Origin of the sequence: Arminella tubonensis (assembly GCF_003240585.1) — a bacterium.
Taxonomy (GTDB): Bacteria; Pseudomonadota; Alphaproteobacteria; order Rhizobiales; family Rhizobiaceae; genus Rhizobium; species Rhizobium tubonense.
This window is the reverse complement of record NZ_PCDP01000001.1, coordinates 1-55,487: the sequence shown is the minus strand read 5'-3', so window position 1 is coordinate 55,487 and position 55,487 is coordinate 1. Positions and strand designations below refer to the sequence as shown.

Annotated in this window: 58 protein-coding genes (1 of these 58 running past the window's edge); 36 read left to right on the top strand and 22 right to left on the bottom strand. The window is 58.6% G+C overall.

Features of this window, described 5'->3' with window-relative positions:
- The 4 genes from CPY51_RS00290 to CPY51_RS00275 form a co-directional block, all read right to left on the bottom strand.
- Nucleotides 1–42, bottom strand: partial view of a hypothetical protein gene (locus tag CPY51_RS00290; protein WP_111158066.1) — the beginning only. Its footprint begins 150 nt before the window's first position; the window shows 42 of its 192 coding nt (coding positions 1–42); it begins with the start codon at nt 40–42; its stop codon lies off the left edge, out of view.
- A 144-nt stretch (nt 43–186) separates the two neighbouring features.
- Nucleotides 187–1,140, bottom strand: a complete 954-nt coding sequence (dapA, locus tag CPY51_RS00285) for a 4-hydroxy-tetrahydrodipicolinate synthase (protein ID WP_244598382.1) — start codon at nt 1,138–1,140, stop codon at nt 187–189.
- A 17-nt stretch (nt 1,141–1,157) separates the two neighbouring features.
- On the bottom strand, nt 1,158–1,364 hold the full coding sequence (locus tag CPY51_RS32175) for a hypothetical protein (RefSeq protein ID WP_146260061.1): 207 nt from the start codon (nt 1,362–1,364) through the stop codon (nt 1,158–1,160).
- Between the two features lie 141 nt (nt 1,365–1,505).
- The gene (locus CPY51_RS00275) at nt 1,506–1,997 is read right to left on the bottom strand and encodes a histidine kinase (protein ID WP_111158064.1); all 492 of its coding nucleotides are present in this window, start codon (nt 1,995–1,997) and stop codon (nt 1,506–1,508) included.
- 443 nt (nt 1,998–2,440) lie between these two features.
- Here CPY51_RS00275 and CPY51_RS00270 point away from each other — a divergent pair, with 443 nt between their 5' ends.
- Complete coding sequence (locus CPY51_RS00270; protein WP_244598381.1) at nt 2,441–4,591, top strand: mechanosensitive ion channel family protein; 2,151 nt, start codon at nt 2,441–2,443, stop codon at nt 4,589–4,591.
- Nucleotides 4,592–4,669: 78 nt separating this feature from the next.
- Here CPY51_RS00270 and CPY51_RS00265 read toward each other — a convergent pair whose 3' ends face one another.
- The 3 genes from CPY51_RS00265 to CPY51_RS00255 form a co-directional block, all read right to left on the bottom strand.
- Nucleotides 4,670–4,891 carry a hypothetical protein gene (locus CPY51_RS00265; protein ID WP_111158062.1) on the bottom strand — a complete coding sequence of 74 codons (222 nt, stop codon included), beginning with the start codon at nt 4,889–4,891 and terminating at the stop codon, nt 4,670–4,672.
- Nucleotides 4,892–4,970: 79 nt separating this feature from the next.
- Complete coding sequence (locus CPY51_RS00260) at nt 4,971–5,996, bottom strand: ketopantoate reductase family protein (protein ID WP_111158603.1); 1,026 nt, start codon at nt 5,994–5,996, stop codon at nt 4,971–4,973.
- A 140-nt stretch (nt 5,997–6,136) separates the two neighbouring features.
- Nucleotides 6,137–6,445, bottom strand: coding sequence for a hypothetical protein (locus tag CPY51_RS00255; protein ID WP_111158602.1), 309 nt, complete (start codon nt 6,443–6,445; stop codon nt 6,137–6,139).
- A gap of 336 nt (nt 6,446–6,781) precedes the next feature.
- Here CPY51_RS00255 and CPY51_RS00250 point away from each other — a divergent pair, with 336 nt between their 5' ends.
- The 6 genes from CPY51_RS00250 to CPY51_RS00225 all read left to right on the top strand — a co-directional run bounded on the left by CPY51_RS00250 (nt 6,782) and on the right by CPY51_RS00225 (nt 11,778).
- Nucleotides 6,782–7,051, top strand: coding sequence for a hypothetical protein (locus tag CPY51_RS00250; RefSeq protein WP_111158061.1), 270 nt, complete (start codon nt 6,782–6,784; stop codon nt 7,049–7,051).
- A 433-nt stretch (nt 7,052–7,484) separates the two neighbouring features.
- Entirely contained in the window at nt 7,485–9,083 is a 1,599-nt protein-coding gene (locus tag CPY51_RS00245) for an arylsulfatase (RefSeq protein WP_206607221.1), read from the top strand.
- A 110-nt stretch (nt 9,084–9,193) separates the two neighbouring features.
- Entirely contained in the window at nt 9,194–9,532 is a 339-nt protein-coding gene (locus CPY51_RS00240) for a DUF2147 domain-containing protein (protein ID WP_111158059.1), read from the top strand.
- 154 nt (nt 9,533–9,686) lie between these two features.
- Nucleotides 9,687–10,469: a hypothetical protein gene (locus CPY51_RS00235; protein WP_244598380.1), complete on the top strand. Its 783-nt coding sequence runs from the start codon at nt 9,687–9,689 to the stop codon at nt 10,467–10,469.
- A 285-nt stretch (nt 10,470–10,754) separates the two neighbouring features.
- Nucleotides 10,755–11,180: a hypothetical protein gene (locus tag CPY51_RS00230; RefSeq protein WP_111158058.1), complete on the top strand. Its 426-nt coding sequence runs from the start codon at nt 10,755–10,757 to the stop codon at nt 11,178–11,180.
- A 28-nt stretch (nt 11,181–11,208) separates the two neighbouring features.
- A complete protein-coding gene (locus CPY51_RS00225; RefSeq protein ID WP_244598379.1) occupies nt 11,209–11,778 on the top strand; it encodes an OmpA family protein in 570 nt (189 codons plus the stop codon).
- 86 nt (nt 11,779–11,864) lie between these two features.
- Here CPY51_RS00225 and CPY51_RS00220 read toward each other — a convergent pair whose 3' ends face one another.
- Nucleotides 11,865–14,183 (bottom strand): FdhF/YdeP family oxidoreductase, encoded by a 2,319-nt coding sequence (locus CPY51_RS00220; protein WP_111158056.1) that lies wholly within the window; start codon nt 14,181–14,183, stop codon nt 11,865–11,867.
- A 132-nt stretch (nt 14,184–14,315) separates the two neighbouring features.
- Nucleotides 14,316–14,501 (bottom strand): hypothetical protein, encoded by a 186-nt coding sequence (locus CPY51_RS32170; protein WP_146260060.1) that lies wholly within the window; start codon nt 14,499–14,501, stop codon nt 14,316–14,318.
- A 453-nt stretch (nt 14,502–14,954) separates the two neighbouring features.
- Here CPY51_RS32170 and CPY51_RS00215 point away from each other — a divergent pair, with 453 nt between their 5' ends.
- From CPY51_RS00215 to CPY51_RS00200, 4 genes are all read left to right on the top strand, one after another.
- The gene (locus tag CPY51_RS00215; protein ID WP_195909375.1) at nt 14,955–15,209 is read left to right on the top strand and encodes a DUF982 domain-containing protein; all 255 of its coding nucleotides are present in this window, start codon (nt 14,955–14,957) and stop codon (nt 15,207–15,209) included.
- 388 nt (nt 15,210–15,597) lie between these two features.
- Entirely contained in the window at nt 15,598–16,275 is a 678-nt protein-coding gene (locus CPY51_RS00210) for a type 1 glutamine amidotransferase domain-containing protein (RefSeq protein WP_111158054.1), read from the top strand.
- A gap of 148 nt (nt 16,276–16,423) precedes the next feature.
- Entirely contained in the window at nt 16,424–17,074 is a 651-nt protein-coding gene (locus CPY51_RS00205) for an MEDS domain-containing protein (RefSeq protein ID WP_111158053.1), read from the top strand.
- Between the two features lie 67 nt (nt 17,075–17,141).
- Nucleotides 17,142–19,250 carry a PAS domain-containing sensor histidine kinase gene (locus CPY51_RS00200; protein ID WP_195909374.1) on the top strand — a complete coding sequence of 703 codons (2,109 nt, stop codon included), beginning with the start codon at nt 17,142–17,144 and terminating at the stop codon, nt 19,248–19,250.
- Between the two features lie 78 nt (nt 19,251–19,328).
- Here CPY51_RS00200 and CPY51_RS33885 read toward each other — a convergent pair whose 3' ends face one another.
- Nucleotides 19,329–19,463, bottom strand: a complete 135-nt coding sequence (locus CPY51_RS33885) for a hypothetical protein (protein WP_338049376.1) — start codon at nt 19,461–19,463, stop codon at nt 19,329–19,331.
- A gap of 54 nt (nt 19,464–19,517) precedes the next feature.
- Between CPY51_RS33885 and CPY51_RS00190 the strand changes: the two genes are divergently transcribed.
- From CPY51_RS00190 to CPY51_RS00170, 5 genes are all read left to right on the top strand, one after another.
- Nucleotides 19,518–20,177, top strand: a complete 660-nt coding sequence (locus CPY51_RS00190; RefSeq protein WP_111158600.1) for a response regulator transcription factor — start codon at nt 19,518–19,520, stop codon at nt 20,175–20,177.
- 302 nt (nt 20,178–20,479) lie between these two features.
- Nucleotides 20,480–21,205, top strand: coding sequence for an SDR family NAD(P)-dependent oxidoreductase (locus CPY51_RS00185; protein ID WP_111158051.1), 726 nt, complete (start codon nt 20,480–20,482; stop codon nt 21,203–21,205).
- Nucleotides 21,202–21,687, top strand: coding sequence for a RidA family protein (locus CPY51_RS00180; RefSeq protein WP_420820648.1), 486 nt, complete (start codon nt 21,202–21,204; stop codon nt 21,685–21,687). The genes CPY51_RS00185 and CPY51_RS00180 overlap by 4 nt, the downstream gene beginning before the upstream one ends.
- A gap of 77 nt (nt 21,688–21,764) precedes the next feature.
- Entirely contained in the window at nt 21,765–22,778 is a 1,014-nt protein-coding gene (locus tag CPY51_RS00175; protein ID WP_111158049.1) for an enoyl-CoA hydratase/isomerase family protein, read from the top strand.
- Between the two features lie 295 nt (nt 22,779–23,073).
- Nucleotides 23,074–25,242, top strand: a complete 2,169-nt coding sequence (locus CPY51_RS00170) for a PAS domain-containing sensor histidine kinase (protein WP_111158599.1) — start codon at nt 23,074–23,076, stop codon at nt 25,240–25,242.
- 213 nt (nt 25,243–25,455) lie between these two features.
- On the opposite strand, the gene CPY51_RS00165 is transcribed toward CPY51_RS00170, so the two are convergent.
- Complete coding sequence (locus CPY51_RS00165; protein ID WP_111158048.1) at nt 25,456–26,574, bottom strand: NAD(P)H-dependent flavin oxidoreductase; 1,119 nt, start codon at nt 26,572–26,574, stop codon at nt 25,456–25,458.
- 86 nt (nt 26,575–26,660) lie between these two features.
- A complete protein-coding gene (locus CPY51_RS00160) occupies nt 26,661–26,831 on the bottom strand; it encodes an Lrp/AsnC ligand binding domain-containing protein (RefSeq protein WP_206607224.1) in 171 nt (56 codons plus the stop codon).
- 3 nt (nt 26,832–26,834) lie between these two features.
- Here CPY51_RS00160 and CPY51_RS00155 point away from each other — a divergent pair, with 3 nt between their 5' ends.
- The 3 genes from CPY51_RS00155 (at nt 26,835) to CPY51_RS00145 (ending at nt 28,470) form a co-directional block, all read left to right on the top strand.
- Nucleotides 26,835–27,095, top strand: a complete 261-nt coding sequence (locus CPY51_RS00155) for an AzlD family protein (RefSeq protein ID WP_111158047.1) — start codon at nt 26,835–26,837, stop codon at nt 27,093–27,095.
- 255 nt (nt 27,096–27,350) lie between these two features.
- Entirely contained in the window at nt 27,351–27,938 is a 588-nt protein-coding gene (locus CPY51_RS00150; RefSeq protein WP_111158046.1) for an ankyrin repeat domain-containing protein, read from the top strand.
- Between the two features lie 19 nt (nt 27,939–27,957).
- Nucleotides 27,958–28,470: a YHS domain-containing (seleno)protein gene (locus CPY51_RS00145; protein WP_111158045.1), complete on the top strand. Its 513-nt coding sequence runs from the start codon at nt 27,958–27,960 to the stop codon at nt 28,468–28,470.
- Between the two features lie 19 nt (nt 28,471–28,489).
- Here the strand turns inward: CPY51_RS00145 and CPY51_RS00140 are convergent, their stop codons facing one another.
- Nucleotides 28,490–30,661 (bottom strand): adenylate/guanylate cyclase domain-containing protein, encoded by a 2,172-nt coding sequence (locus CPY51_RS00140; RefSeq protein WP_111158044.1) that lies wholly within the window; start codon nt 30,659–30,661, stop codon nt 28,490–28,492.
- Nucleotides 30,662–31,158: 497 nt separating this feature from the next.
- On the opposite strand from CPY51_RS00140, the gene CPY51_RS00135 reads away from it, so the two are divergent.
- From CPY51_RS00135 to CPY51_RS00125, 3 genes are all read left to right on the top strand, one after another.
- A complete protein-coding gene (locus tag CPY51_RS00135; RefSeq protein WP_111158043.1) occupies nt 31,159–31,635 on the top strand; it encodes a GlcG/HbpS family heme-binding protein in 477 nt (158 codons plus the stop codon).
- Nucleotides 31,636–31,683: 48 nt separating this feature from the next.
- Nucleotides 31,684–32,472: a hypothetical protein gene (locus CPY51_RS00130; RefSeq protein WP_111158042.1), complete on the top strand. Its 789-nt coding sequence runs from the start codon at nt 31,684–31,686 to the stop codon at nt 32,470–32,472.
- Between the two features lie 127 nt (nt 32,473–32,599).
- Nucleotides 32,600–33,796: an MFS transporter gene (locus CPY51_RS00125; protein WP_111158041.1), complete on the top strand. Its 1,197-nt coding sequence runs from the start codon at nt 32,600–32,602 to the stop codon at nt 33,794–33,796.
- Here CPY51_RS00125 and CPY51_RS00120 read toward each other — a convergent pair.
- Both CPY51_RS00120 and CPY51_RS00115 read right to left on the bottom strand, forming a co-directional pair.
- Nucleotides 33,785–34,759, bottom strand: a complete 975-nt coding sequence (locus CPY51_RS00120; RefSeq protein WP_244598378.1) for a LysR family transcriptional regulator — start codon at nt 34,757–34,759, stop codon at nt 33,785–33,787. The genes CPY51_RS00125 and CPY51_RS00120 overlap by 12 nt on opposite strands.
- 31 nt (nt 34,760–34,790) lie before the next feature.
- Nucleotides 34,791–35,345 (bottom strand): NADPH-dependent FMN reductase, encoded by a 555-nt coding sequence (locus tag CPY51_RS00115; RefSeq protein ID WP_111158039.1) that lies wholly within the window; start codon nt 35,343–35,345, stop codon nt 34,791–34,793.
- A 113-nt stretch (nt 35,346–35,458) separates the two neighbouring features.
- On the opposite strand from CPY51_RS00115, the gene CPY51_RS00110 reads away from it, so the two are divergent.
- Both CPY51_RS00110 and CPY51_RS00105 read left to right on the top strand, forming a co-directional pair.
- On the top strand, nt 35,459–35,947 hold the full coding sequence (locus tag CPY51_RS00110; RefSeq protein WP_111158038.1) for a PadR family transcriptional regulator: 489 nt from the start codon (nt 35,459–35,461) through the stop codon (nt 35,945–35,947).
- Nucleotides 35,948–36,192: 245 nt separating this feature from the next.
- A complete protein-coding gene (locus CPY51_RS00105) occupies nt 36,193–37,152 on the top strand; it encodes a Kelch repeat-containing protein (RefSeq protein ID WP_195909373.1) in 960 nt (319 codons plus the stop codon).
- Between the two features lie 119 nt (nt 37,153–37,271).
- Here CPY51_RS00105 and CPY51_RS00100 read toward each other — a convergent pair whose 3' ends face one another.
- Nucleotides 37,272–38,222 carry a LysR family transcriptional regulator gene (locus CPY51_RS00100; protein ID WP_111158036.1) on the bottom strand — a complete coding sequence of 317 codons (951 nt, stop codon included), beginning with the start codon at nt 38,220–38,222 and terminating at the stop codon, nt 37,272–37,274.
- Between the two features lie 148 nt (nt 38,223–38,370).
- Between CPY51_RS00100 and CPY51_RS00095 the strand changes: the two genes are divergently transcribed.
- The 8 genes from CPY51_RS00095 (at nt 38,371) to CPY51_RS00060 (ending at nt 47,010) form a co-directional block, all read left to right on the top strand.
- Complete coding sequence (locus CPY51_RS00095; RefSeq protein WP_111158035.1) at nt 38,371–39,117, top strand: RraA family protein; 747 nt, start codon at nt 38,371–38,373, stop codon at nt 39,115–39,117.
- Nucleotides 39,092–40,126, top strand: a complete 1,035-nt coding sequence (locus CPY51_RS00090) for a D-2-hydroxyacid dehydrogenase family protein (protein ID WP_338049375.1) — start codon at nt 39,092–39,094, stop codon at nt 40,124–40,126. Before CPY51_RS00095 ends, CPY51_RS00090 begins: the two co-directional genes overlap by 26 nt.
- Complete coding sequence (locus tag CPY51_RS00085; RefSeq protein WP_111158034.1) at nt 40,123–40,911, top strand: SDR family oxidoreductase; 789 nt, start codon at nt 40,123–40,125, stop codon at nt 40,909–40,911. The genes CPY51_RS00090 and CPY51_RS00085 overlap by 4 nt, the downstream gene beginning before the upstream one ends.
- Before the next feature lie 120 nt (nt 40,912–41,031).
- Nucleotides 41,032–42,249 (top strand): MFS transporter, encoded by a 1,218-nt coding sequence (locus CPY51_RS00080; protein WP_244598377.1) that lies wholly within the window; start codon nt 41,032–41,034, stop codon nt 42,247–42,249.
- A gap of 9 nt (nt 42,250–42,258) precedes the next feature.
- Nucleotides 42,259–42,666, top strand: a complete 408-nt coding sequence (locus tag CPY51_RS00075; RefSeq protein WP_111158032.1) for a RidA family protein — start codon at nt 42,259–42,261, stop codon at nt 42,664–42,666.
- Nucleotides 42,667–42,849: 183 nt separating this feature from the next.
- The gene (locus CPY51_RS00070; protein WP_111158031.1) at nt 42,850–43,815 is read left to right on the top strand and encodes an MBL fold metallo-hydrolase; all 966 of its coding nucleotides are present in this window, start codon (nt 42,850–42,852) and stop codon (nt 43,813–43,815) included.
- Nucleotides 43,816–43,991: 176 nt separating this feature from the next.
- Nucleotides 43,992–45,569, top strand: coding sequence for a Re/Si-specific NAD(P)(+) transhydrogenase subunit alpha (locus CPY51_RS00065; RefSeq protein ID WP_111158030.1), 1,578 nt, complete (start codon nt 43,992–43,994; stop codon nt 45,567–45,569).
- Nucleotides 45,570–45,582: 13 nt separating this feature from the next.
- A complete protein-coding gene (locus CPY51_RS00060; protein WP_111158029.1) occupies nt 45,583–47,010 on the top strand; it encodes an NAD(P)(+) transhydrogenase (Re/Si-specific) subunit beta in 1,428 nt (475 codons plus the stop codon).
- Nucleotides 47,011–47,433: 423 nt separating this feature from the next.
- On the opposite strand, the gene CPY51_RS00055 is transcribed toward CPY51_RS00060, so the two are convergent.
- Nucleotides 47,434–47,652 carry a hypothetical protein gene (locus CPY51_RS00055; protein WP_111158028.1) on the bottom strand — a complete coding sequence of 73 codons (219 nt, stop codon included), beginning with the start codon at nt 47,650–47,652 and terminating at the stop codon, nt 47,434–47,436.
- 53 nt (nt 47,653–47,705) lie between these two features.
- Nucleotides 47,706–48,617 carry an ankyrin repeat domain-containing protein gene (locus tag CPY51_RS00050; protein ID WP_111158027.1) on the bottom strand — a complete coding sequence of 304 codons (912 nt, stop codon included), beginning with the start codon at nt 48,615–48,617 and terminating at the stop codon, nt 47,706–47,708.
- A gap of 552 nt (nt 48,618–49,169) precedes the next feature.
- Here CPY51_RS00050 and CPY51_RS32640 point away from each other — a divergent pair.
- On the top strand, nt 49,170–49,400 hold the full coding sequence (locus CPY51_RS32640; protein WP_195909372.1) for a DUF982 domain-containing protein: 231 nt from the start codon (nt 49,170–49,172) through the stop codon (nt 49,398–49,400).
- Nucleotides 49,401–49,527: 127 nt separating this feature from the next.
- On the opposite strand, the gene CPY51_RS00040 is transcribed toward CPY51_RS32640, so the two are convergent.
- From CPY51_RS00040 to CPY51_RS00020, 4 genes are all read right to left on the bottom strand, one after another.
- The gene (locus CPY51_RS00040; protein ID WP_111158025.1) at nt 49,528–49,767 is read right to left on the bottom strand and encodes a hypothetical protein; all 240 of its coding nucleotides are present in this window, start codon (nt 49,765–49,767) and stop codon (nt 49,528–49,530) included.
- Between the two features lie 207 nt (nt 49,768–49,974).
- Nucleotides 49,975–51,318: an FAD-binding oxidoreductase gene (locus CPY51_RS00035; RefSeq protein ID WP_111158024.1), complete on the bottom strand. Its 1,344-nt coding sequence runs from the start codon at nt 51,316–51,318 to the stop codon at nt 49,975–49,977.
- Nucleotides 51,319–51,513: 195 nt separating this feature from the next.
- Complete coding sequence (locus CPY51_RS00030) at nt 51,514–52,131, bottom strand: cupin domain-containing protein (protein WP_111158023.1); 618 nt, start codon at nt 52,129–52,131, stop codon at nt 51,514–51,516.
- Between the two features lie 745 nt (nt 52,132–52,876).
- Nucleotides 52,877–53,248 (bottom strand): winged helix-turn-helix transcriptional regulator, encoded by a 372-nt coding sequence (locus CPY51_RS00020; protein ID WP_111158021.1) that lies wholly within the window; start codon nt 53,246–53,248, stop codon nt 52,877–52,879.
- A 46-nt stretch (nt 53,249–53,294) separates the two neighbouring features.
- On the opposite strand from CPY51_RS00020, the gene CPY51_RS00015 reads away from it, so the two are divergent.
- The 3 genes from CPY51_RS00015 to CPY51_RS00005 form a co-directional block, all read left to right on the top strand.
- Nucleotides 53,295–54,104 (top strand): SDR family NAD(P)-dependent oxidoreductase, encoded by an 810-nt coding sequence (locus CPY51_RS00015; protein WP_111158020.1) that lies wholly within the window; start codon nt 53,295–53,297, stop codon nt 54,102–54,104.
- Between the two features lie 185 nt (nt 54,105–54,289).
- Complete coding sequence (locus CPY51_RS00010; protein WP_111158019.1) at nt 54,290–55,057, top strand: SDR family NAD(P)-dependent oxidoreductase; 768 nt, start codon at nt 54,290–54,292, stop codon at nt 55,055–55,057.
- Between the two features lie 69 nt (nt 55,058–55,126).
- Nucleotides 55,127–55,487 (top strand): cation diffusion facilitator family transporter (locus tag CPY51_RS00005; protein WP_146260059.1); only part of this gene is annotated, 361 nt, incomplete at its 3' end.

Sequence of the window (55,487 nt, the reverse complement as noted above, 5' to 3'; positions counted from 1 at the left end):
GAGTGGATCAGGAGAAGCACTATGGACAATAAGGCGTGGCATCGCATGTTCCTTTAAGGGCGTTACCGGCACGTGGTCGAACAGAGCCGACGCAGGTGCCATGCCAACGAATCTATGCAGGGGCCGGTAGTAATTCCATTCGACGTAGCGGGAGAAAATATAAAAATGTCATAGGGATAAGGGCTTTTACCCCAGCCGGTGAATGTCTGCAGGTGGGCAATGTCTCTTGTAGGTGACTTGAGCGGACAACAGGGCCTCGCGGATCATTGCGTCGGTTGCCGGATCAACACCGACGAGCGGCAGGCGGACATCCGAACTCATGTCCCGCAGGATGTGGAGAGCTTGCTTGACGGTCGCCGGCTGGCTTTCGAGCGACAGCGCTTGAAACAAGGGTAGCAGCCGCTCGCTCAGGGCGAATACGGCCGACAGATTGCCGGCGGCCGCCGCATGCTGCATGGCGGAAAACAACCGCGGTGCGACATTGGCAACGGCTGAGATGGCACCTTGCGCACCTGAGAGGGCGGCGGTCGACGCGGTTGGATCATGGGCTGAAAATAATGATATGCGCTCAGGCAGTTGTGACCTCCACGCGGAGATGCGGCCGATATCTCCGGTCCCATCGGCGATACCGATTATGGACGGAATGGCGGCCAGCGAATCCAATGTCGCCGGCGCGAGGTCGATCGCCGTATACGATGGCAGATTGTGGACGATCAACGGCAGGTCGGTACTAGCGGCAAGCCGTTCGAAATGATGGATGACGCCTTTCTGCGTCGGCTTGGAATAGTAGGGCAGGGTAACGAGGGCGGCATCCGCGCCAAGCGCCGCCGCTTGCCTCGTCTCCTCGATCGTGGTCGCGGTGCAGTTGGTACCGCTGGTCGCAATGACCGGCACCTTGCCCTCGGCAACCTCTACGCAGGTGGCGATCACCTTTGTTCGCTCGTCCATCGTGAGTACGGCGCCTTCACCGGCAATGCTGCACGCGACCAGCCCGTCGATGCCATTCAAGATCTGCCATTCGACATGGGCCATCAGAGCGACATGATCGAGGACGCCGTCTTTGAACGGCGTCACCAGCGAGGTCATGGCGCCGCCAATCCGACGGACAGTCCAACCGCCTTCGATATAAGCTGTCATCATGGTCGTCGGATCGGCGCTCAGAGGTATGACAAAACGATATAGAGCTCGAGACTGCCGAGCACGATGCCGAAGATCATCATGATGCAGGCTGTGCGTCGCTCGCGCATCTGGCGGTCACGAGATCGCCGATGCTTCTTTTTGTTCACAGCGCCTGGCTGAGCGCTACCGCTCCGGGCGAGATAGCGAATGGACTGTGGAAGTTCCGGCGTCATGGAATCGAGCACGACATCACCTCTTTATGGACAAGAGAGGCTAACGCCGGAGCGGATATGAAATCCATTCGGGACAGAAGGCTAAAAAATAGGAAAAATATAAAGGCAGCGAGCGTTGCCGCCCGCTGCCTTTAGCCATCGAGATATTGAGTGTCAGTTGGCCGCCTTCAGCGAACTGATGATCGCTGCCAGCTCGGGGCCGTGCTTTTCCTGAGTGCCCTTGGAGCCCCAATAGGTAATGACCAGCAGCTTGTCGGCGGTCGGCGCCAGCAGTGACAAACCGACATTGACGCCGCCGTCGCTGTCGGTGCCGTCCCAATCGAAATTGCTCATGCTCATGCCGTTGACAGTTTCTTCCGACTTCTTCTGCGTCGAACCGTCGATCTTGACGCCGTTCTTTTCGAGGAAGGCGATGGCATCGTCGATGACCTTGTCGGTGGTCTTCGCATCGGCGACGTCAATCGACAGGTAGATTGCGGAGTCCGCCGAGGTTGCGTCGATGCCGGTCTCGGTCTCTTTCGGGCCCCAGTTATCGGGAATGGTAATCGAGGCGACCGGCTCGTCGCTTGGGAATTTGAGTGTCGCGGCGTATGATGCTGCGGGAAGAAATGCAGCGATCAGGGTCGCCAGGACTAGCTTTTTCATGCGGTTCACCTTTGGGTAGGGCCTCGGCTCGGCAAGCGCCCGAAATGCGGGATAGGGGTACTGTCCGGACGGTTCGCTTTCCTTCGATGGTCCTCGGCCTGCTGATGGCCGGATTTCCGCCGTTTGGGGTGACGCCGCATCCGTGTCGGCCTGGCCTGGCGATGAATTTGTCTTTCGTCATCGCACGGTCATTCCGGCGGAAACGATCATTAGGCATCAACACTGAAGGATGCTCTAAATTATCGCTGCAATTGCCGCGTGGCCGCAGACCTTTTCTGGGTTGATCCGTTGGTTCATCCTTTGGATCCGTCCGAATACCGGTCGCCGGAGCAGACCCGGCAGTCTCCAGGGGTAAAATGCCCGCGCGCAAGAATAAGTTGTTGCGGAGTGTCGCAAAAAAATGCGCATAATAAGCTATGGAATATGCAGTGGGGTGCAAAACAATGAGAATGATCGATTTCCGGTTAGTCTGGTCCAAGCTATGGGTTGTTGTTGCTGCAGCATTGATGGTGATCGCATTCACGGCTGATATCGCGCCAGCGGAGCAACCCTCGTCGGCTGACGCTACCCAGAAAAAGATCGACCAGCTGACCAAGCTCCTCGAGGATCCGGACATTCGTGCCTTGCTCGCGGCGCGCTCGAAGATGCAGCCGGATACGGAAATGACCAATATGTCCGCAAGCGATTTGACCAGCCGGTTGAACGCGGTTCAGGAGCATCTCTTTGCCGTCAGGGAGGCGATCCCGGTCATTCCCTCCGAGTTCGCGCGGGCGGTCGATACGACAAAGGCGGGGGTAGAGGGGCGCCGACCCATCGGTGTATTCCTGTTCTTTTGCCTGCTGGTCGCAATCGGCCTTGCTGCCGAATGGTTCTTCGGCCGCATCCTCAGGCGCATATATGCCCGCAGGCTGGCCTCACAGCAGGATGCGACGCCGATAAACGGCTTCCATGTGCTCGGTCATCATCTGTTCGTCCAGATCGCCCCGCTCGTCGTGTTCGGCGTCGCCAGCGTCGGCCTGTTCCTGACGCTGAGCTGGCCGCCGCTGCTTAGCCGGCTGATCGTACCGACGCTGCTGGGGCTGATTGCCGGCCGCGTGATCATCCGCATCAGCAAAGTTCTGCTGGCGCCGTTTGCGGACGCGTCGGGGCTACCGCAGATCCGCCTCATCCCGATCGACGATCATGCGGCCAGGTTCTGGTTCGCGCGCGTCGTCGTGTTCACCCTGATCTATTTCATCGGCTGGTCGGCCGACGGCATCATGGGCGCGCTCGGCTTCCTGCCACCGGTCCAGGCTGCCATCGACTATGGCTTCGGCGTGATCCTGCTTCTTGCCGCCATCGAGAACGTCTGGAATCGTCCGCGGCCAGTCGAGCGCGCGCACCGCGGTGTCGTTGATTGGCTGCTGATCTTCTGGTTCTGCGTGCTTTGGATTCTCTGGGTCGCCGGGCTCGCGATCACGCTGCTGCTTTGCCTGTATGTAGTCCTCGTGCCAGCGACTTTGAGGCTGACGACATCGATCATCCGCAATGCCTTCAGCAAAAGAGATCCGGGCTCATCGGCGAGTGGCACCATCTACGAGGTGCTGGTCGAACGGGGCGTCAGGGCAGCCGTCATCGCACTCGCCGTGGCGTGGCTCGTCCTTGTCATGCGCTTCCACCCTGTCGCCATGATGGAGGAAGATTCGGTGGCCAGGATCATTCGCGGCGTGCTGGGTGGCGTTGTCATCCTGATGGTGGCCGACGTTCTCTGGCAGATGGTCAAGGCCTTCATCAGCCATCGGCTGGAGCGCGCAGCGATGGTGGAAGGCGATGCCGCCGCGATGGCGAAAAGTGGTCGATTGGCGACACTGCTGCCGATCCTTCGCAATTTCCTGGCGGTGCTGATCGGGGCCATCGCCATCATGATGGTACTGTCGGGGCTGGGGGTCGAAGTCGGCCCGCTGATCGCCGGCGCCGGAATTTTCGGCGTTGCCATCGGCTTCGGGTCGCAGACGCTCGTCAAGGACGTCATATCAGGCATCTTCTACATGATGGACGATGCCTTCCGTGTCGGCGAATATATCCAGAGCGGCAGCTACAAGGGCACGGTGGAATCCTTCAGCATCCGCTCGGTGAAGCTGCGCCACCATCGCGGGCCGATTTTCACGGTGCCGTTCGGCGTGCTCGGCGCCGTCCAGAACATGTCGCGCGACTGGGTGATCGACAAGTTCCTGATTTCCGTCAGCTATCAGACCGATATCGCCGCCGTGAAGAAACTGGTGAAGGGGGTGGGAGCGGAGCTGCTGGAAGATCCGGAGCTTGGCCCGATGATCATAGAGACCGTCAAGATGAAGGGTGTCGAACAATTCGGCGACTACGGTATCAACCTCAGCTTCGCGTTTATGACCAAGCCCGGTCACCAATCCGGTGTTCGCCGCCGCGCCTACGCGATGATCCGCGAAGCTTTTGCCGCTAACGGTATCGAATTCGCATCTCCGACGGTCCAGGTCGCCAACGACGAACATGCGTCAGCGGTCGTCGCGGCGACGACCAACAACATCATCGCCATGAAGAAGGCAGCCGCAGAGAACGCGGAAGGTGCCGGAGGTGCTTGAAAATAGGGCGCACAAGGCGCGCGTCTTCGATGCGGGTACCGGGCTCAGCTATCCGACGCGGGCAGCAGTGGCCGTCTATTAGTTCGGAGTGGTGCTGGCATTGCCTATGATCTTGGAGGCGGCAGCCGGTCCCTTGTCGGCGCCGTTTGCCGCCGGCTCTGCCGTGGCGCCGTCGCCAATGTTCGCAGCGGCTTCGATGGTTTCCACTCGTGCACCAGTGCCCACGATCTTCGACGCGAACAATGCGCCCGCGGCTGCGACGACGACTAGGACGATCAGTCCGTGGCGGTGGGATCTCATGATGAGTTCCTCCCTCTTCAACCCAGGGAATTATCGTCCCAAATCCGGTATTTCACAATATCCCTATATCAAGAGCCCGCTAGGCTGTCGTAGCGCCGTGTAGCTGGGTCTGCCGATCGAGCTGCGTAACCAGCGCAAGGATCGTCTCGGACGTCGGCGTCGCGATACCGGCCAGGCGCCCGAGCGAGACGACCATGCCAACGAGCGGGGTGATCTCCAGCGACTTTCCGGCGAGAAGATCCTGCAGCATGGAGGTGCGAACCGGGCCGATGGCCTTGGACTGCTCGACGCGCTCCTCGATGGAAAGGGCGAACCGCGCGCCCAGCGCCTCGCCAACAGCTTTCACCTCGTTCATCACCTGCGCTACCATTTTTGACAGGCCTGGATCCACCATGATCTCCGACATCAACGCGCGGGTCAGCGCACTGATCGGATTGAATGCCGCGTTGCCCAACAGCTTGTTCCATATCTCGTTGCGGATATTCGGCGATATGGTGATGTTCAAGCCCGCCTGCGTCAGCAATGCCGAGATCGCCTCGATATCGGTAGAATGCTCGTCGGAGGGCTCGCCGAGAACGTAGCGCCCGTTGTTGCTGAGCTTGATCTCGCCGGGATTGATGACCTCGGCGCCCTGATAGGCGACGCAACCGATCACCCGCTCCGGTCCCAATTGCCGCCAGAGCGCGCCGCCCGGATCGAGCTCCTCGAATTGCGTTTCCGCGTAGCTGCTCTGCCGGTCCCGATGAAAATACCACCACGGTATGCCGTTGAGGATCATCACCACGCGCGTTCCCGGGTGCAGCAGCGTCGCCATTCCAGAGGCAGCCGCGGCCAGTTGATGCCCCTTCAACCCCGTGATGACCAGGTCCTGCCGCGGCAGTTCGCTCGGATCGTCGGTCGCGATGACGCGCGCCTCGACCGGGCCAGAAGCGCCGGCCTCCCAGACCCGCAGCCCATGTTCGCGTATGCTCGCGAGATGGGCGCCGCGGGCAACGACCGAGACATCAGCCTGCCCCTTCAATCCTGTCGCCAGCTTCGCTGCGATTGAGCCGCCGAGCGCGCCGGCGCCATAGATGCAGATGTTCTTGAAAAAATGCGATGCCATGGCCCAGTCTCCGCGTTCGATCGTCGCGAGCATAGAGGTAGCATAGGATCAAGGATTGGGAATAGCTTTCCAGCGCCGCCCCCGCCGGGGAGAAGCGGTGAGGAAGACGAAGCAAGAGTGATCGCGGCTACCCTGTTGGGTCATCTTTCATCGTAGTCTGATCCCGGTACGCAGCTGTTGACCGGGCAGCTTTTGCTGTCCTTCGTCGGAATGTAGGATCGATCGGCATAAAATCCGATGTCGCAGGAATCTCGGTCTGCCACGAACCGGTCATAGAGCGGCAGGTTCGTACGGCCGCTGTTATAACGAAAGATCACCGCACGCTCGCGGCCGACTAGCGCTTGCGCCTGCGAACAGGTGTAGGACATCGAATTATATCGGTTGATTGCCAGGGCTGGCGTTGTCATGGCCGAGACGGCAAGCAGTCCAAGGAGAACGATCTTCTTCATCAGGGAACCCTCTTGTTGGTCTTGACGCAACATGTACGGCTTGCCGGACGTTTTGGATCCGTGGATTGGTGATCCGCACGCGATTGTGATCGAAGGACGCTGCCGCGAGGGCCTTGCCGAACTTACCAACGCTAGGGGCAGGGCGACGCGAGCGCCAGTAACTTACCGTATGTTCGATACCGGCAGGCGATACACGGACAGAGCATACGGTAAGCTACGAGAAGCTTGGGAAGTTGATGCGTATGCTTCTCCCGGTGTTTGGTTGGTGTATGCGAAAAATGACCATGGAGGCGAACCGACGGGTGGTGCCTGCAGATGCTCCCAGGGAGCATCGAGATGGCTGATGACACCCACGCAGCCGCGTTGAGCTTTCCGAAGCGCACGCAGGAAATCCAGCAATTGTCGGCGCGTGACGAGAGCTTCCATGACCTCTGCGTGGATTTTTCGGTCGCAAAGGCGCTGCTGCAAAAATGGGAATCCTCGCCTGATCGCGAGCGCGATGCGCGGGATGAGGAGTATCTTCTGCTTGTGAGGGAGCTCGCAGACGAGATCGTTGCGGCGCTCGATGCAGCCGTGATCATTCCTTTCGCGAAGCGCGAGAAGTGAGCGCAACTAGCCACTCTATTGCATTCTTGAATTAGGCGGTCCGGCTCGCTCGGCGAGCCACGCGCCTCAAGCGGTTGCCACGGCAGCAGTTGTGGCCGCGGTCGCAGTGCTTGTGCATCTCGCGGTAGCTCCGAACACGCGACCGCGGCTCTATAGAGCATACCGTATGTTACGGGCGCGAACTCTGCTGCAGGCGTAACATCCATCCTGTCTATGGCGTCTTCAAGCACGTTAGGCCTGTTGCGGGAGCAGTCCCGCCTTTTCGCGTCCATTACTGCTGACGGTCTTTCAATCGAAATCAGAACGCGTGCTTGTCGCCTTCGTTGCCTGTTGATTTTCCGCGACACGGCTCGCCTCGATTCATCAAGGAGATTTCGTTGAAGCCGGTCTACGGCGGACAGAAACTTAAAAAAAAGCGATGGGAGAAACGAGAATGAGCATTCTGAAGTCTTTGACATTGGCAGTGGCGCTGGCGGGCAGTTGTCTCACGCCGGCGCTTGCCGCGGACAAGAAGCCCAACATCATCGTGATCATGGGAGATGATGTCGGCTGGTCCAACATCGGAGCCTATAGCCAGGGTCTTATGGCCGGCAGGACGCCAAATCTGGATCAGCTAGCGGCCGGCGGAATGCGGTTTACCGACTACTACGCGGAAGCAAGCTGTACGGCGGGCCGGGCGAATTTCATTACAGGAGAGCTTCCCATCCGCACGGGCATGACGACCGTCGGACAAGCCGGCTCGGCGATCGGCATTCCGACACAGGCTGTCACGATCGCCACGGCTCTCAAGTCGATGGGTTACGAGACGGGGCAGTTCGGCAAGAACCATCTCGGCGACCTCAACGAATTCCTGCCGACGGTGCATGGCTTCGACGAGTTTTTTGGCTATCTCTACCATCTCGATGCGATGGAAGACCCGGCTCATCCCAACTATCCGCAGGAGTTGCTGCCCACTGTCGGACCCCGCAACATGCTTCATAGCTGGGCGACGACCGTTGACGATACGACGGAACAGCCGCGTTGGGGCAAGATCGGCAAACAGAAGATCGAGGACGCAGGTACGCTCTACCCGGAGCGCATGGAAACGGTCGACGATGAAATCCTCGACAATGCACTCAGGTTCGTCGACAAGGCCAAGGCCGACGACAAGCCGTTCTTCCTGTGGCTCAACCCGACACGTATGCATGTGACGACGCACCTCTCGCCCAAATACGAAAACATGCGGAATTCACAGAACGGCTGGAGCGAAGAAGAGGCCGGAATGGCACAGCTCGACGATATCGTCGGCTCGGTCATGAAGCATGTGAAAGACAGCGGCCTTGACGGCGACACGATCATCGCCTTCACCACCGACAACGGGACGGAGAACTTCACTTGGCCTGACGGCGGGCAGACGCCCTTTGCAGGTGGCAAAGGGACGGGCCTGGAAGGCGGCTTCCGTGTGCCGCTGATCATAAACTGGCCAGGAAAGATTCCAGCGGGCAAAGTCGAAAACGGCCTCATGTCCGGGCTGGATTTCTTTCCGACGCTGGTCGCAGCAGCCGGCAATCCGAATATCGTCGATGAGCTGAAAGCTGGAAAACAACTCGGTGACACAACCTATAAGGTCCATCTCGACGGCTATAACCAGATGGAGCTGCTGACTGGTCGTGGGCCGTCTAGCCGCAACGAGATCTATTACTTCACCGAGAGCACGTTGGCTGCGGTCCGGATCGGGGACTATAAATATAGGTTCATCGATCAGCCCGACGGCTGGATCGGCAGCACCGTCAAGATGGACATGCCCATCCTGATCAATCTGCGCCTCGACCCATACGAGCGCACGGGCTTCGCCAAGGGCGCGTACGGTTCGTACAAGTACTTCGAGTGGTTTCTCTATGAGTTCTGGCGCTTCCAGTTCGTTCAAAAACAGGTCGCTCTGCTCGCCCAGACGGCCATCGAATTTCCACCGATGCAAAGAGGCGCGAGTTTCAATCTCGACGCCGTGAAAGAGCAGATTGCCAAGGCTATTGCTTCGCAAGCCGGAAAATAGCCTTTCGCCACGAATTGGAGTGTGCTCAGTTTGGAGCGCACTCAGCGATCCTATCCGCTTATCCAAAATACACCTTCGGGCGGAAAAACGACCACTCTTGGAGAAATGTGATGAAAAGAATTCTTGCAGCGTTCGTCATCGTGGCAACGACGGTTGGTTCGACGTATGCGGCAGAGCCAATCGTTGGCAATTGGAAGACGGAAGCCGGAACTACGGCGGAGATCGGCCCCTGCGGCGGCGGATATTGCATTACGCTGAAGACCGGGAAGCACGCAGGGGAACAGATAGGCACCTTCAGCGGCAAGGGCGGCAACTACGCGGGCAAGATCACCGATCCCGATGACAAGAAGACCTATGACGGCGTCATGACCGTCTCCGGAGACACCGTCAAGATGAAGGGCTGCGTCATGAAGCTATTCTGCCAGTCCCAGACCTGGACGCGTCTCTGAATTCGTCGGTTGCGCGCATCAATGGTGCTCAGGCGACGATAGAGCATACTAGAACCTACACGCGCCTCGTTTCGAAATCGGCTAGCCTCGGCAGGTCGCATGGGAACGTCTCGGGCGGAATTCTCGAGACGTAAAAGCCGAGGAACTGCTGGGAATGACTGGACAACTGCGCAAGAATTTTAGCCTTTCAGCGATCTTTGCTCTGACCGCCGCCGCTCCCGCTCTGGCGGCGGACATGGCAGCTCCGACCATGCCGCTCGAGGATGGCTGGAAATATCAGGCTTCGCTCTACGGATGGGCGACCGCCTTGAACGGGGATGTGGGCATCCGCGGCCTGCCGCCGGCGCATGTCGATCTCAGCGCCTGGGATGCGATCCAGCATCTGGATGGCGCGTTTGCCGGATCGCTGATGGCCAGCGACGGCAAGTGGCTGCTGTTTGCCGATTTCATGTACGGCAAGGTAAAGGCTGATTACAATTTCGAGCGATCGTCCGGGACCGCCGATTTCGAGCAGGAACAGTACCTGCTCACCGCTCTCGTTGGACGCCGTATCCCGCTCAATGTCGAAAATCTTCAGCTGTTTGCCACGGCCGGGATACGCTACCAGCACTACAAGGCACAGCTGTCGATCGATCCTGCCCGCTTCCGTTCGGTCAACAGGGACGGTTCCAAGGACTGGGTCGATCCGATCATCGGCCTGTCGATGCACTACGACTTCACACCGAAGTGGTTCCTGGATGCGATGGTCGATATCGGCGGCTTCGGCGTCAGCTCTCACTTCACGACGCAGGACACCGTTGCCGTCGGCTACAACTGGAACGACAAGATATCGTCCACGCTTGGATATCGCGTTCTCTATACGGATTACTCGAAGAACGGCTTCACCTACGACACCACGCAGCACGGCATCATCTCAAGCCTGATTATCCATTTCTAGTGGCTGGTTTGGGAGTATCAAGGATCTTCGACCTTGTTGGCATCGATGGTGCCGCAGTGCTCGAAGGATTCTCTCCTTCCATAGGTAGGTTACCGTAACATACGGCAAAGGGCCCGCGACCTCCGCATTTCTTCGGCGGGCAGGCCGCTTCCGCACCAGGATCAGGGTTGTCCGGACTGTACGCCACGGGCAGGCAAGGGGTCTGTAACAGTAACGTACTTCCGTTCACGCGCGGCGTTTGCAAGTCATGTCGTCGAAACTTGCACCCATGGATAGGAGCGATGCATGCGAAGCAGACTAACCGTCATTGGCGTGACGACACTTGTCGCCTTTCTCAGCCTTTCCACCGTCGTACGTGCCGACACCATCAGCTATGCCGACGCCGTAACGACGCTGGCAAAGGATTGCGGCGCGGACATCAAGAAGTTCTGCAGCGGCCTCAACCTTGGAAACAACGCGATCACCAATTGCCTGCAGAAGAATACGGCCAAGGTCTCGCCGACCTGCACGTCGACGCTGGCTACCGTCATCACCTCCATCAAGCAGCGCCAGGCGGCGCAGATTGCCTATTATACGGTCTGCAAGCGCAACATGGCTACCACCTGCAAGGGCGTGAAGGGTGACGGCAACATGCTGTCCTGCCTCATCAAGGCCGAGCGCATGACCGGACCAAAATGCACCCAGGCAATCACAGACGCGGGATGGCGGTAGAAGCATGGTTGGAACAGGGGAAATGAAAATGTCCGTTCGTCAAATCAGCGCCGCTCTCATTGCCGGCATCATGCTTCTGCCCGTATCCGTTTCCGCCCAGGAAGTGTCGCAGCAGCAAATCATCACCAGTCTCGACAATGCCGGCAAGGTCGCGCCGAAGATCGACGTCCTATTGCTCAAGCAACAGGCGGCGGCCAATCCAGCCGGAAGCGCAGCAGGCCTGCCGGACTGGAGCAAGCTCGCCCAACTCTCGCAGCTGGTCGTCGAACTGAATTTCGTCAACAATTCAGTTGCGATGGAACCGGAATCCTATCGCACACTCGGTCTGATCGCCGACGCACTGCATCATCCAAATCTGTCGCGATACTCGTTCCTCATTGTCGGGCACACAAGTTCCACAGGCGATGCGAAGCACAACCTCCAGCTCAGCGAAGATCGCGCCAACGCCATCAAGGAAGCCTTGTCGACGACCTTCGCCATTAAGCCCGAACGCCTGTTTGCGGTCGGAGCAGGGCAGGAATATCCGATCGACACCGCCAACCCCGCCTCTGCGGTCAATCGCCGGGTTCAGCTCTTCAATCTCGGTCTATTGAAATGAGGGCAGAGAGACCTCACGTCTCCTGATCGGGCAGGGACTAGCCGCCCCGATTGCATCGTTGGTCAGCGTTCCACGCGCTCCCGGCTTCAGGGCATTGCTGCTTCGCCGATCTGCGTTGATCTCCTGATGGTGACCGGTATGCCCTTATAGGCGGGCGTCCCGGACCTCCGGTCGTGATCGGACAGGGCGATAACCCGGTTCATCTCCGGATAATATCCAGCAACCGAGCCCTTTGGGATATCATAGGCGACCGCGGTGAAGCCTGCGACCGTCCGGCCGGAGGCTCCGTCGGCAGACCTGAGGCCCTCCACATCGATCCGATCTCCATCCGCAAGACCACGCGCGGCTAGATCATCGGCATTCATGAATATCACGTCTCGGCGACCGAAGACGCCACGATAGCGGTCGTTGAGGCTGTACACCGTCGTGTTGTACTGATCGTGGCTCCGCAGCGTCGTCAGCACGAGTACATCTGGGCTCGTAAGGCGCTCGTCTTCCTCCAGGCCCGGGGCGACCAGGAAATTGGCCTTCCCGCTTTCGGTGTGCCATTCGCGATAGGTTGCGGGGACGTCCAGACGGAAGCCACCGGGCTTGCGGACCCGCACATTGAAGTCCTTGAAGTCTGGAAAGACGATCTCGATCTTGTCACGGATCCTGCTGTAGTCGCCGATCATCCCGTCCCAGTCGATGCTGTGCCTGGTGCCAAGCGTTGCCTTGGCAATGCCGGCGATGACGGCAGGTTCGGACATCAGGTGGTCGCTCGGAGGCTTCAGGAAGCCGCGAGACGCGTGAACCATCGACATCGAGTCCTCGACTGTCACCGACTGGGGACCGTTCTTCTGAATGTCCTGATCGGTACGCCCGAGGATCGGCAGGATCATCGAAGTCTTGGCAATCAGCAGGTGGGAGCGGTTCAGCTTCGTCGCGAGATGCACTGCCATGTCGAGTTTGCGCATGCCCGCGAATGTCGCGTCTCTATCGGACATCGCCACTGCCAGGTTGCCGCCGAGACAGATGAGTGCCTTGGACCTGCCGTCGATGATCGCCTTGATGGCCTCCACCGCGTCATGCCCCTTTTCGGCAGGCGGTCGGAAGCCGAATGCACGCTCCATGCCATCGAGAAGCGCCTTGTTCGGAATCTCGGTGATGCCGACGGTGCGGTCGCCCTGGACGTTCGAGTGACCACGGAGAGGGCAGAGGCCCGCTCCCTGCCGGCCCAGGTTTCCACGCAGCATAAGAAAATTGGCAAGCTGCTGGACATTAGCCGTGCCGTTGCTGTGTTGTGTTATCCCCATCCCGTAGCAGAGGATGACGTTCTTGGAATTCAGGTAGACCTCTGCCGCGCTCTCTATAGCTGAACGTTCGAGGCCCGACTTCCTGACGATCTGCTCCCAGCCCGTCGCCATGACGTCAGCTTTCAACTCGTCGATCCCGACGGTGTGAGCTGCGATGAATGCACGATCGAGCAGGCCGCTGCCGCCCGCGGCGAGGTCTTCCTCGTCCCGTTCGAATATCCGTTTCATCAGGCCCTTGAGCGCCGCCAGATCGCCCCCGGGCTTGACCTGATGGTAGGCCGAGGCGATCGGGGTCGAGCTGAAGGTTGCCATCTCGACCGGATTCTGCGGCGCGGCAAACTTTTCGAGCGCGCGCTCCTTCAGCGGGTTGAACACGATGATCGGGACGCCGCGCCTGGACGCCTCATGTAACGTCGTCATCATGCGGGGATGGTTCGTCCCAGGGTTATGGCCGAAGCTGAAGATGGCGTCGGCGTGATCGAAATCCTCGAGAGTCACCGTGCCCTTGCCGACGCCGATGGATTTGGGAAGGCCGACGGACGTTGCCTCATGGCACATATTGCTGCAGTCGGGGAAATTGTTCGTACCGTAGGCGCGCACGAGAAGCTGGAATAGAAAAGCTGCCTCTTTCGACGCGCGTCCGGAGGTATAGAACTCCGCAAGGTTCGGATCCGGAAGCTTTCGGAGTTCGTCGCCGATCCTCTCGAAGGCCTCCGCCCATTCAATGGCGACGTAGCGGTCGGTTGCAGGATCGTAGATCATCGGATGTGTCAGACGGCCCTGATCCTCGAGGTCGTGATCGGACCACGTCCAGAGGTCGGCTACCGAATTTCTTGCAAAGAATTCAGGATCCGCGCGTTTCGAGGTGGATTCCCAGGTAATGGCCTTTGCACCATTCTCGCAGAACTCAAACGATGAGGTATGCTTCGGATCCGGCCAGGCGCAGCCGGGGCAGTCGAACCCGTCCGGCTGGTTTGCCTTCAGAAGCGTCATGGTTCCCTGCGCCATAACCTGCTGATGCGCTAGCGTCTTGGCGACAGCCCGCAATGCGCCCCATCCTCCGGCCGCTGACGTGTAGGCTTCTATTCCCTCGGGTCGCTTCTTGGTCATCACGCTCTCCAGAGTTAGGCCACCGGGAAGAATACCGCGCGGCTGCAAGCGGCGCAACGCACGGCTCAGAGCGTAGCCGGACTGGACCTCGACTTACCCTTGGGCGGATGTGGTCGTGAACATGACCCCGTCCTAGCGATGTAAAAACGAATACAAGGTCGCGGCGGCGACAAAAAGCAGGATGGCCATTAAAGCCAATGTCAAAACCTGCCGATTGGCGGCCGACAGCACGCGGGGCGGCACCCCATGCTTAGAACGTGCGCGATGCGCTCGAACGAGAGCCGGCTTCGAGCGGGAAGAATTCGTTTTCTCAGTCATCTCCACCTCCGTGTCGAACATGTAGGCAGACGCAGCAGCGGCGCCGAAGCGTGGACGAAGACAAACAGGCGTCTTGTCGTCGGGAACGATGAAGCCGTAGCCGCTATTCCGATTGGATTATTTAACAACGCCAGCCCCCATCTACCGTCCCTCTATCGAGTGTGCGCTCAACAAAATGGAAGGATCTTCCGATTTTGACAAGAAGGGAAGAGGAGTTTCGCAGCTGTCACGTACGTATCGAGCAGCCCGGTTTTGCTGAAACAAATGATAACCTCGGCATCGCCGGCGATACCACCGTGCTCTACACGACGACGGTGCCGAGATAGCCTCTGGGCGGACGGGCGCGATGATAATTGTCGAAGCACGCAAAGGTTAGATTGTGCATTCTTACTCAACAATAAATTGATTTTATTCTGAACGATCGACCGTGTCCCTGCGTTCAGTGGTATGGATATGAAAATCTGGAAATTGTCAGTGACGTTGGAGGTCCCCGCCCGCGGGGAGTATCGCGTCGTGTGGAGCGCGCTTGAGGCGCTTGACTGTCTGATGTCGAACTGGCGCGGTGATGGCGGCGTGCTGCATCGTCAGGCGCTGAACGCATGCCTGGCGGTCTTGGATAACGGCAGGCCGACGGACTTTGCGCGCGACGCATTTATTGCCGCAGCAGATGAGTCTCATATCGCAATCCGTCCGCCACGTTCTGCATAGCCAAGTGAGGATGTCAGGCTATTCAGCCTGCCCGAAGGCTATTCCGCAAACGCTATAGGCGAACGTCGCAAAGACAGACATCCTCATTCTAAAAACCGATTTCCAGCCAACAAGTTCCCTGCGTTGAAAACTAAGCGAAACGTCTCGATAAGGTCGCGGCTGCAAAGATGGCTGCAGCGTCCGCGGATTGATCGAGACGTGTTGGCAACACCATCGTACAATGGATTTCTCCCTGGATTCCGCCAACTCTCAGCGATCACAGGCCGACTTTGTTCTAAGGCGGTCGTCGCTGATAGTCGCCCTTTGACGCGTCCGCGTCGGAGCATGATGGAATTGGCCCAAGATCTGTCGCGTTTGCTGTTGGCAGATTCAACCTAGGAGAAGAACGATGAGTCCAAAAATCCTGATGGTCCTTACGTCGCACGACATCCTTGGCAACACGGGACGAAAGACCGGCTTTTGGCTGGAGGAGTTTGCGGCACCTTATTTTGTTTTCAAGGATTCCGGTGCGAAGATTACGGTTGCCTCGCCTAAAGGAGGACAGCCGCCCATCGACCCCAAGAGCGATGAGCCTGAAAGTCAAACACCCGCGATGACCCGATTCAAGGCGGACAAGGCTGCTCAGGCTGTGCTGGCCAGCACCGTCAAGCTCGCGGATGTCGATGCGGCCGAGTTCGATACCATCTTCTATGTGGGGGGACATGGCCCTATGTGGGACCTCGCGGAAGACAAAAAATCCATCTCCCTGATCGAAAAATTCTACGATTCGGGAAAGCCTGTTGCGGCCGTTTGTCATGCACCAGGCGTCCTGCGCCACGTCAAGCACCGAGGCGAACCGCTGGTCAGGGGAAAGCGCGTCACCGGCTTTACGAATTCCGAGGAAGAGGCCGTTCACTTGACGACTGTCGTTCCGTTTCTCGTTGAGGACGAGTTGACGCGGCTGGGTGCCAAATTCGAGAAGGTCGCGGACTGGCAGCCTTTTGCCATAACTGACGGTCGCCTCATCACGGGGCAAAATCCGGCTTCATCGACCAGCGCCGCTCGCGAGCTCCTGAAACAGCTCTGAGCTGGATGCACGCCTCCCAAACCGACACCAAAGGCCAATAGACCTCTGGTGCCGGTAGGCGCATGTTCGTCGCGCGTGAAGCCGTCGAAAGGGCCGCCGCCCAGCCGGGAAGTGAGCAACGTGTCGCATTCAAGAGGAAGGCAGCTTTATGAAGGCGACCGCTCCACGCATCCGCTTCGCTGGATCCGAGCTGGGCCGCACTCGTCACGTCTGCGCATTTTTCCACAGCGCGGACGAGAGCTATCGTGTCTTGATGCCATTCATCAAGGAGGGCTTCGAATGCGGACACAAGGCGCTTCACGTCATCAACCCGGGTAGTCGCGCCGCGCATTTGCAACAGCTCTCAGCCGCTGGGATCGATACGAACGTCGCCGAAGAAACCGGACAGCTCGAGCTGCGGACAAACACCGAAGCCTACCTTCCGGATGGGCAATTTGACCAGGACCGGATGGTGGAGGTCTTCGAGGGGCTGGCGAGTGAGAGCACGAAAGGGACATTTCCGCTCAGCCGAATTATCTGCCAAATGGATTGGGCCGCGGAAGAGCCATCTTGCATTGGCGATCTCGTTGAGTTCGAAGCTCGCGTCAATGACGTGTGGTGCAATCACGACCATGCAGTAGTCTGCGTCTACGACCTCGCCAAGTTTGGTGGAGACACTGTGGTCGATATCATACGGACCCATCCGATGATCATCATCGGCGGACTGCTGCAGGAGAACCCCTTCTTTGTCCCCCCGGCACAGTTTCTTGACGAGCGGCGTAAACGGCGAGCGAGCCAGGTGATCTCCCCGGAGACGTGATCGGATATCCCGGATGACGCAGCAGTATCAGCAAGCTGATAAGGAGAATGAACGCCTTCGGCGCTGCATGAGCGATCTCGTGAGCCTCTCGGCGCTTCCCGCCATGTGGGTCGGTGGCGACCTCTCACGGATCGGGCATGTGTTGCTGGACGTTCTTTCGGCAATGCTGGATGTCGATTTCCTCTATGTCAGACTTCTCGATCACGATGGCCGCACGGCGATCGAGATGGCACGGACGACGGAGCTCATGCGGGTAACGAAGCCGTCCGACATTGGCCGTGCACTTTCTCTGTCACTCGGAGATGTGGCTACGGATTGGCCGCAAACGGCAAGAATAAGCGTCGAAAACGTCATGCTCTCAATTGCGCAGGCTCAACTTGGGATGAATGGGCAGGCCGGCGTTCTCGTCGCGGGAGCTAACCGTTTGACATTCCCGGTCCAGGCAGAGCGCCTGCTGCTGAACGTCTCCGGCAACCAGGCAGCCATTGCTGTCAAGGAAGCCCATTTGCTGATTGGGCAAAGGCAATACGCAGCCGAGCTGGACAGGCGTGTGGCGGAGAGAACGGACGAGCTCGCAGCAACCAATCGAGATCTCAGACTGGAGATCGCCGAACGGCGACGCATCGAGGAAGCCCTTCGCGACAGCGAAAACAGTGCACGCACGATCGTCGACAGCCTCGCTGGCCTTGTTGCTATACTCACGCCAAGCGGCGACGTAGAAGTCGTCAACAGCCAGGTCATAGAATACTGCGGCTCAGCAATCAGCGAGTTCAAGCATTGGGGCGAAAACGAGACGCTCCATCCTGACGATCTACCTGATGTGGCGCAGAAGTTTACGAATGCGATCACCTCCGGCGAGGCATACGACTTCGAAGCGCGCATCAGACGTTTTGACGGCGTGTATCGATGGTTCCAGGTTCGTGGCCTGCCATTTCGGGATGCGGACGGCGTCATTGTTCGCTGGTACGCGCTACTGACGGATATCGATGAGAGAAAGCGCGCCGAGGAGAGATTGCGCCGCAGTGAAATGCTTCTTGCCGCAGGTGAACGGATCAGCTTGACGGGCACCTTTTCATGGCGGATCGACACCGATGAAATTCTCTTTTCAGAGGAGCTCAATCGCATCTTCGAGTTTGACGGCGATGTCGCCGTAACCGTCGATCAGATCACGAGTCGCGTTCTCTCCGAGGACCTCCCCTTGCTTGCGGAAAGGATGGAGCAGATCCGAAGCGGCCGGGATAATCCCGAGTACGAAATCCGGTTGAGAGGTTCGGACAACGGCATCAAATACGTGCGCGTCGTCGGCCGCATCATTCGCCATGGGGACGGCCGGCTCGAGTGCCTGGGAGCAGTTCAGGACATAACGCAGCGCCGGCTTGCCGAAGAGGCCCGCGATGCGATCCGATCGGAACTTGCGCACTTCACAAGAGTGATGAGCCTCGGAGAACTGACCGCTTCGATTGCCCATGAGGTCAACCAGCCGCTTTCGGGGATCATAACAAACGCGAGTACCTGCCTGAGAATTCTTGCTTCCAATCCTCCAAATGTTGCCGGTGCTATTGAAACAGCGCGCCGCACGATCCGCGACGGCAACCGCGCAGCAGATGTGATCTCGCGCCTTCGAGCACTCTTCCGAAAGAGAACGGCGGTAATCGAGCCAGTTGACTTGAACGAGGCAGCTCGAGAGGTTGTCGCGCTGCTGTCGAGTGATCTTCGAAGGGCTCGTATTCAACTGACCATCGAACTCGCCGACGATCTGCCATACGTCGGCGGCGACCGGGTTCAGCTTCAGCAAGTCATCATGAACCTTCTACGCAACGCTGTGGACGCCATGATCTGCGTCGACGATCGCCCCCGACGCCTGCTCGTTCGAACGGAGACCCACGAAGGGGAGAGCGTCCGGATGAGCGTACGGGACACTGGCGGGGGATTCGGACCAATAGAGGCAGAGCGCCTTTTTGACGCGTTCTATACCACGAAGAGTGAGGGAATGGGCATTGGTCTGTCCGTCAGCCGTTCGATCATAGAAAGCCATGGGGGACGAATCTGGGCTGCGGCGAACGATGGCTCAGGCACGACAATGATATTTTATGTCCCGCGGTATCCGGGGGCGAGCGAACAGGTTTTGCGATCCGTTGACCCGAAAAACGTGCTAGATTGGGCGGGGAAATCATGAACGTTTCACACCCGCTCGTTGTCGGTGACGACGAGTCGGTTCGCGAATCCTTGCCCAACCTGCTGATGGAGTTCGGGTTCAGGGTGCAGTCGTTTTCGTCGCCACGAAGCTGACCGAGAGCCATTGCTCGAGCAAGGCGCTACGGAATGCCTCTTCAAACCATTCAGCGATTCCGATCTTCGAGAAGCGCTTGAGCTTGTTTTTGTATCTCATTGACTTTCACCAAGTCTGGCCATGCCAAGGAGGTATCGCATGTACAGGGAATTGATGACTGCACCCTGCGGGGTGCCGATGCCAGTCGCACAGACCAACGGTGGACCAACAGTCTTTGTCGTCGACGACGATATCTCCGTGCGAGAGTCGCTCGAATTATTGATCGGAGCCGCAGGCTGGCGACCGCAAATATTTAAATCCGCGAATGAGTTTCTCTCTTTTCCGCAGACCGCGGCTCCTAGTTGCCTTGTGCTTGACGTCAATCTGCCGGATCTCAGCGGACTTGATCTTCAGCAGGTCATTGCCGTTGAACGAAGCGAAATGCCTATAATTTTCATCACGGGCTTTGGAGATGTTCCAATGTCTGTCCGGGCGATGAAGGCGGGGGCCGTTGAGTTCCTCATCAAGCCGTTCAACGACGAGGTTCTGATAGACGCAATCCAGGACGCACTTGACCGCAGCAAAGTTGCGCTTGGCCAACAGGCGGAAATTCGCAAGCTTCGCGCCCAATACGACTCGCTTAGCCCACGCGAGCGGGAGGTGATGGCGTTTGTCGTATCGGGCCTGTTGAATAAGCAGGTCGCATTCGAGCTTGGGATCAGTGAGATCACGGTCAAGGCACATCGGGGCCAAGTGATGCGAAAAATGAAGGCGCGCTCGCTTCCCGATCTGGTGAACATGGGCGCAACGCTCAGCGTCGCAAGCTGCAGCTAACCTCGTTCCAGCCTTGTCGTGATACCCGGCTGTGTCCGCGGGACTACCTTCCTCGAAGACCGTGACTGAGCCTTCATTGCATCAATGCCGACGGCATTCGACGAGGCGAGCTGAAGGTGTCGGGGACACCATCGTACAATAGACTTGCATGTCGTTCAGTCGTTCTCTGTCGCGGACCTCAGACGCGAACTTCTGCCCAGGATCATAGCTCCGGCAGCCTAAAGCTGGCTGCAGGCTTCCGTGTGCGCTGCGTCGCGGGGCCTTTCGTCAAGGCATACTCGGCAGATGGAAGGAGACCAGAAATGGAAAGCCGTAAGACAATTCTCATCACCGGAGCCTCTCAAGGCATTGGTGCGGGCCTCGTGAACACCTTTCTCCAGCGAGGGTACAATGTCGTCGCCACATCGCGCCGGGTGACCGCATCCCATGCATTTGCAAACTCCGATAAGCTTGCTTTGGTGGATGGCGACATTGGGGATGCGGCGACCGCGAGGAGCGTCGCAGGGGCAGCGATAGAACGCTTCGGTTCGATCGACGCACTGGTCAACAATGCAGGCATTTTCTTCACGAAGCCGTTTCTGGATTACACCGTAGACGACCTGCGAAAGCTGTCCTCGACGCATCTGGAGGGCTTCATTCATCTCACTCAACTGGCTGTAAGGCAGATGCTGGCCCAAAAAAGCGGCGGCAGCATCGTCAGCATTACGACATCGCTCGCAGACCATCCTATCGCAGGTGTCAACGCCTCGGTGGCGATGATGACGAAAGGCGGGATCGACGCCATTTCAAAGAACCTCGCGATGGAGTTCGCTCGAGACAAGATCCGGGTGAATGTGGTCGCTCCAGGCATCGTCGATACGCCGATGCACGACAATGATCCCAAGGACTTCCTGAAATCACTGTCTCCGATGGGGACGATTTCCAGTGTCGAGGAAATTGTCGAGGCCGTCTACTTCCTGACGGAAGCACCGCACATCACAGGGGAGGTGTTGCACGTCGATGGCGGCGCACATCTGGGCAAGTGGTGAGCGGCGGCCAGAGCCCGCGGGCAAATGCAGATGAGCAGTTGCGCCGTTTGGGAATTGAGCTTCCTCCACCGCCGACGCCTTTTGGAACATATGTCGAGGCGGTGCAGTCAGGGCGCCTGCTGTTCCTCAGCGGCATGGTGCCGGTCGTGGGGCACGAGCCACAGTTCATCGGTCGCGTAGGCGGCGAATTGACTGTCGAGGCCGGCTACGCAGCCGCGAGGACCGCATGCCTGAGCGGCCTTGCTGCTATCAGATCTCATCTCGGCTCGCTGAACAGGGTCAGCCGCATCCTCAAGCTCGGCGTGTTCATCGCTACGCAGGGAGACTTTCGCGAGCATCCGAAGGTTGCCGATGGCGCCTCGGAGTTGCTGCTTGCCATCTTTGGCCCCGAACGGCTCCCGACACGGATCGTGCTGGGCATGGCAAGCATACCTTTGGGCATGCCGATCGAATTGGAGCTGCTGCTCGAGATCGACACATAAACCGCTCGAAACGCTTGACGATCACGCCATGCAATCGGGTCTTGCAGGCGACAGCCAAGACAACCAGTGAGGATATCATGTCCAACCAGATCACTACGGCGATTGCCGTCACAAATTCTGTATCTGCTCCACGCTTCATCAAGAATGTTGCGTTCTCGACCGTCCTGGCTGCATTGATCTCCGCGCCTGCTTTGGCGGGGCAGGTAGCCACACCGGTCTCGGCAACCGCACAGGCGCAGACCCAATCCGGAGACGTGCCCGTCACGAAACGCGAGATACTCGTGGAGCACAAGAGCCCCGAATACTGGCGCGTCACGTTTGACAATCCGCCGTTCAATATTTTCGGTCCCGAAACAATACCCCAGCTCAATCAGGTCATCACCGCGATCGAGACGGACCCTCACGTCAAGGTGGTTGTGTTCGACAGCGATGTTCCGGGGTTCTTTCTCACGCACTACGACTTTGTCCCTCCGCTGTCGGCATCGACCGGGCTGCCTTCCGGACCGACCGGCCTTCACCCGCTTCCGGACATGTTGGTGCGTCTGAGCCGCGCACCGGTCGTGTCGATCAGCTTGGTTCGCGGGAGAGCGACTGGGGTGGGAAGCGAGCTTGCGCTCGCAAGTGACATGCGTTTCGCCAGCCGCGAAAAGGCCATCTTTTCCCAATGGGAAGTGGGCGCTGCATTAGTGCCCGGCGGTGGACCGATGGCCCGGCTTCCGCGGCTCATGGGTCGCGGACGGGCGCTGGAGGTGTTGCTTGGCTCCGACGATATCAACGGGGATCTTGCCGACAAATACGGCTACGTGAACCGATCGCTTCCAGATAGCGAACTCGACGGCTTCGTGGACACGCTTGCGAGACGCATTTCAAAGTTCGACAAACAGGCGATCGGCGATACCAAGCGGCTTGTTGATTTCGCGAGCTTGCCATCCGACCCGGAAATCGGAGCAGGCTGGGATGCGTTCATCACGTCCGTCCAGCGTCCGCAGGCGCAGGCGAACATTTCGAAACTCATGAAGATGGGTCTGCAGACCGATAGCAAAATCGAAGGAAAACTGGGCTACTACACCGAAACGCTGGCAGATCACTGAAGTCCTGTTTTTTGCAAAGGATAGGCCGCGAAGGTATCCCGTCAGATGACCATCGAGCCCAGTCCGGCTGCAGTTCGCCGGGCTTCAGTCCCCGGAAACACTACGACGTGCCGGCAACTCCGGAGCCCCGCACCGAAACGCTCCGCCCACGTCCTGCTTCGCCTGGGTGAAACGAACCACCGACCGATGGCGGGGGCTATGGTTTTTACTGCGTCGGAAGCGTAGGCTCGAGGCGGCGAAGACGGCGCGCTCAGGCGTGGCGCCTGATGTCATCTTTGAGGGACGCCGTCGGATCATGGACTACGAAGTCCTCGTTCTAAAAGGCTTGCTCGACTCCCTTCTAGGCGGGCTGGAGCTTGATTTTGCCTGTCTCTTCCTCAACGAGGCGGTTTGGGGCGAAATCTCCGAAATGGTGCGGTGCTCGACAGACGTCACCCCTGACGACATCCGCGCCAGCCTTGATCCATTGCGCGCGCTCAGTCCGGACGAGTTCCCATTGGGCCTCTCCGTCTGTGACATTACACTGGCGCTTCACGTTATCGCTCTCGGCAATAATGGAGGGTTCGGCAGGCTTGTGGTCGGTTCAAGACGAAGCGGGTTCCCGCTGAAAGAAGAGAGACTGGTCCTCGCTCATGCCGTGCGTCAAGCGACGATCGGATTGGAACAGGCGAGGGAGTCACGCCATTTTTTGCTGAACGACATTGCCGGGAGTGTGGCCTCCCCAATCGCTTTTCCGAAGCCGAAGGCCGATATCGAGGTGATCAATCGTCGACTCATGGATTTTTTCGGCAAGGGTCCCGACGGGGCGGACCCCTGGAAAGTTCCCGATCTGGCTCGTCGGGAAGATCTTCGAGATATGATCGCTGCCCAAGGTGCGCTTCGAGATCCGGAAGGAAACATTCTTCGCTGGCTGGAACTCATCATAGATATCGATGGCCGCGAGCGCGCTGAGGACGCGTTGAGAGCGAGAGAGCTCCACCTGCGACAGTTGACTGAGACCATCCCATTCATGCTGTGGAGCGCCGCGCCAGATGGCAACATCGACTATTTCAACTCGCGACTCCTTGAATTCACCGGATTGGCAGCCGAGCAGGCACGGGGCTTTGGATGGCTGGTAGCTGTCCATCCGGAAGACGCCGAGCGGACCCGCCTGACTTGGGAGACCGCGGTCGCGACCGGAGAACCCTACGAAATCGATGTGCGAATTCGAGCAGCCGACCAGACGTACCGATGGCTACTGATGAGCGCTCTTCCGCTTCGCGACACGCAGGGTCAAATCCTCAAGTGGTATGGCGGGATCGTAGATATTCATGACCAGAACGAGGCGAAGGAGGTGCTGGCAGCCAGCGAGAGGAGGCTGCAGCTCATCCTCGATACCATGCCGGCCATGGTTTGGTCGGCGCATTCCGACGGACGGGGCGACTTCGCAAACGAGCGCTTTCGCAGCTACCTCGGTCTTTCGACGGAAGAGGCGCGAGATTGGGGTTGGACCGCGGCTGTTCACCCCGACGATTTGCCGGGACTTATGGATAGCTGGCAGGCGATGATGGAGGCGACCGGCCCTGGAGAGTCTGAAGCAAGGTTGAGGCGCTTCGATGGGAAATATCGCTGGTTTCTTTGTCGCGGAAATCCCTTCGTGGATGCATCGGGCAATGTCAAATGGTTTGGGGTCAACGTCGATATAGATGACTGGAAGCAGTCGCAGGATGAGCTACGGGAGGCTCACGCGGAACTTGCCCACATGACGCGTGTCATGGCCATGGGGCAGCTCACTGCAGCGATCGCCCACGAGCTCACCCAGCCCTTGTCCGGCATAATGACCAATTCCAGCACGGGCCTGCGCATGCTGTCCGCGGAGCCGCCCAATGTGACAGGGGCGAGGGAAACCGTGCGGCGCACAATTCGGGACGCTGATCGTGCGTCCGAGGTAATCAACAGGTTGCGGGCGCTCTACAGCAGGAGCGATCCGGTGGTGGAGGTGGTGGACCTCAACATGATTGCTCGAGAGGTCGTTGCATTTGCGTTGAACGAGTTGCGGAGAAACGGGGTTAGCCTGCGGATCAATCTGGCAGACGGTCTTCCGCCCGTGATGGGCGATCGCGTCCAGTTGCAACAGGTCATTTTCAATTTCATAAAGAACGGCACGGAGGCAATGAACGGAATTGTCGATCGTCCTCGCGATCTGGAGATATCGACCGCGTGCGAGGAGGTTGGCCACGTCCGCCTTGCTGTCAAGGATGCGGGAGTTGGCTTCGATCCCGTGATGTCCGACAAGCTGTTCAGCCCCTTTTTTACGACGAAGACGAATGGCATGGGCGTGGGCCTGTCGGTTAGTCGCTCGATCGTCGAGAACCATAATGGGCGCCTCTGGGCCGAAGCGAACAATGGACCCGGCGCGACCTTCGCATTCTCGATTCCCTCGCGTGCCGGCAACGGTCTGGCTTCAGATGGAGCGATGGCATGAAGAATCGCGGCCTCATCGCGATTATCGACGACGAGTCCGTGAGGGAATCTCTGCCGGATCTTCTGGGTGTGCTTGGGCATGGGCTATGGCCTATGCTTCCGCGGAAGACTATCTGGCGTCCTGCCTGCTGAAGCCATTTAGCGAATTGCAGTTGATCGACGAGCTGGCGACTGCACTGGAGTCGCGGCCGCAATCCTGACGCCGAGCGCAGCCCTAGAACAGATCTCCTTGAGCGCCATTGTCAGGCATCGGCCGGCCGCCGTGGCCGAGGCGTTGTAGTGCGGTCCGGGCGAGATCTTTGGTCAGCTCGCTCGCAGTCATTGGGCGCGCCAGCTTTGCAGCTTGTCCGGCCCAGAGATTGGTGAAGTCTCCACGCCCGTTTGCCTCGTGGTGGGCACGCAAAGGCGACAGCGCTGCTCCTGCGGTAGGGAAGGGTGGAACAAGATCAGACAGGTGACCGGCTTCGAGCATGATGCGATTGACGATGCCCCTGGCCGGGCGGCCGGTGAACACGTTGGTGATCGCGGTGTTGTCATCCCTGGCGGTCGCAAGCGCCGCGCGATGAACATCGGGTATCCGTGCTTCGGTGGTGAAGAGATAGGCAGTGCCTATCTGTGCGGCGGAAGCCCCCAGCATGAAGGCGGCAGCGATACCGCGCCCGTCGGCGATCCCGCCCGCGGCAATGACAGGCACGTCGACCGCGTCGACTATCTGTGGAACCAGCGCCATTGTTCCGACTTGCGTCGCCATGTCGTGGGTAAGGAAGTTGCCACGGTGACCACCAGCCTCGAGGCCCATTGCAATGATGGCATCGACCCCCCGATCGGCCAGCCAACGAGCTTCGGCAACCGTCGTCGCGGAGGATATGATCTTCGCACCCGTGTTGCGTACGCGTTCCAGCAGGTTCGTTTTCGGCAGTCCGAAATGGAAACTGACGACCTCCGGCCGGAATTCCTCAAGCACCGAAAGGAAGGATTCGTCGAACGGAGCGCGCCCGGCGGCGGTAACGGCAGCATCCGCATCCAGCCCCGCTTCGAGATAATATCGGGAGAGGTAGGACCGCCAGGAAGTCTGCCTGTCAGGGTCGTCCGGCGGCGTGGTGTGGGCAAAGAAGTTGAGGTTGATCGGCCGCCCGGTGCCGGAGCGGATCAGACGAAGCGCGTCGCGCAGTTGCTCGACTGAATATTGCGCGGTCGCGAGCGACCCGAGGCCGCCGGCCTCGCTGACGGCAATCACCATCTCCGGTGTGGTTGCCCCGGCCATCGGGGCCTGGACGAGCGGAATATTGATCCCGAAGAGGTCTGTGATCTTTGTATCTGGCCAAACGCTCATTGCGGTCCCTTTCAGGTAAGACATGACTTCACTCGATATTCGTTCGATCCATGTTTCATGCTGGTCCGGCCGTGCACCAGAACTCGTTAGGCGCCACGTATTGGCAAGGCCGACGTCAGTTTGATCTTCTGCATGGGTATATCAGTTTTGACGCTTTGTACGCCCCTGATGCGCGTCAGATGGTCCATCTGGAACCGCCTGTAGTCATCCAGGTCGGCCGCCACAATCCGCAATAGGAAGTCGCAATCGCCCGCCATCAAATGAGTGTCACCTACGCGACGCGCCTCGGAGGCTATGTGTTCCTGCGAAACCGAAACTTCAGCCCGCGTTTCGCAGATATGTTGGAAAGCGCACCGGGATGCGTTCTGATCACGGTCATCGCTCCCCATTTCGTAAGCGAGCGTCCGGCCGATCTAGCAGCACTTGCGATAACGGTGGCGGCTGCCACCCGCCTGCCGCTGTTGCCGACTGTCCTGATCGGGGTCGGCGCGGCCGCTGCATTGCGGTACGCAATGGGATAAGCGCCCGATCCTTCAGTTCGGGATGGCGCTTGGATAGTTCGGCTGCGAGGTGGGCAGTTGGCCCAAAGCCACCCCACATCCAGATGCCCAGGAGGGACCGCGGTGGGGGGAATGAGGTCGTTCGCCTCGATCATCGTGGCCCAGCCGACTGGCTCGCACGACCGCGGTGACCAGAGTGGTTGCTAACTGGGACCGCGCTGCCTAGCCAAAATCCAGGGTCCATGCTATTTTTACAGCAACCTCGAAGGTGCAATCATGCGCGGCTTGCTGGCATCAGTAGCGTTGATTTTCGCGGCGACAATGGCGGCGGCGGGTGATCCCTTGTTCGATGCCGTTGCAGGTGGAGATACCGCCGCCGTCGAGCAGGCCCTGGCCGCGGGTGCCAAAGTCGATACTCGGGCGCGCGACCAGGCAACGCCTCTCATCAATGCCGCTCTCGCAGATCAGCTCGCCATAGCCGAATTGCTGATCGAAAAAGATGCCGATGTAATGGCTCGGAATTCGGGCGGCTTTACGCCGCTTCATGCCGCGGCCTTTTCGGGCAGCTTGCCGATCAGCAAGCTGCTGCTCCACCACGGCGCGACGCTCGATGACGCGGCCAATAAAGCGGGTGTGACGCCGCTGATGGTAGCCGGCGAGGAAAACCACGTCGCTCTCGCCACGTTTCTGCTCGCTGAAGGGGCTAACGTCAGTCACGCGGAAGTTCACGGCTACACGCCGATCTTACGAGCGCTCTGGAAGGGCAACACGGACATTGTCCGGCTGTTCAAGCGGCATGGCGCGACATGCCCTCCGGCTAGCCGCATCGGCGAGGAAGATTACGCAAAGTGCATGAAAATCTAGCATTGAATAGGAGGCACAGATGAATCCGGTGACCAGAAGCGATTCCGTGCGAGGGACTGGTGGCTTTGCGGCGATCTTCGTCCTTGCCGTGGCGGCGGTTGTCGCAGGACCGCCGGCTCTCGCCGACGACTCGGTAAACACAGGGTATTTCGGCGGCGTGGCGATCATGGGATACGATCCCGTAGCCTACTTCACCGATGGCAAAGCAGTGAAAGGTTCAGAGAAATTCTCCTATGAATGGCTGGGGACGCCGTGGTACTTCGCTAATGCCAATCACCGCGAAATGTTCATCAGAGAGCCGATCAAATATGCACCTCAGTATGGCGGCTATTGCGCCGGCGAGGTGGCTCTCGGGTCGGTCACGGTCAATGTCGATCCAGAAGCATTCAAGATCATCGATGGCAAGCTTTATTTGATCTACGACAAAGGATCGGCTGACTCGTTCGCCGCCCATGCAACCGAAGCGGTGCCGAAGGCCAATGGCAACTGGCCAAAGGTCGCAGCCGTTCTCGAGTTGGATCAGTATCACTGAACCTGGTTCGACGCCGCGTCTATTTGACGGGCGAGAAATAGAAGACCTTGGTCGAGTTCACGTAAACATAGCTGGTGTAATCGGGTAAATTGGTACGCCTGTAGACCAGACCGCAATCGGCTCGACCAAATGCACTTTCACTCTGCTCACAGAGCATGTCCCCCTCGACAAAAACCGTCTCGGTGATCATCTGCGTCGCCGAGCGGAATGCGGCCCTGCCATCGGGGTCGATCTGCATGAGTACTGGGTTTCCCGACGGCGCGGTCTTGCCCCGCAGGAGTTTGCCCATGACGGCGCTTGCGATTTCGTCGCCTTTCAGCCGGTCATGCTCGTCGCCCTGGAATCCGAACGGCCAATTTGGCAGGCCGGCCTCGCGAAGAGCATCGATGATGTACGCCAAATCCTGCTGATTGCGGAAATGGGCTAGGGTGATCCGCCAGGCCGCCAGGCAATCGCGCCCTGCGAGAAGGCGCATTCCTTCGGCGACAGCCGCATGGGCATCATCAAGGCGACCGGCACGGACATAGGCTGCCGCGAGGGGGGTGACGAAATCGCCGTTCCCCGGGGAAGCATCGCGAGCGCGTTCGAAATTATCGATGGACTTCACGTTGTCGCGCAGCAGATAAAAGACGAGGCCAGCGGTGTATCGGTCGATCGCGGAGAGGTTCGGATCGTGCCTGAGCGCCGTCTCCACGGCCGCAGCAGCTTCGACCTGATTACCGGAAAACAATTGAACGAATGCGACCGCCATTTGTGCTTCGGCATCGGCGGGAGTAAGTGACACTGCCTGCTGCGCAGAGGCGATCGCCTGCTCATAGCGGCGGTCCACGACCTGTATGACGGCAAGAACGGCGTACGGCGATGAAAGATCGGGATTGAGTGCCAGCGCGCGGCTCGCCTTGTCATAGGCCCTTTTCCGCGCCAATGCGCTCTGGAGAACGTCGTCGTAGGCGCTTCGCCAGACATAGGCGGTAGCGCGCGCGTCGGCCGCGAAAGCCTGTGCAAAATTGGGGTCCAGCGCCTCCGCCTTGTCAAAAAGCGCCAATGCCTCCAGCATCCGGGAACGGCGGCCGGTGCGCGTCGCCTGTTCGGCACGCAGGTAGTAGTCGTATGCTTCGAGATTTGCGGTCGGCGGACGGGCGCTCCACTCCGCATCGGACTGCGTCAGTTTCAGGCCGAGCGCTTCGGTAATCTGCCTGCTCATTTCGGCCTGCAAAGCAAATACACCTCCCGCGGCGCGGTCAAATCGGTTAGCCCACAGATGGTCGCCATTTGCGGTATCGATAAGTTGCGCATTGACACGAATTTGATCGCCGGTCCGCTGTACGCTGCCCTCGATGACAAAGCGGACACCGAGATCACGGCGGATGTCCGCCAACACGAGAGCCTTGCCTTTGTAGGCAAACACCGAATTGCGGGCGATGACGTCAACGTCCGAACGCTTGATGAGATCGGTGATCACGCTATCGGTAATGCCATCGGTGAAATAGTCCTGGCCGGGGTCGCCACTCAAATTGGCAAACGGCAACACCGCGACGGATAGCCGTTGTGGCGCGAACGACCATTGCCACGCCAGAGCGATTGCGGCGGCCGTTATCATCAGCGCCGCGAGCGTAGCCAGGATGATCGCCCGTCGGCGGGGCCGGCGAGTGGCGACGACCTTGCCCGCCTCAGAGGGGTCGAGCAGAACGCGATAGACGCGAACCGGATCGGCTATGTTCTTCAGCGCCTGCTCACCGAGAGCCGAGAAGCCGACATCGGTCTTATGCACAGCGTGGTCGAACGCGGTGCCGGATATGAAAATCCCGCCGGGTTGGGCAATACCTTGCAGGCGCGCGGCTATGTTGACGCCGTCGCCGTAGATGTCGTCGCCTTCGACAATGATGTCGCCAAGATTGACGCCAATGCGAAACTGAATTCGCTGTCTCTCAGAGACGCCCTGGTCGCTGTTGGCCAGTTTACGCTGGATCACGGCGGCACACTGGACTGCGTCCACAACGCTCGCAAACTCAACGAGCGCACCGTCGCCCATGAGCTTGATTATCCGGCCGTGGAACTCCTCTATTGCGGGATCCACCAATTCCCGGCGGCAAGCCTTCAACCGCTCCAGCGTGCCGCCCTCATCCTCTCCCATGAGGCGGCTATAGCCGACCACATCGGCAGAAAGTATCGCTGTGAGCCGCCTCTCCATGTCCCTGCCCAGCCTTTCGATGTCGCAAGCGAGCCGGTTACCTTACCACGTCGAAGGGAGGCAGGCACCGCAGCCTCACTTTTCATGCCCACCACCTTGAAAACACGATGAGCAATCGAGTTGCCTGCAAGAACTGACTGCCTTGATGGAGAAGGCTGCGAAGGCGTCCACAAACCTGGCTGACACAAGGCGTGGTTGGCCAACGGCAGCCATGGCCAAACTGCCGAGTTGAGTGTGGAAGCAAGGGGAGGACATCGATCCTTTTCGAGCCAACTCGGCAGGCCCCATCTCCGGATAATCGTCAACTGCATTCATTTCGGGGCGTTATTAGGCACCACCTAATAGTCCATTCCAAACTGCGACATTCGGCATGCCCATCGCCGGGCGTATTCCTTTCCTCATGACCAATCGGTCGACGATGACCTGTTTGGCCCGCCCGCAATCGGATTGACGACGCGACCAATGCTTGTCGATCAGGACGAACGAAAGGAAACACCATGCCTATTTCCAAGTGGAGCGCGATCGCAGCCGTCAGTCTTGTATCGATGACCTCGCGTGCCCATGCCGACGACGAGCCGAAGTATGGATCGGACATTTCGGTCGCGACTGCGAAAGTGATTGCCGCTGCAGCCGTCAAGTCATGCGGCGACCATAACTGGCCGATGGCAATCGCCGTCACCGACACGCACGGCGCCCTGGTCTACTACGAAAAGATGGATGACACCGAGCTCGGCAGTGCCCAGGCCGCGGTGGAGAAGGCTGCTTCGGCTGCCCTGTACAAACGCCCAACCCGTGCTTTCTACGACGTTACCGCGAAGGCTGGCCCGTTCATGCTGACGATGCCCGGCGTTCTTGCGGCACCCGGCGCTTGGCCTGTCCTCAAGGACGGCAAGATTATCGGCGCTCTCGCTGCTAGCGGCGGTACTGGCGACCAGGACGATGTCTGCGCCAAGGCAGGCCTCGCGGCCCTGTAAGTCGCTGTAGATCGTTGCGCCTGCGTTCCCTCCCGAAGGAATAACAGCATGTTCAAATTTGATAAATTGGACTTCTTCCTGGTTGCGATCATGATCGCCACGCCAATCACGTATTTCAACGGCCCGGACATCGCGACTACCCAGGCAGCAGCGGAACAGTTCAGCGGCAGCAACACGGATGTTCGGACGATCCTTGCCTATAATGTCTCGAACGACGCCCTGACTAAATTCCTTCCCGACGGATGGGAATTGAGCCCGTTCAAGGATGGCCCTTCCGCAGGTGCGAATCTTCAGATCGAGTTCGTCGATCAGCTCTACGCGACTGACCCGGAAGGGAAGGTCGGTGCCCCGTATCGCTACGTCCTCTTTGGCATTCCGGTCCACAAGAAGGGGAGCAGCGAGGAGGTGTTGATGCTTTTCGACGGCTTGTCGCGTGGCGGTGCTGGCCCTTATCAGATCGCGGAAAAGGCTGACGATGAGGTATCGCGCTCCGTGAAATACGGCTCACAGCCGACCACCGTTTCCGAATCCTGGAGGTTCGAGGGCGGCGGCGAGATGGCCTCTCTTCAGACCGAATTCGAGCGCGGTGCGCTTGAGTCTGAAAAAGCAGACAGTCACGTCTACTCGCAGCTAAAGCCGACCTTCTCTCGCATCTACAGGTATGACGAAGGCGCCGATGTCGTCCAGGCTGGTGGCGAGAAGTCGCCTCGTCTTCACTCCTATAGCTTCAAAGCTGAAGGCGGAAAGCTGTCCGCGATCTTCAACGGTTCGGAGAAACTCGTTTCAGTGGTTTCGCTCCCGGTCTACTCGCGCGACATCTACTTACCGGCTCCCTGAATTAATTCGCGGCAGCTCCCTTGCAGGACGGCGAACCTGCTGCTGCCGCAAGTGCCGCAGGCCGACCATTCCCCCGCGTCGGCCTGCGGCTGTTTCTGTTCCGCAACCACCATATCCGAGCGAGCCAATGACCGATCACCATCCACGAAAACTGCGAACGCTTGCTGCTGAAACAGCGATGATCCTGGGAGGCTTTCTTTTTGGAACATCGGAATTTTCGGCCATGGGCCTTCTTCCTGATGTGGCGAAGGCAAATCATGTGACCATAGATGTCGCTGGGGCCTCCGTGACTTCGTATGCTCTCGGCGTTGTCGTCGGTGCTCCAGTCATTGCGGTCATCGCCGCCCGGGCGCCGCGGCAGTTGTTGATCCTGATACTTCTGGCAATCGGCGCTTTCGGAAACATCCTGACCTTCTTTGCTGGAAACTTCAGCATGCTGGTCGTGACGCGTTTCGTGTCAGGTCTACCGCACGGAGCCTACTTCGGTATTGCCGCACTCATAGCCGCCACGATGGCGAGCCACGGCGAAAGAGCGCAGGCTGTAGCCCGCGTGATGATGGGGCTGAGCTTGGCCAATCTGCTTGGCTCACCTTTTGCAACCTTCGTCGGAGAGCATACTACCTGGCGAGGCCCCTATTTGCTCATGGCTGCCTTGGCCGTCATCGCGGCTCTAGGCTGCCATCTGACAATCCCGAAAATGCCGACGGCGGAGGGCTCAGGCCCGCTCCGGGAACTTGGCGCTCTGGCACGGCCGCAAGTCTGGCTCACCGTGGGCATAGGCTCGATAGGGCTTGCCGGGCTTTTTGCAGTCTACACATATCTGGTTCCTACCTTGGTCACGGTGACAGGCATAGCGGAGGGGAACGCTCCATTGTTCCTCGTAGTGATCGGATTTGGAATGTTTGTCGGCAACTTCCTGGGCGGATGGTTGGCCGACAAGGGTGTGATGCGGGCGCTTGGGCTTTTGCTGACTTTGAACGTTGCTGTGTTCGCCTTATTCTTCTTCAGCGTTCACAGCGTGCTCATGATATCGGTCGCAGCTTTCCTGGCAGGACTAGCAGCGCTTGCGTTGGTCGCCCCTTTGCAGGCCCGCCTGATGGATGTCGCAGGGCATGCCCAAGGTCTGGGGGCGATGTTGAACGGCTGTGCCATCAACATCGCGAACGCTCTCGGAGCCGCACTCGGCGGGGCCGTCATTGCGGCTCATTTCGGACCGGCCTCGACGAGCCTCGTCGGTGTCGTCATGGGCGTGGCTGCACTGGTAATCTTCTTCATTTCTCTGCGACTGGAAAAACGTCGTCCGAGAGACGTCTCACTTGCCTGATAACCAGCCGGGTCCAGGTTTGTTGTCTCTCATGAACTTTATGAAAGCATCCAGGGCGGCAGGTAGCTGCCGCCTGCTAGGGTAGAATAGGTAGATGCCAGAAACCGGTGAATTCCATCCCTCAAGGACCTGGACAAGTTCACCCGCAGCCAAAGCATCCTTAACCAGGACCTTTGGCATCAAGCCAATTCCGCCTCCACCTTGAACTGCCGAAGCGAGCACTCTCAAATCGTTGGCGACGAAGTGCGCCGCGGTTGTCGTCTCCACTTTCGCGTCACGGTTCGTCAGCGTCCATGGCCTAACCGTCCCATCCCACGAGGACCGCAAGCGAACGCACCAATGGTTCGTGAGCTCGTCGGGCGACTGGGGCGCGGGACGATCTTTGAGGTAATCTGGTGACGTCATCAACACCTCATCGAAAGGCTCCACGAGGCGCACCGCAATCATATCCTTTTCGATCCGTTCACCCACTTGGATACCGGCGTCGATACGGCTTTCGACAAGGTCAACGTGAAGATCGTCGACAAGCAGTTCAAGTTCGATTTCGGGATGAGCCACAAGAAACCGACCGATCAACGGCCCCACAAGGATAGTCGATGCGGTTCGAGAGCCGAGAATGCGCAGGCGACCGCCGGTCTCGCTGCGGAACTTGTTCAGCCCGTCTAGGACGTTGCCTAAGTTATCAAGCAGCGGCTCCAATGAGGCTAGAAACTCGGCTCCTGCATCCGTGAGGGAAACGCTGCGGGTGGTGCGCATCAGAAGCCGCACCCCGATCTTCTCCTCGAGGCCACGAAGGGTTTGGCTGAAAGTGGGGGCCGAAACACCGAGACTGGCTGCTGCTCGCGTAAAATTAAGCTGTCGTGCGACTTCGACGAATGCCACAAGCTCGCGCATCTCTGGTTTGTACAAAGGCAGTCCCTCAACTTGAGAGAACGGAGTTGGAAATTGCTCGACAGCCTCCACGATGTCACGGTGGTTTGTCGCCAGGCTAAGGTCAGGCCTCAGGAGCCATACGCTCGATCCAGCGGGCGAAATGAGCGGCCCAATTGTCCAGAAAAGCCTTGGTCGACTCGTTGACGACGTTGAGGTCGCCGTCAAACATGTCGTCCTTCCAGGACAGGTAAACCTCCGGCTGCCCCATCGTGACGACATGAATAGCCGCCAGTACGGTCCGCAACTGGCTCTGGCCTACCGCCGATCCAATCGCGCCGGGAGATGTCCCGACCACAGCACCTGGCTTTCCGGAAAAGACATTCTGGCCATAGGGACGGGAGCCCCAATCGATGGCATTCTTCAGAACTGCGGTGAAGGACCTGTTATACTCGGGCGATACGAAAAGTACCCCGTCCGCCTCAGCCAAGCGCCGCTTCAGTTCGGATATAGCTTCGGGCACATTTTTCCAAAGGTCTTCGTTGTAAAGCGGAACGTCGGAAAGATCGACAATGTCGAATTCCAGGCGGTGCTGCGCTAGTCGAGCCAGCACCTCGGCAAGCTTCCTATTGATGGAATCGCTGCGAAGCGAGCCGACCAGGACAGCAACCTTTTTCATTTCTCTCTCCTTGGTGAGAGGTTATCGGACGCACTATCGCGTTTGCTGGCATAAGAAATACAAACGTGCTAAAATAGTGTCAAGATATATCTTAGACATAACGCGAGACTTTGATGGAACGTGAAACACGTAGCTCCTCCGGTCGTCGGATGGTCGATAGCGACGAACTCGGCTTGCTGCTCCTTCTGCTATTGGAAAATGGCGAACAGCGACACGGATACGACCTGATAAAGGAGATCAAGAACCGATCCGGGGGCAACTACGCACCCAGCTCTGGAATCGTCTATCCAAGTCTTGCGCTACTGATGAAACAGGACTTGCTGACTTCGGCTGCCCATGACGACCAGCGGCGTGCATACCTGATTACCGAGCAAGGCCAGAAGCATCTGGCCGAGCGTCGCGACGAGGCGCAGGGCGTTCTCGCGAGAATTGAGGCCCTTCGTTTCCGCGGAGCGGATGTATCCGCTGGGCCTGTCGGTCGCGCAATGCAAAGCCTGAAGACCGCGCTTGGTCAGAGGCTGGCTGGCGAACCTGTTCGAGAACTGCAGCTCGACGTCGCGGAAATCATCGATGAGGCGGTACGAAAGATCGAGCGTCTCTGAACAGCGTCGACTGGCCGTGTTCCGCGTCCATTTCAGGTTATTTTTAAGTTTCCCCAAATACGCCATTTACGACCTCGTCATTCTCCTCATTGGACAATTTCGATACCTCCTGAAGCTATCGCGGGCCAAGCCTTGGCCTAGGTCCAGCCAAAGGAGTGAGCATGAGAAGGTCACGGATTTCGGCCGCATTGTTCGCAGCGTCGATCAGTTTCTCATCGGCTTATGCCGAGGACGGCGCGTGGCGAATGGCCAAGCCGATGCCTGTTCCTCAAAGCGAAAATTCGAGCGCTGTACTCGGTGACAAGTGGTACGTAATCGGTGGCATCGACGTGCCTCAAACAGCACCGGTCGGTTCCGTCATTGTCTATGATGTCAAATCCGACAGTTGGTCCCACCTGAAGGATATGCCGGAACCCGCGCACCACACAGCGACCGTCGGACTTGACGGGAAAATATACGTCTTCGGTGGTTTCGTTGGGACGCCTGGCGCAAAGCAGTGGCAGCCAATTGCCGATGCCTTCTCATATGATCCGGCAACTGACGCCTGGACAAAGCTCGCGCCGATGCCCACCGCTCGCGGCTCGGCCGAGGCGGTCGCTTTGAACGGCAAGATTTATGTCATCGGTGGCGCGCACGTTCATGAGCATGGCCGGGAGATGAAAGAGCCGCTGTGGGCGGGCGTTCCAAGCATCGTCGGTACAACAGTTGAAGAGTACGACCCAGCAACAGACACCTGGCGCGAACGTGCGCCGATGCAGGCCGAACGCAACCATTTTCTGGCAGCGGCGGTCAATGGCAAAATCTATGCGATTGATGGCCGCGTTGGACTTCCATTCGTCACGAAGAGCGATGTCACCGACCTTGTGGAAGCATACGATCCAAAAGCGGATACATGGACGTTCAAGGCGCGATCGCCCACCCGGCGTGGCGGTGTGCCGGGTGCTGCCTACAATGGCAAGATTTATGTAACCGGTGGAGAATATCAGGATCCGGAGGGTAAGAGAACCTTCTGGGCATTGGAGGCCTACGATCCGGCGACAGATACCTGGCAGACCCTTCCTCACATGCAGATCGCGCGTCACGGCTTTGTTGCCGGGTTCATCGTTAACGAATTCCATGTAGCTGGCGGATCGTTCCAGTCAGACGGTATGCCGGGTATCAACGCTCAAATGGATACGCACGAGGTTTACACCGTCGCGAAATGATCCAATCGCCCCCCAAACTGTTGTGGTCGAGCAATCTCTGCAACTCGACCACAGACAGGCGCATTGACGAGTTCACGCTCTAGTCAAAAAGGGCTTGCCCTCTTTACGTCTGGCACTGGCTAAAAATCGCCTTGCGGCAGCATCTCAATATTTCCCGCATTGCCTGCCGCCGGCGTTCCGCAAACATCCGAGACAAGCGAGCGGAACCATTGGTGTGCGGGGTGGGTGTGAACTCGCTCATGCCAGACGAGCTTGTAGACCAGCTTCTCGGTCTCGAAAGGTAGATCGCGAACGACCAGTCCGTGCTCCGTCACAAGTGGCCGACCATGCCCGTTCACGAAGCTTTCCGGCACGCAGGTCAAGAGATGGCTTCCAGCAACGATGCGCAACGCATCGGCAAAATGGTTGACCACCACGGCAATCGACCTTGTGCGCCCGTGTAGGCTCAGCCAGCCATCGATCACACCCAAATCCATCCCCGAGGGGGTTACCAGCACATGCGAAGCTGCGACAAACTCGTCTAGGCCCATCTGTTTGCTCAAGGGGTGTCCAGACTGCATCACGCATACGTAGTGGTCCGTCCGAAGACCCTGAACATGAATGTCTCGAGGAAGTGAGGGAAACATGCCGACAGCGCCGTCCAGCGTCCCGCGCTCTATGCCCTCGAGAGAGTTTGCATTGGTGTGAAACGAGAACGCGATCCGGGCATAGGGTGATATGGCGTGTAACTTAAGCGCAATGCCGGACACTGCTTCAGCAGCCAGACTATCCGTGATCGCAATCCGGAAGCTGGTTGGGTCCGTGCGCGGATCGAAGTGTTCAGGTGCGATGGAAGCCCGGATTACTGCGAGGGAACGATGCAATTCAGGCCAAATAGCCAACATCCGGGACGTGGGCTGGACGCCGTTCGCGACCTTCAAGAAAAGCTGGTCGTGCGTCAGCTTTCGTGCGCGCCGAAGCGCGTTGCTGACGGCGGGCTGGCTCATCGACAAACTTGCCGCGGCGCGTGTCACGTTGCCTTCCAGCATAATGGCTTCAATGACCGCGAGAAGGTTTAGATCAAGCCGCATTATTCACCTCGATGATAACAGGTCCACTTAAAACGAAATTGGACCATTCCGGCATTTTCGGCAACTCTATTCAGAAGCCTTAGCAGTGCGCCGCTTCGTAGATTCGGCTGCAGAAAACGACAGGCCAACGTTTGGGAGGATTTATGTAATGAATGACGTCACCGCCGAAGCTCTGACCCCGAAGCTGACCGGCAAGATTGCCCGAGATCGCATCCGGCTCCTGCGCACTCCACGCCCGCCGCAGGGCTTGATTGAGAAGTTCAAGCGTATTCCCGATGCCAGCAGTGTCATTTCCGACGTGATGGACGAACTGGGAATTACCGGCGCGATCGGGGCATCGGTTCTCAAGCCGACCCTGCCAAACGCAAGCATCGTCGGTCCGGCACTCACCGTGCGCAACATCATACAGCGCGAGCACGTCTATGAAACTGCCCGCGACCATGTGAACCGCATGGCAGAATTCGAGGCGCACAATCTAGCGCAGCCTGGCGACGTCATAGTGATCGACGGTGTTGCCGGCATATCCAATATGGGCGGGATCTCTGCGCAGACCGGCAAACGGCAAGGTGAAGCCGGAGCCATCGTGTCTGGCGGGATTCGGGACGTCAGCCATTCACGTCGGGTGGACTATCCGCTCTGGGCAACGGAGATCACGCCGGTCACAGGCAAGTGGCGCATCGAAACGGTGGAGATCAACGGCGATATCCAGATCGCCGGTATCCGCGTCTCGCCTGGAGACATCGTCGTTGCCGATGAAACCGGTGTTTGCTTCATCCCGATCGCCCGAGCTGCAGAAGTATTGGAACGGGCGTTGGCAAAGGCCGCCTTCGAAGAAGAGAAATGCAGCGCGATCGACGCCGGCACCTCGGTTGCCGACCTCCCGAGCAAAGAGTAAATCCATGGCCAGTCTTAACCCAAATCTGCAAATTTCGATCCTTGATGATTACCAGGACGTCGTTCGCACGCTCGACTGCTTCAGCAAGCTTGAGGGTCATGAGGTCACGATCTGGAACGATGCTGTTGCCGACGTAGACGTGTTGGCAGAGCGGCTTGCAGCTGCCGACGTGCTGGTATTGTTGCGAGAGCGGACCAAGGTGGACGAAGCACTCGTCAGCCGTCTGCCAAATCTTAAGCTGATAAGCCAGAATGGTCATGTGCCGCACATCGATCTCGACGCGTGCACGCGGCATGGGGTTCTAGTCTCTTCGGCCCTGACGCCACGACCTTCATACCCCACCGTCGAGTTCACTTGGGGCCTGATCCTGGCGGCGATGCGCAATATACCGTTTGAAAGCGCGGCACTTCGAGCAGGTTCTTGGCAAAGCACAGTCGGGCTCGGGCTGCGCGGCCGGACGCTGGGGATCTATGGCTTTGGCCGCCTTGGCTCGATGGTCGCACGGATCGGAATCGCATTCGGTATGGAGTTGCTGATCTGGGGGCGTCAGGCTTCATTGGAACGGGCGCGAGCGGAGGGCTTTCCGGTGGCGGCGAGCAAACAAGCGCTGTTCGAGCAATCGGACGTGCTCAGCTTGCACCTCCGCCTGAATGCCGACACGAACGGCCTGGTCGGGCTCGACGATCTGACCTTGATGAAGCCGACAGCGCTATTGGTGAATACCAGTCGGGCGGAGTTGATTGAACCGGGGGCGCTCGTCGCCGCGTTGCGCCAGGGCCGCCCCGGAAAAGCGGCGGTCGACGTCTACGAGCAAGAACCGCTGATTGATCCAAGCGACCCTTTGCTGATGCTGCCAAACGCCTTGTGCACACCGCATCTCGGATATGTGGAGCGCGACAACTACGAATTTGCCTATGGCAACGCCTTCGACCAGATCGTGGCTTTTGCACACGGCACACCGATCAATATCCACAATCAAGATGTGCTGGATAGGGAGGACCTGAAATGAACCTGGAGCTTGACGGCAAAGTCGTTCTAGTCACCGGCGGCAGCAAGGGCATTGGTCTCGCCTGCGCTCGCGCATTTGGCACCGAAGGTGCTCGCGTGGCTATCGTATCACGCAGCGCAGAAAACTTGGCCGCCGCCAAGGCGATGCTTGCGGTAGACGGTATCGACGTCACGACCTTCGCCGCGGATCTATCGGATGGGGCGGCAGCGGAGCGAATAGTCGCTGCGGTTGAAGAGCTGCTCGGGCCGATTTCCGTATTGATCAATTCAGCAGGTGGGGCCATGCGGGTGCCCCCGAGCGAACTGACGCCGGACAAGTGGCGCACAGCAATGGACGCAAAATTCTTCACATATATGAACGTCATGGACTTCGTCCTGCCAAGAATGGTTTCGCGTCGCGAGGGTGCGATCGTCAATATCATTGGCACGGGTGGCAAAGTTGCCTCGCCCATTCACATCCCCGGCGGGGCTGCGAACGCGGCTTTGATGCTGGCTTCCGCGGGGCTAGCGGCGGCTTGGGGACATGCCGGCATACGTGTCAATGTCATCAATCCGGGAGCCACGATGACTGACCGGGTGCAAATGTCACTCGCGGCGGAATCGCGCGCCACCGGAAAGTCCCCGGAGGAGCTGCTGCGTCAAAACCAGCAGCGCATACCGCTAGGACGCTACGCCACTACTGGAGAGGTGGCGGATGCGGCGCTTTTTCTCGCTAGCGCCCGAGCATCCTATGTGACCGGCGCGTCCCTTACCATGGACGGAGGGTTGACGCCGATTGTCGTCTGACCGACCCAGCCGGAAAAACCAACATTGGGAGGAGACCAAATGTTCAGTTGGTATCGTGAGCTAACTAAAAGAGAGCGGAGCGCATTTTGGGCATGTTTTGCGGGTTGGGCGGTAGACGCAATGGATGCACAGCTCTTCAGCTTTGTGCTTCCAGTGCTGATTGTCGCCTGGGGAATGACAACTGCGCAGGCGGGCTATCTCGCCACGGCGACACTCCTGTCTGCGGCCGTGGGCGGCTGGGGATGTGGATATCTGGCGGACCGCTTCGGTCGCGTCCGAGTAATGCAGTTCACCATCTTGTGGTTCTCGGTGTTCACATTCATCGCGGGCTTCACGCAGAACTTTGAACAGCTCATTATAGTGCGAGTGCTTCAGGGACTGGGCTTCGGTGGCGAGTGGGCCGCAGGCGCCGTGCTGATGGGCGAGATCATCCGGCCAGCCCATCGCGGCAAGGCGGTGGGCAGCGTTCAAAGTGGCTTCGGCATCGGCTGGAGCGTGGCGGCGATTTTGGCAGGAGTCGTGCTGGCATATGTCCCAGCGGAATATGCGTGGCGAATGCTGCTGATGATTGGCGTTCTACCTGGTTTCCTGGTGCTTTACCTTCGGCGCAAGATCGAGGAGCCGGAGCTCTTTAAGCAGAGCCGCGCTGCGATAAAGGCCTCTGGCCGCGGTCCCGGCCCTGCGGCAATCTTCCGCCCAGGCATGTTGCACGTGACGATCCTGGCATCGCTTCTGGCGTTTGGCGTTATCGGCGTCGGCGGGGCCATCGTCAATTGGCTGCCGACGTTCATGAAGACCGTGCGTCAGCTCTCGCCCGGCGCATCCGGCTACTACGTATTCCTGGTTACGGGTGGTTCCTTCTTCGGCTTTCTGGCAAGTGCCTATCTGTCGGACATGCTCGGCCGGAGGCGGACATTCCAGTTGTTCTTGATCTGCTCATGGCTGGTAACCATTGCCTATATGTTCTTGCCGCTGAAGGGTTGGGGACTGATGCTGATGGGCGTGCCGTTCGGCTTCTTTACCATCGGCAACTATGCAGCGCTGGGTCCGTTTTTCACGGAGCTGTTCCCCACAGCCATTCGCGGTAGCGGTCAGAGCTTCGCATATAATTTCGGCAAGGCGGCGGGGGCTGTCGCGGTGTCCTGCATTGGTATCCTTGCGCAGTGGATCACACTGGCGGAGGCGATCGGGTTGGTCGCCCTCCTTGGTTACAGTGTTGCGATCGTAGCAACATTGCTGCTTCCCGAGACGAATGGGATCAATCTTACGCCGGGATTTGGTGAGGCTGTGGACGAATCCAGTCAGCCAATTGTTGAAGCGAAACAAGTCAGATCATAGGAGAAGCAGGTGACCGAATCGAGAAAGCACCGCAGGAGCGTTACTGCAGAAGGCCTTGCCCACAAGTTCCCAGTGCCGAACGCCTGCAGGATAGGCAGCCTTGTCGTCTCCGGTGCCATCCACGGCGTAGACCCCGTAACCCATGTCATGCCGCAAGACCTAGCAGCTCAATGCGCCCATGTGTTTGCGAACATGAAGGCGATCGTGGAAGCTGCCGGGGGCAGCGTTGAGGACATTATCAAGATGACGGTCTATCTCCGCGACCGCGACAATCGAGGACCGCTGAACGACGAATGGGTGCGAATGTTTCCGGATGCCGAATCTAGGCCAGCCCGTCATTCCCAGCTCTTAATGGTCGAAGGCCCCTCCCTGATCCAGTGCGATTTCATGGCGGTTGTCGACCCCACGGCTGGATAAATTCGCCCAGTATCATTCATCCTGATGATGACCGTTGCCCCAGCACCGAGCTGGAAAGCTATGAAGCGAGTTTTACCGCGGCGCGACGCTTCAGACGGACAAGAAAGAACGGCGGCACGAACCGTTCGTGCGCACGGATGCCACGCGAAATGATCTGCGATCGATAGTTCAGGGAAAACCAGCATGTCTAACAGCCAGCCGATTAATCTTAGCCGCCGTTCACTTCTTATCGCGTCGTGTGCCTGCTTTGGGTGCGCGCTGCCCGGTTCGTTGCTCGCCAGTGCACCATTGGTGAAGGGAGACGCTCCGGGCTTCTACCGCCTGATGGTTGGCGACTACGAGATAACTGCGCTTTCCGACGGCAAGTCCCCACTTGCAGCTATGAAATTGCTACAAGGCGACCCGTCGCGGATCGCCGAAGCACTGAAAAGCAACTTTCTCGCAGAGGAAGTCGTGACCTCCCACAACTCTTTTCTGGTGAATACGGGCGCTAAATTAGTGCTGGTCGACGCTGGCGCAGGCACACTTCTAGGTCCCCACTTTGGGGAACTGTTGAGCAATTTACGGTCCGCGGGCTATCGACCTGAGCAGATTGACGAGGTCCTCCTCACTCACCTGCATGCTGATCATATCGGCGGCTTGATGTCTGGGAATGAGCTTGCTTTCCCGAATGCTACAATTCGTGCAGACAAGCGTGACACTGACTACTGGATGAGTGAGGAAAACAAGCGCGCCGCGCCCGCTGAAGCCAAGCGCTTCTTTGAGGCCAGTACTGCTTCTTTGTCTCCCTACCTGAGAGCGGGCCGGCTGGAGACATTTGAAGGCTCTGCCGATCTTCTACCCGGAGTTCGGTCCCGGCCAGCCTATGGGCACACGCCGGGACATACGATGTACGAAGTGGAGAGCCGAGGTGAGAGGCTTCTCTTGTGGGGCGATATTGTCCATGTAGCCGCGGTGCAGTTCTCCGATCCCAGCGTCACGATCGGATACGACGCCGACAGAGCTGAGGCTGAACAGGAGCACTTCCGCGTTTTTGATGATGTGGCGAAAAACAAGCACTTGATTGGAGGAGCACATCTTCCGTTTCCAGGCCTTGGTCACGTCCGAACAAACGGCGAGAAATCCTACGCCTTTGTGCCGTTTGCTTAGAGGCGGATATGACTTCGATCTGAACGCAGACGTCGTCAAGGAACGATCGTATTCGCGCCAAGCTGCATTGGACAGCTCGCACTCGATCAGATGCTTTCGCTCGCCGTTCCGGCTGCATTCGCAGCCGGCGCGCATAGGATTAGCATGTCAGGAGGACGGCCTACGCCGGAACTAAAATGGGTCTAAAGATCGGAACGCCTAAAGAAGTCGTTGTGGGAGAGGCGCGGGTGGCAATGACTCCCGACAGCGCGCAACAGCTATTGAAGCTTGGATATGAATGCCTGATCGAGGCAGGAGCGGGACGGGAAGCCGGGTTTTCGGATGACGCCTATCGGTCTTCCGGCGTGTCTGTTGTTGATTCCCCAGATGCGCTTTATGCAGCCGTCGATATCATCGCCAAGGTACGCCCTCCGGAATTGCATGAGGCGGAGCGATTGCGCGATGGACAAACGCTCATATCTTTCTTCTATCCGGCCCAAAAAAAAGAGTTGCTCGAACGTTGTCGAGAGAGTGGTGCGAATGTCATCGCAATGGACATGGTACCTCGCATCTCCCGCGCGCAGAAGATGGATGCTCTGTCGTCGATGGCCAATATCGCCGGCTACCGGGCTGTGATTGAGGCCGGCAATAATTTTGGGCGATTCTTCACCGGGCAAGTGACGGCCGCAGGCAAGGTTCCGCCAGCTAAAGTGCTGGTGATAGGCGCTGGCGTTGCCGGCCTTTCGGCGATCGGCACGGCGACCTCGCTTGGGGCGCTTACCTATGCGTTCGATGTGCGCCCGGAAGTCGCCGAGCAGATTGAATCCATGGGGGCGGAGTTCGTTTTTCTTGAATTCGAAACAGCGCAGGATGGCGCGGCCACCGGCGGTTATGCTGCACCATCGTCGCCGGAATTTCGAGACAAGCAGCTTGCCAAGTTCAGAGAACTTGCACCGCAAATGGACATCGTCATCACGACTGCACTGATTCCGGGCCGCGATGCGCCGAAGCTCTGGCTCGGTGACATGGTTGCCATGATGAAGTCGGGATCCGTTGTCGTCGATCTTGCTGCGGAGCGCGGCGGGAACTGCGATCTCACGGTCGCTGATCAAAGGATCGTTTCCGACAATGGCGTTGTCGTCATTGGCTATACTGACTTTCCGAGCCGGATGGCAGCACAGTCCTCAACCCTCTATGCCACCAACATCCGCCACATGATGACGGACCTGACGCCGAACAAGGATGGCAGGCTTAATCACGACATGGGAGATGACGTGATCCGCGGCGCGACTGTAACCTACAAGAGCGAGATCACATTTCCGCCGCCGCCACCAAAAGTGCGGGCAATCGCGCCAGCCAAGTCGAAGAAAAAGGAGCCCGAACTATCGCCTGCCGAAAAGCGCACGCAGGAGCGGGCGATTTTTGCATCGCAGACAAGGAGCCAGGTCGCACTTTTGGCGATCGTCACTCTGCTCATGCTGATTGTCGGAGCGTATGCGCCCGCCAGCTTCATGAACCATCTCGTTGTATTCGTCCTTGCCTGCTTTATCGGCTTCCAGGTTATCTGGAACGTCAGCCATTCACTGCATACGCCGCTGATGGCGGTGACGAACGCGATATCCGGCATCGTTATTCTTGGTGCTTTGCTGCAGATCGGGTCTGGCAGTTTGCTCGTTGATATCCTTGCTGCGCTCTCGGTGCTCATAGCGACGGTGAACATCGTTGGCGGGTTTCTCGTAACACGGCGCATGCTCGCCATGTTCCAAAAGTCGTGATCGGGGATAGAAAATGATTATTGGTGTTGTTTCTGCAGCCTATATCGCTGCTGCTGTACTTCTTATCCTGTCTCTCGGCGGGCTTTCGGGTCAGGAGAGTGCCAAGCGCGCCGGGTGGTATGGCGTCGTCGGAATGGGACTGGCGGTCGCAGCTACGATCCTCGGCCCCGGTGTCGGAAACTCGGTTGTGATCGCGCTCATGATCGCCGGCGGCGCGGTGCTCGGTCACTACGTCGCAAGCCGCGTCCAGATGACGGAGATGCCGCAGTTGGTTGCGGCACTGCACAGCTTCGTAGGTCTGGCTGCCGTATTCATCGGCTTCAACGCCCACATCGAGGCGGCACGTATCGCTGATCTTGGCGAGGAAGCACGCAATATGCTTACGGGTTTTAGCGCCATCCTCGCTCACAAAAGCGCGGCGGAGCTGGCGATCATGCGCATGGAGGTGTTCATCGGCATTTTCGTTGGCGCGGTCACCTTTACCGGTTCGGTCGTAGCCTTCGGCAAGCTTGCGGGTCAGCTGGATGGCAAGGCGAAGAAGCTACCAGGCGGCCATTTGCTAAACGCGGTCGCTGCGATTGCCACGCTGGCACTCCTGGTCATGTACATGGCGGGCGCCGGCGCCTGGACCATAGTGCTGATGATGCTTTTGGCATTCTTCATCGGCTATCACCTGATCATGGGCATCGGCGGTGCCGACATGCCCGTAGTGGTGTCGATGCTCAACAGTTATTCCGGCTGGGCTGCGGCGGCAATCGGCTTCACCCTCGGCAATGATCTCTTGATTGTAGTCGGCGCATTGGTTGGATCATCCGGCGCGATCCTCTCCTACATCATGTGCAAGGCGATGAACCGGTCTTTTATCTCGGTCATTCTGGGAGGCTTTGGCACGACCAGCGGCCCGGCGATGGAAATCGCTGGAGAGCAAATCGAGATCACTACGGATGGCGTGACCGCAGCGCTGAACGACGCTGACAGCGTCATCATCGTCCCTGGCTACGGTATGGCGGTCGCACAAGCACAGCAAGCCGTTTCAGAGCTCGTCCGAAAACTGCGAGCTGCGGGCAAGACTGTCCGTTTCGCGATCCACCCGGTCGCCGGACGACTGCCGGGACACATGAACGTTCTATTGGCAGAAGCCAAGGTGCCGTACGACATCGTCTTGGAAATGGACGAGATCAACGAGGATTTCGTCAACACTGACCTCGTCATCGGTTCCAACGACATCGTCAACCCAGCCGCCCAGGATGATCCGAATAGTCCGATCGCCGGAATGCCGGTGCTCGAAGTTTGGAAGGCCAAGCAGGTCTTCGTGTCGAAGAGAGGTCAAGGCACCGGCTATTCCGGCATCGAGAACCCGCTCTTTTACAAAGACAACACGCGCATGTTCTATGGAGACGCAAAAAAATCGGTGAGTGAGCTTTTAGCTGCTTTGCCTTAATCAATGAGAGCGAACTTTGCTCCGTAGGCGTGAAGCTCGACCGGCTTCAGGGCTACAGACCAGTATCCAAGCCAGCTGATGCCTTAGTAAGAGGCACAGCATCAGCAGGCTTGGCTACAAAGCGGAATCCGACATCGTTGGATTCATATCTCAGAGCCCCGGCTGGGCGAGTTCCCGCTCTAGTATCGCTTGTCAAAGCATGAGAGGCCCGGTTGCCCGGACCTCTCATGATGTTCTCAGAACTGTGGATGGAATTCACTGAAATAGCACGATCTGGCGTTTTCAAGGGATATTGTGCAATGAAAACAATATGGCTATGTCGCCTTTGCGCACGAAATGTCACGAACTTGCCTTCTGTTGAGTCACGATTTCGCGGCGCAAGCAAAGACCCGCCGAAGCGGGTCCCAAATCTAGCTGGCTGCTCTACTTCTTGATCTTCAAGTCGGGTGGGACGTCGCCCACCCTGTAGATCGCCGCCGCCCCAGGCTCCTCGAACACTGGCGTTATGCCGAGAGCCGTCAACGCCTCCTTGACCCGAGCGATGTTCCCCCGCCCTATGGCGTAGTTCCTCAATGTGACGTAGTCCGTCTTGAACTGCTCCAAAGCTGCCTGCGAGATGTAGCGCTGCTTCCTCCGATGCACGGGGTTCGCGGCTTAGAAGGTCTCGATCAGGCCGATGTCCACGATGCGTCGGCTCAGGGCAGCGGAACCGGCGAGTCGCTGAGCGTTCTCAGATAAGCGATCACGTTCAGCCGATCATTTTCATCGGGCGCGCCACGAACGTCCATATTTACGCCCGGCGTTGTGAGTGTAGGCCCGGCGATAAAAATGTTGAGGTCCTCGTAGGTCCATGAACCCTCCCAACCCAACAGGGTTTGGGAGTAACCGCCGAACTTTGTCGAGGCCTTGTTGCGTCCGACAACGTTCCACAAGTTCGGCCCCCTGGTGGGGACATCCTTCACGCGTGTGACATGACAGCCGGAGCAGTTGGAGGCAAAGAACGCCGCGCCCTTTGCCGGGTCACCGTTTGCCACTTTCGCGGAAATCGGCGCGGGCTTCTGAATGACGACGCCGTGAGCCAACAGGTAGTCGGCGATTTCGGCATGATCGTCGTGCCTTGCAAGGTGATAGGGAGTGATGATGCCTGGGAGGCGGGCGGGGTCACCCCGCACCCAGATGGCGTTGACGTCGGCGCCGGCTTCAACGAGTACCTTGACGCAGTCGAGACAGTCGTTGGCGACTGCGAAGTGCAGCATGCGCTCGCCCCGTGCGGCGGCATTAGGATCGGCACCATGCGCCACCAGTAACCGTATAAGATCGGGGGAACCCTTTAGAACGGCAGCAGTAAGAGGTAGGCCAATCGCGGACTCCTTGTGCACGTCGGCCCCGCGGCTTATCAGCAATGCTGCTGCTTCGGGTTGTCCGCTACGAATCGCAAGGATGAGGGGAGTGGCTCCCTTGTCCTGCTCCTCAATATCCGCCCCCGCATCGAGGGCCGCCGCGATAGCAGTCAGGTCGCCGCTCTTGGCCGCCTCGTGCAGCGGACCGCCTTGGCACGTTGCGAAAATGCTCAAGTAGATGAGAGCGCTTCCTACCAGCCCACGCATCGGTCTCTCCCTGGGCTAACTTGGCGGCTGAGATTATATACCCGATCTGCTGGACCGAACAGCCCGGAACGCGTCCGACCAGTTTGGCGGCAGTCATTCGCAATCGCACGAGCGTCGGGGCGAGGTCATTCAAAAAGATCACGAATAATGCTTCATAGGAGCAGGATAGGAAGCCGCCGCCGGACTAGCGGCTGATCTCCGCAAGTCCTCCCGTTTGCACCAGACCGCATCAGACCTTTCTTCACCAAATCGCCCAGTGTCGCGCGAGCTACTCGCGAGGCGGCCTTCTGTCATGCGGTGGCACTTGCTCCATAACCATTCGCGGGTCGCGGGCCGGTATTCCGCCTGCGGGGATAGAAACGGCGTTTCTGGGAATACCGGAAACTATAGCGCCAGGCTCACCGTATTTGCCACGAGGTGATGCAAATTCCGCGCACCATTTTTGGCGGAAGGAAACGTGATCGCGTGGAGGCAAAGCCTTACGGTTTCGTACGCCCGGAACGAGACCGTGCAGACTCGTTGAGTCAAATAGCTTCTGCAAGGTTTTGGGTCGTGGACATCCGGAGAACCTTTCGCCCAGTCAGCATCGCAGTCGGCGCCCGCTATAGGACCGCCTCGACGGTCGTCGATGTCGGCAAGCTGTTGTTGCTGGGTGAATGGCCCGATCATAGGCGGGCGGAGATGGCAGTCCTCGATGCCGTCAACGATTATATGGAGCCGGAAGAGATCCGCAGCGCTTTCCTGGTCGCTGCGGACGAGGCCCACCCGCCGTCTCTGGCATAATCGGCAGGGGGTTGGCAGCGACGGCAGCATGCGCCGAGCGCCGAACCAGGCGCGGTCTGGATGCTGGGAACTACGCCTGGCCTCCTCACGCTCGGGGTCCGTCCTTGTTAAAACCCTGAGCGATGAACTAACCGCAAAATCGCGCAGACATTCCAAGCCGGGAGAGCGGTATGTCGTCACCGACGAGTTCAATTTCGAGGGCCCTCAGCAGGCGCTGCGGGGTATTGTTTCCATCGTTGTAGAGGGTGATTGCCAACGATATCAAATAGTCGTCCGGTTCGTCACGCGTCCGGATGGACCATTCGGTCAACGCCTCGAGGACAACCGTCGGATCAGCATGGAAGAAGCCCTCAGAAAGGCCAGCCATCGCAGCCCCACTTCGCGAGCGGATGATACGCTCCACTAGCGCTCGCAATCGAATTCTAGCCCCTAGAAAATCCGATTCAACTGTTTATTCGATATCGCACGTTCGGCGTTCCTGCTGGTGGCAAGCGTGGTGTGGACAATGACCGCCGCAAGCACTGCTGTTGGTCAACGATATCCAGCGTCGTCTAGTCGGGTGACGAGCTAAAAATTACGGATGTCGCGGCGTGATGTTCTGATTGAGCCGAAATAAGTTTTGCGGATCGAGCCGCGCCTTTAAGCGTGCAAGCCGCTGATATTTTTCCGCGCCATATGCGTCGAGAGCGACGGCAGGCGCGGCGTCGGCCTGCTCATTGATGTAGTTGCCAGTGATTGAGGAATTCGAAAGCGCATTGCCTGCGTCCCGGCCCCACGCAACGCATCGGTCATCATCGGCAGCAGAATCCCAGATAGGCTCCGCAAGCCAGTAATAGCCTGCTCCTCGTCCAGTGTATGCGGTTGCCTCGTCCGAGACATCGGAAACAGCACCTCCGAGCTGCAGCACAGAAATCTCCGAATGCGATGTCGGCGCATTGGCGATCGACTGAAATACGGCATCGACAGCTTCATCTGTGACGTCGAACCAAAATCCTCCCTTGCAGTAGTAGCGTCGAGACCAACGGTATTCCTCGTCGTTGCGGCTTTGCAAGCTAAGATAGGAAACCTCCTTGACGCCCCCGACGCCTCCTTCGGCGAGCGTCCCGAAAGGTGACAGGATCGCATGAGCGACGCTGGCTTCCCCCGTCCATGCCGCAGTGACACTCAAGCCTGTCGTCGTCGCGGTGAAATTCAGCGCAAAGTCGCGCGGTTGTCTCAGTGCGCGGTCGCGCAAAGTCTGCAATGCCTCCCGTCCGTGTGCCGATGGATAGTTCCATTGACCGACGACGACGGAGCCAAGCGAATGCATCTTGAACCTGAAGCGCGTGACGACGCCGAAGTTTCCGCCGCCACCGCGAATTCCCCAGAAAAGCTCCGGGTCCGTGTTTGCACTTACCCACACGATCTCTCCCGCCGCAGTCACGATTTCCGCGCCAAGAAGGCTGTCGATGGTTAGGCCATATCTCCGACTTGCCCAGCCCATGCCGCCGCCCAGGGTCAATCCGGCCACACCCGTATGTGAAACCACCCCGGCTGGCACGACCCAGCCTTCAGGCACGGTCGCGCGGTCAAGGTCCCCTAGCAGTGCTCCGCCTTCGACATCGATCGTGAGCGCTTCGCGGTCGATGGAGATGGCGTTCATTTCTGAAAGATCGAGAACGAGGCCCTCGTCGCAGGTGGAGAAACCCGGAAAGCTGTGGCCGCCACCGCGTACTGCAAGCAGGGAGCCAGATATCGCCGCCGCATGCACAGCCCTCCTGACATCGTCGACACTTTTCGGGCGAACGATCGCAGCGGGATGTCGATCGACGACACCGTTCCATACTCGGCGATACTTGTCGTAATCCTGATGGCCCACAGTGATGACAGGGCATCGGTGGCCACCCGAAGATAGTTCCCTCAGTAGCAAACTAGACATGTTGCGTCCCCCGACGTGGCGCGATCTTTAGTACATTTTGATCTGATCCAGAAGCATCCTCAGCTCGAGAATGCTAGAAGTTGGGAGCTAAAGGAAATACGGAAATAGGATCTTCGAATTGCGCCAAAGCGTGATGCGTTGTTGCGTCTTCGCCGGAACAAAGGCACTCCCTGCCTTTGGCCATCGTCACGTCGCTCAGTCGAGGCTGGCCGGCGAGGAGAACGGCCGGCTGGCGTCCACGACGAAGATGGCCAGCTCATCGAGATCGGTTTTGCCGGCGTTGAACACCTCCATCGGCGTGTCGGCCCCGTGTCCAGTCATGGTCATGCCCGCTTCAGTGTAGGTCACGCCGTGGGGCGTTTTCTGACCGAGCTTGCCGGACAGCACATAGAATGCCTCGGATCCCGGATGCGTATGGATTGTCGACTTGGTGCCGGGCGCTCCACCGGCGTGATTGACGCGCAGCAGATATTCGCTCGCCTTGACCGGCGGGAGGGGGCCGATTTCGGCGACCTTGGTTCCGCCTGGAGTGGACGCATCCTTCGGTCCGAGCGTGAACAGCCAGATCTTGTCCGCAACTTCCCCCACAAGTGAGGTCGGACCCGCGGCGTCCTGGGCATCCTTCAGCGTCGGGAAATTCTCCAGCCGCCAGTACAATGGCCCAGACGGTAGCTCTGTGACCTTCTTCTCAACCACCGGCTTGATGAAGAACTTGTTTTCTTCGGACAATGTGCCTGAAGTCATCAGCCCGAAAGCAGATAGGGAAATCATAAGCGCGCCGATATGGCGTACGCCGTGGGATCGCAGCTTCATGGTTGGTCCTCCTGGTGATGCTTCATTGGCGGGCCGCTCGACAGTGAGTGCGATTTCCTACAATCAGGCGACCATAGGCGATGCGCCGTCCTCCAGTCTCGCATTGTCAAGGCATGGCGATGGCCCCAAGAAGCGCAAATATCGTTGCTCGAATGTCGTGGAGCAGTGACGAGCGGCAATGGCGCGGTTGATGGCAAACACCTGCCCGCCCGCACATCAATGCGGTTTCCCCCTTCGATTGCATTTCCGATTGGTCATTCTACCACAGTTTGGAGGCTGAGGGACCATGTCCACCCAAAATTTCGGCAGATTTGAGTAATGATCGGATGGCGGGAAGCGTCTGATCGAAACCATGCGCATGGCCGGGTTTCCGCTCTGCGCCAAGCCGGCAGCCCTGAAATAGAGCGCGACGCCGCTCTGCCTGTGCGAATCCGTAGTATTAGAGCCGAGTGGGAGTCTCGCGCGCACAGTCCCGACGTTCCGAGGTGCTTGGTTGAATGGCTGGTCCCACCCATTGCGGTCCTTCCGGATCGTGGGATGTGGGGCGGCCTCGCCAATTCGACGCGGGGCGTCGTTGTGACAGCGAGATTGGACGGATTGCAAGTATCTCTTGCTGCATCGGTCGTCGGGACGACGATGGAAGGAAACGACGATGCGTTTTTATCGACGGCTGGCCGAGATGTTCTCGACCTAATCGATAATTGCATCCTCGATGCGCTCGACATGGCGGGTTGAAGAGGTTTGTCTACGGGTGATCTCGCGAGAACTCACGGAGGGCCCTCAATGCGGGCATGAGCCGTTGGCCGGCGTCCGTTAAGCTGTACTCGACACGTAGTGGCAGTTCGCCATAATCCCGCCTCTCTACCAGTCCGTCGATCTCAAGCTCGCGCAGGTGCTGGGTCAGCACTTTCTGCGAGACCGCTGGCATCTCGCGCATCAACTGCGAGCTTCGCATTGACGGTGTCGCGACAAGTCGAAACAAGATGGGTAGCTTCCAGCGGCCCGAGAGCATGCGCAGAACGCGTCCGACGTGAGTCACTGATCCATCCGGGCCGAGGCAAGCAGTTCGATCATGCACATCGATAGGCACTTTAAAGTGCGTAATTGCTTCATCCATCTTGCTGCCCTTTCATCCGATCCAACCCTAACATGGAGATGATGTGATGGATTTGAAACTGGACGGGAAGGTGGCTCTTGTCACGGGGAGCAGTAAAGGCATCGGCGAAGGCATAGCTCGCGGGCTTGCGCGCGAGGGCGCCATCGTCATCATCCACGGTCGCGACGTGGCAAAGACCGAGGAGGTGGCCGAGAGCATCGGCTCGAATGGTGGTCGCGCTTACGCGGTCTCTGGCGACCTGACAAAGGAGGAGGACGTCGGCCGGCTGGTTGAGGAGGCGCGTGCTTTCGAAAGTCGCGTCGATATTGTTGTCAACAATGCCGGCGGCTCCGGCGATGCAGAGGATTGGTCTACGACGAGGTCGGAAACATGGGCGGCAGCTTATGACCGCAACGTGCTTGCGGCCGTCAGGGTGACGGCAAGATTGCTACCTGCCATGCGCCGGGCCCGCTGGGGCAGGGTAGTGAATATCTCGAGCCTCGCGGGGTTGATGCCTCCTGCCGGCCGACCCGACTACGGCGCCGCGAAGGCTGCAATGATCGCCATGACGGCCTCTCTTGCCAAGGCGGTCGCCCTGGATGGGATCACCGCAAACACTGTGTCGCCGGGAACGATCCACAGCGAAAGGCTCGACACCGCATTCCGAGGCGCCGCCGAGCGACAGGGTCTCGCGATAGACGCGTCCTGGAAAGAAATCGAACGGCAGGTGCTTACAAGCTTCGCGCAGGTTGCGGCCGGGCGCGTTGGGACGCTTGAGGAAATCGCCGACGCCGTCTGCTTTCTCGTGAGTCCGCGTGCCGGCTATATCACTGGCGCAAATCTGAGGATTGATGGGGGCATGTGGCCAGGGCTCTAGGCCGTTTGTGATGAACGCCGTCCGCGGGCGCAAGCACCATGACGGCGCGGCGAGGAACCGGCAGTCGGGATCTTGCTTCGGCCTGCAGGTCGGTGGGAGTTGCTAGCGGACTTCAATGTCATATCTACATGGCCGGCATCACGCGCGCGTTCAGTCGTAAGTCCCCAAATCAATGAGGTACAGGAATGAGCCGAATTTTCATTACCGGATCCATGGACGGATTAGGAGCCGGAGCGGCTCAAGCCTTGATCGGAGAAGGGCATGATGTCCTCCTCCATTCGCGGTCGAAAGAAAGAGCATCTGCGGCCGGAGCATTCTCGTCGAAGGCATTGGGCGTCGTGCTTGGTGATCTCTCGAGGGCGAGGGACCTCCGTTCGATCGCGGACCAGGTAAATGCTCATGGTCCAATGGACGCGATCATTCACAACGCGGGCGTCTACCAGGAGCCGAGGCGAGGCGACACGCCCGAGGGACATTCGACGATCCTTGCGGTGAACACCATTGCTCCATACGTGCTGACCGCGTTTATCGACCGGCCAACGAGACTGATCTACCTCAGCAGCGGGATGCACAAGAGCGGCGGCAGTTCGCTCGACGATATCGACTGGACGTCCCGGTCATGGAGTGCCGGTCAGGCATATTCCGAGAGCAAGCTGCACGTGGCTACCATCGCGGCAGTCGTCGCACGTCATTGGCCGGACGTGGTCAGCAGTGCGGTCGATCCCGGCTGGGTGCCGACCAGGATGGGCGGAAAGGGCGCACCCGACGACTTGGAAAAAGGCCACCTCACTCAGACATGGCTTGCTGTAAGCGACGACGCCGAGGCGAAAGTGAGCGGCCGCTACTGGTATCATCGGCGACCGCAACAAGCTGCATCAGCCGTAGGCGATCCTGATTTTCAGGAAAGATTGATTGCAAAGCTTTCAGAACTGACAGGAGTCATTCTGTTTTGACGGGCATGTCAGCGCGTCTCGTTCGAGAGCCGGCTGACTACAAGCAGATTTGCAAGGAAAGCCTCATCGATGCCTCATCAACACTACCACGACCACGATCATGAGCACGGGCATGGCCACGGGCTCGGCCATGTTCATGCCCCTGCAAATTTCGGAAAGGCCTTTGCGATTGGCGTGGCTTTAAATGCGGCCTTCGTCGTCCTTGAGGTTGTCTACGGCCTTGCCAGCAATTCCGTGTCTCTGCTCGCCGACGCCGGTCATAACCTCTCCGACGCACTTGGGCTGGGTGTCGCATGGGCGGCGATCATCCTTGCAAAGCGCAGGCCGACCAAGCGCTTCACATTCGGCCTCGGCGGTACGTCGATCCTCGCGGCATTGTTCAACGCAGTCTTTCTGCTGGTGGTGGTCGGTGGTTTGACGTGGGAGGCGA

Excerpts from the sequence above, each read along its gene's own strand:
- CPY51_RS00150 (WP_111158046.1), top strand. The coding sequence starts at position 27,351 with ATGCGCGGCTTGCTGGCATCAGTAGCGTTGATTTTCGCGGCGACAATG.
- CPY51_RS00110 (WP_111158038.1), top strand. The coding sequence starts at position 35,459 with ATGGAACGTGAAACACGTAGCTCCTCCGGTCGTCGGATGGTCGATAGC.
- CPY51_RS32170 (WP_146260060.1), bottom strand. The coding sequence starts at position 14,501 with ATGACTGAGAAAACGAATTCTTCCCGCTCGAAGCCGGCTCTCGTTCGA.
- CPY51_RS00125 (WP_111158041.1), top strand. The coding sequence starts at position 32,600 with ATGACCGATCACCATCCACGAAAACTGCGAACGCTTGCTGCTGAAACA.
- CPY51_RS33885 (WP_338049376.1), bottom strand. The coding sequence starts at position 19,463 with ATGAGATACAAAAACAAGCTCAAGCGCTTCTCGAAGATCGGAATCGCT.
- CPY51_RS00245 (WP_206607221.1), top strand. The coding sequence starts at position 7,485 with ATGAGCATTCTGAAGTCTTTGACATTGGCAGTGGCGCTGGCGGGCAGT.
- CPY51_RS00065 (WP_111158030.1), top strand. The coding sequence starts at position 43,992 with ATGGGTCTAAAGATCGGAACGCCTAAAGAAGTCGTTGTGGGAGAGGCG.
- CPY51_RS00270 (WP_244598381.1), top strand. The coding sequence starts at position 2,441 with ATGAGAATGATCGATTTCCGGTTAGTCTGGTCCAAGCTATGGGTTGTT.
- CPY51_RS00015 (WP_111158020.1), top strand. The coding sequence starts at position 53,295 with ATGGATTTGAAACTGGACGGGAAGGTGGCTCTTGTCACGGGGAGCAGT.
- CPY51_RS00165 (WP_111158048.1), bottom strand. The coding sequence starts at position 26,574 with ATGAGCGTTTGGCCAGATACAAAGATCACAGACCTCTTCGGGATCAAT.
- CPY51_RS00020 (WP_111158021.1), bottom strand. The coding sequence starts at position 53,248 with ATGGATGAAGCAATTACGCACTTTAAAGTGCCTATCGATGTGCATGAT.
- CPY51_RS00135 (WP_111158043.1), top strand. The coding sequence starts at position 31,159 with ATGCCTATTTCCAAGTGGAGCGCGATCGCAGCCGTCAGTCTTGTATCG.
- CPY51_RS00205 (WP_111158053.1), top strand. The coding sequence starts at position 16,424 with ATGAAGGCGACCGCTCCACGCATCCGCTTCGCTGGATCCGAGCTGGGC.
- CPY51_RS00265 (WP_111158062.1), bottom strand. The coding sequence starts at position 4,891 with ATGAGATCCCACCGCCACGGACTGATCGTCCTAGTCGTCGTCGCAGCC.
- CPY51_RS00200 (WP_195909374.1), top strand. The coding sequence starts at position 17,142 with ATGAGCGATCTCGTGAGCCTCTCGGCGCTTCCCGCCATGTGGGTCGGT.
- CPY51_RS00010 (WP_111158019.1), top strand. The coding sequence starts at position 54,290 with ATGAGCCGAATTTTCATTACCGGATCCATGGACGGATTAGGAGCCGGA.
- CPY51_RS00185 (WP_111158051.1), top strand. The coding sequence starts at position 20,480 with ATGGAAAGCCGTAAGACAATTCTCATCACCGGAGCCTCTCAAGGCATT.
- CPY51_RS00155 (WP_111158047.1), top strand. The coding sequence starts at position 26,835 with ATGAGTGTCACCTACGCGACGCGCCTCGGAGGCTATGTGTTCCTGCGA.
- CPY51_RS00100 (WP_111158036.1), bottom strand. The coding sequence starts at position 38,222 with ATGCGGCTTGATCTAAACCTTCTCGCGGTCATTGAAGCCATTATGCTG.
- CPY51_RS00210 (WP_111158054.1), top strand. The coding sequence starts at position 15,598 with ATGAGTCCAAAAATCCTGATGGTCCTTACGTCGCACGACATCCTTGGC.
- CPY51_RS00225 (WP_244598379.1), top strand. The coding sequence starts at position 11,209 with ATGTCCGTTCGTCAAATCAGCGCCGCTCTCATTGCCGGCATCATGCTT.
- CPY51_RS00095 (WP_111158035.1), top strand. The coding sequence starts at position 38,371 with ATGAATGACGTCACCGCCGAAGCTCTGACCCCGAAGCTGACCGGCAAG.
- CPY51_RS00040 (WP_111158025.1), bottom strand. The coding sequence starts at position 49,767 with ATGGCTGGCCTTTCTGAGGGCTTCTTCCATGCTGATCCGACGGTTGTC.
- CPY51_RS00115 (WP_111158039.1), bottom strand. The coding sequence starts at position 35,345 with ATGAAAAAGGTTGCTGTCCTGGTCGGCTCGCTTCGCAGCGATTCCATC.
- CPY51_RS00140 (WP_111158044.1), bottom strand. The coding sequence starts at position 30,661 with ATGGAGAGGCGGCTCACAGCGATACTTTCTGCCGATGTGGTCGGCTAT.
- CPY51_RS00050 (WP_111158027.1), bottom strand. The coding sequence starts at position 48,617 with ATGCGTGGGCTGGTAGGAAGCGCTCTCATCTACTTGAGCATTTTCGCA.
- CPY51_RS00215 (WP_195909375.1), top strand. The coding sequence starts at position 14,955 with ATGAAAATCTGGAAATTGTCAGTGACGTTGGAGGTCCCCGCCCGCGGG.
- CPY51_RS00060 (WP_111158029.1), top strand. The coding sequence starts at position 45,583 with ATGATTATTGGTGTTGTTTCTGCAGCCTATATCGCTGCTGCTGTACTT.
- CPY51_RS00240 (WP_111158059.1), top strand. The coding sequence starts at position 9,194 with ATGAAAAGAATTCTTGCAGCGTTCGTCATCGTGGCAACGACGGTTGGT.
- CPY51_RS00235 (WP_244598380.1), top strand. The coding sequence starts at position 9,687 with ATGACTGGACAACTGCGCAAGAATTTTAGCCTTTCAGCGATCTTTGCT.
- CPY51_RS00160 (WP_206607224.1), bottom strand. The coding sequence starts at position 26,831 with ATGGCGGGCGATTGCGACTTCCTATTGCGGATTGTGGCGGCCGACCTG.
- CPY51_RS00035 (WP_111158024.1), bottom strand. The coding sequence starts at position 51,318 with ATGTCTAGTTTGCTACTGAGGGAACTATCTTCGGGTGGCCACCGATGC.
- CPY51_RS00085 (WP_111158034.1), top strand. The coding sequence starts at position 40,123 with ATGAACCTGGAGCTTGACGGCAAAGTCGTTCTAGTCACCGGCGGCAGC.
- CPY51_RS00170 (WP_111158599.1), top strand. The coding sequence starts at position 23,074 with ATGGACTACGAAGTCCTCGTTCTAAAAGGCTTGCTCGACTCCCTTCTA.
- CPY51_RS00260 (WP_111158603.1), bottom strand. The coding sequence starts at position 5,996 with ATGGCATCGCATTTTTTCAAGAACATCTGCATCTATGGCGCCGGCGCG.
- CPY51_RS00030 (WP_111158023.1), bottom strand. The coding sequence starts at position 52,131 with ATGAAGCTGCGATCCCACGGCGTACGCCATATCGGCGCGCTTATGATT.
- CPY51_RS00145 (WP_111158045.1), top strand. The coding sequence starts at position 27,958 with ATGAATCCGGTGACCAGAAGCGATTCCGTGCGAGGGACTGGTGGCTTT.
- CPY51_RS00255 (WP_111158602.1), bottom strand. The coding sequence starts at position 6,445 with ATGAAGAAGATCGTTCTCCTTGGACTGCTTGCCGTCTCGGCCATGACA.
- CPY51_RS00190 (WP_111158600.1), top strand. The coding sequence starts at position 19,518 with ATGACTGCACCCTGCGGGGTGCCGATGCCAGTCGCACAGACCAACGGT.
- CPY51_RS00250 (WP_111158061.1), top strand. The coding sequence starts at position 6,782 with ATGGCTGATGACACCCACGCAGCCGCGTTGAGCTTTCCGAAGCGCACG.
- CPY51_RS00070 (WP_111158031.1), top strand. The coding sequence starts at position 42,850 with ATGTCTAACAGCCAGCCGATTAATCTTAGCCGCCGTTCACTTCTTATC.
- CPY51_RS00275 (WP_111158064.1), bottom strand. The coding sequence starts at position 1,997 with ATGAAAAAGCTAGTCCTGGCGACCCTGATCGCTGCATTTCTTCCCGCA.
- CPY51_RS00175 (WP_111158049.1), top strand. The coding sequence starts at position 21,765 with ATGTCCAACCAGATCACTACGGCGATTGCCGTCACAAATTCTGTATCT.
- CPY51_RS00130 (WP_111158042.1), top strand. The coding sequence starts at position 31,684 with ATGTTCAAATTTGATAAATTGGACTTCTTCCTGGTTGCGATCATGATC.
- CPY51_RS00080 (WP_244598377.1), top strand. The coding sequence starts at position 41,032 with ATGGATGCACAGCTCTTCAGCTTTGTGCTTCCAGTGCTGATTGTCGCC.
- CPY51_RS00105 (WP_195909373.1), top strand. The coding sequence starts at position 36,193 with ATGGCCAAGCCGATGCCTGTTCCTCAAAGCGAAAATTCGAGCGCTGTA.
- dapA (WP_244598382.1), bottom strand. The coding sequence starts at position 1,140 with ATGATGACAGCTTATATCGAAGGCGGTTGGACTGTCCGTCGGATTGGC.
- CPY51_RS00230 (WP_111158058.1), top strand. The coding sequence starts at position 10,755 with ATGCGAAGCAGACTAACCGTCATTGGCGTGACGACACTTGTCGCCTTT.
- CPY51_RS00220 (WP_111158056.1), bottom strand. The coding sequence starts at position 14,183 with ATGACCAAGAAGCGACCCGAGGGAATAGAAGCCTACACGTCAGCGGCC.